Raw genomic sequence first — 55796 nt, 5'->3', positions numbered from 1 at the left:
ACCGCTCCAGGATGCTCTCCCGCTGCAGGTCCGGTCCGCGTCGCTGCCTGGGTCCGGGCTGGACCGGGGCGCGCGAGTGGTACCGGTGCCCGGTCGGAGTGCTCAGTTCGGTCTGATGGGAATCCCAGGTGGACAGTGCCCGGGCCCACCATCCCGGGGCCTCCTTGGTGTAGTTGCACCGTTCGCACAGGCCCTGGAGGTTCTGGGCGGACGTCGCTCCGCCCTCCTGCACCCCCCGGATGTGGTCCCGGTGACGCACCGGGGCCTCGCACCAGGGCGTGCGGCAGGTCTGATCCCGGGCGTCGATGAAGGCAGCCAGGCCCGCCGGTGCACGACGGGAACGGGCGTCCATGGCCACCAGTTGCCCGGTGGTGGGTGCGGTGTAGAGGCGGCGGATCCACACCTGGCGCTCATCCGCCGTGCGCACCTGCTCCCGGGCCCACGCCGCGGGCACCACACCGTAGCCGGGTACGTAGGCGGGTTCACCGTCTCCGGACAGCAACGTCCGATCAGTGATCACCAACTGCACCTGGTGGGCGACGGCCTCGGCCTCGGACTGCCCGGTGACCCGCTCGACCAGGGTGTCGGCCATGATCTGGCCGCGCGAACGAGAGTCGCCCCGGCCGCGCAACGTCTCGGCGCGTGCGGTCAGCGCCGCGTACACCGCCACACCCTGTGCCACCGGGAGCAACCCGGTGAGATAGGCCATCGTGTCCGGTGCCGGCCGGATGGAGACGGTACGTTCACTGGTGGCCTTCGAGGCTCGACGGACCTGGGCCGCAGCATCGATCCGATAGGCGATCTTCTTCGCCTCGGCCACCAGCCGGCGGTCCCCGAGGCCTTCCAGATCGAGACCGGCGAGTTCGGCGTCGAGACGACCGCGATCCGCCACGCTCAGGCAGGCACTCTCCCGCACCAGCAACGTGGCGCGCCACTCACTGATCCACCCGTTCCGCAGCGCGCGCCGGGTGTTCGGCATCTCGGCCAGTGCGGTGGCCAGGCCCAGGTAACGACCACCACGAACCGGAGACTCCCGCCGGGCCAGGGCGATCTGGGTGGCCACACCCTTGCTGCGCTCCTCGGCAGGCACCCCGGCAGCAGCACGTTCGGCCCGGGTCGCCTCCAGCAGGTCCACGCTGACCTGGGCCTGGGCTGCGGCCGCGGCGGCCTTGAGTTCCTCCAGGGCGCGGATCTGGTCGATCCGCTCGGCGTTCGAGATCTGCCGATCCAGGCGTCTCAAGGCCTGGGTCCACCCGGTGATCACACCGGCGGCCACGCCCTGATCAGCACCTGATTCGTACATGTGTTTGAGTATATAGCGGTGTACTGACATCGCCCACCGCAGCCCCGCCCGAGGGGCTCGACCCGGTCCCACCGCAGCCGGAGGACGTCGGCCCCGCGACTTCGCAGTAGGCTGCGGTAAGCGCTTGCACCCACCACGTGAAGGAAGCCCGGACCGGATGAACGCCTCCATACCCGCCCCTGGCGAGGCCCTGCGGATCGCGATCGTGGGATGCGGGGTGATCGGCACCCTGCACGCCGAGGTGGCCGCAGCCAGCCCTGACTTGCACGTAGTGGCGGTGGTCGACCCGATCGCCGAGCGCACGGAGAAACTCGCGCACCTGCTCACCGGTACCGAGACCGGCACTGCGAGCCAGCCCCCACGCCGGTACGCCGACCTGGACGAGGCTCTGGCACACGGAGGCCTCGACGTCGTCACCGTCTGCACACCCAGCGGCACCCACGCCGCCCTGGCCGGCCAGGCCCTGGAGGCCGGGCTGCACGTCGTGGTGGAGAAACCCCTCGATGCCGACCTCGTCGCCGCCCGTGCCCTGCATGCCGCTGCCGCCACCCGCCCGGAGCAGATGGTCAGCGTGATCAGCCAGCACCGGCACGACCCCTCGGCGATGGCGATCCACGAGGCCCTCGAGCAAGGCCGGCTGGGCCGGGTGACCTCGGCGGTGGCGAACGTGGACTGGTACCGCAAACAGGCCTACTACGACTCCGGGGACTGGCGCGGCACCTGGGCCCAGGACGGCGGTGGGGCGCTGGCGAACCAGGGCATCCACACTCTGGACCTGTTGTTGTGGTTCCTCGGTGAGCCGCTGGAGGTCTTCGCCTACACCGCCCGGCTGGGCCACGAACGCATCGACGTCGAGGACGTGGCCGTGGCGGTGATCCGGTTCACCTCCGGCGCGCTGGCCACCGTGCACGCCTCCACCACGGTGTATCCGGACCTGGGCGTGCGTCTGGGCATTCACGGCACCGACGGTTCAGCGGTGATCGAAGGGGATCTGCTCAGTTACTTCCACGCCCGCGACGCCGAGGGGGCCGCCTGGGTCGCCAATCAGGTGGGCGCCCAGGAGGATGAGAACAAGAACGTGCTCGGCGGGTTCGATCCGGCCGGCTCGCACACCAGCCAGTACGGGGACTCCCACGCCCTGCAGTGGGCTGACGTGGTGCGGGCGATCCGCTCCGGCGGACAGCCCTGGGTGGGGCTGGACCACGGCCTGAACGCCCTGGCCACGGTGCGCGCGATCTACCTCTCCGCCACACTCGGGCAGCCGATCCGGGTGGCTGAGGTGCTCGCCGGGGACTACGACGGCGTGCCGGTGCGGACCGGTCAGGTGCCTCAGGCGTCGCAGACCAGCGGGTAACGGCTGATCCGTGCGTTAATTCGTCGCCGCACCGGTCAGCACGACCAGCACGTCGCGGGCCGAGATCAGCCCGATCACGTCATCGGAGTCGGAGATCGGCAGGTGCCGGATCCCGGCCTCCACCATCTGCCGGGCCGCCTCGGTCACGCTCTGATCAGGGGTGGCGGTGACCAGGTCGGAGGACAGCACCTCCTCGGCAGTGAGGTTCTCCAGGTTCGCCCCGTTGGCCACGTGCTCGACCAGATCACGCTCGGTGATGATGCCCACGCAGCGGGTCTCGGTGGTGACCATGACCGCGCCGATGGCGTTGGCCGCGAGCTCCTCGGCCACATGCCGCAACGAGTCGCCCAGGCTGACCATCGCCACCGGAGTGCTCATCAGGTCCCGCACCGGTGATTGCGGTGTGACGTTGCCGTATCCCATGTCTCTACGGTGCCACGCCCGGGAGGTTTACGGGCTGTATTCGCCCGGTGGGTCCCAGCGCAGTGGTGTCGTCAGTCATAGATGCCCTCCACCCACCACTCTTCACCCTCGGCGCACAGCAGCAGCGCCGGCCCCTCGGTGCACACCACCTGCAGATAGGTGCGTCCGCGCCCGCCGGCCCACCAGCGCTCGCGCACCGGCCACGGTCCGGCCCAACCACTGACCGCCCACCGCCCCGACCAGGACGGTGGCGCCGGAATCTCCACCCGGGCCGGGTCCGCACCGAGCAGTCCGCGAGGGCCCACCCGCACCGGACGATCGCCGGCATCGGCCAACTCCACCTGGATCTTCTCGGTGGGCACCGTGGCCGGCAGCGGGGGCGGGATCTGCCCGGGCCAAGGGGCGTCCGGACGACGACGGGGGCTGGTCTCGTCCCCCCAGGCCACCAATCGCACCCGGCCCCTGGGCGTGCGTCCGCCTTCCAGCACCGGGGCGAGTACCTGTTCGGCCCCGAGCATTCCCTGTACCCGCAACGCGGCCCGGCCGGCGTGCTCCTGTCCCCGGCTGTTGCGCCCCCACAGTCCCTCGCTCATCGCCGCAGCCGGATGCACCTCCTCGGCGGCCAGTTCCAGGTGCACCAATGGAGCACTGGGCACCTCACCACTGCGTCCGCTGAGCCACCCCTCCAACTGCCATCGCACCCGGTCGGTCAGTTCGGTGGCGGTCAGCGCCCCGTCGATACGCCAGGTGCGCTCCAGTTCCAGCCCGTCCTCGGTCCGGGCCAGCACCCGCAACCGGGTGCACACCACTCCGCGGCGCAACATCCGGTTGTTCACCTCCTCCGCCAGGCGACGTCCGGCGAAAGCGGCCACATCCACCCGCTGCACCGGCGGGTCCAGTTCGGCGTGCGCGGTGATGTCGGGTTCGGTGCGGTGAGCCGGCACCGGGTACTCATCCAGGCCCTGGGCCAGCCGGTGCACGGCGGTTCCCAGGGCACCGAACCTGGGCCCGACCTGAGCGGGGCGCAGCGCAGCCATGTCCCCCAGCGCCGCGATGCCCAGCCGGCGCAGCAGATCGATCAGGTCGGTCAGTTCCCGGCGCAACTGCTGGGTGGTGGCCACCATCATCAGTTCCCGCACGTCCCGCCCGGCCAGGTAGGCACGGGCACCACCGCGGGGCACGAGCACGCCGTCCCGGGCAGCCAGCACCGCCGCCAGCAACCCGTCGGCCACGCCCACCTGCGCTTCGGCACCGGTGGCGGTGGCGACCTGTTCGATCAGGTCCGCGGCCACACGTTCCTCCGAGCCCAGGTAACGGGCCGGCCCGTCGGCGGTGGTGAGCATCAGGCCCGGACGCATCACCTGCACCTGGGCCACCACATCCTCGGCGGCCTGCACCAGCGGTTCGAAAGCCCGTACGTCCCGGCCCTCGTCTGTGTGGATCAGCACCAGGTCCGGGCACAGTCCCTGGGCGGTACGCCGGCGCATCCCCCGCCGTACCCCAGCCGCACGGGCCGACGCACCGGCAACCACGATCTGGCGCCCGTCGTGCACGGCGACCGGCTCGTGCGCCCCGACCAGCCCCTCGGCGATCGCGGCCGCCACCGGCCAGTCCGGTACCCACAACACCGCCAGCCTGGTGCCCACCGGAGGTGCTGCGGATTCAGTCAACGCGCTCATCAGCCGACCTCGGCCAGGATCGGGTCGTCGCCGGCCCACGGTCGCCCGCGCTCGTCGGTCTGCTCCGGGATGGAGGAGAGCCCATCGGCCCCGGCGAGCACCCGCACCTGTCGCGCCGGCCCGGCCAACTGCCCCCGGCCCAGGGAGTGCACGACCATCTCCCGCCCGGTGAGCAACCCGTGCCCGTGGCCCACCCCGGACCACACCGCCGGCTGCACCTGCAGCGCCACGTGCGCACCGGGCCAGTGCTGGTCGGTCAGCAGCACCGCTCCTCGCCGGCGCAACCGTCCGGTCAGGGACCGCCGTCCCGCGGGGTTCAGACCCGGACACGCTCCGACCAGGAGCACATCGAACCCGTCCACCAGAGCACCCAGCACAGCGGCCGCATCCGGGCCCGGGTCGGGGACCGCGACCACCCGGCTCAGGTCGAGTCCGGCAGCCGCGGCCGCAGCCCACCCCACATCGGGCATGCCCACCAGCACGCACCAGCGCTCGGCCCCCGCGGCCGACTGGGCGATGGCCAGCAGCACAGTGGTGGATCCGTGTACCTGCGCGATCATGCCTGGGCGCAATCCCCCGGGCAGCAACGGGGCCAGGGCCCCGGGCACCGCCAGACCCTGGTATCCGGGCTGCTCCGCAACCGGCTGCCGCTCCTGCAATTGCCGCCCGGGGACGCCGTCACCGCCACCGCCACCGCTGCCGTCCGCGCCGGTGACCCCGCTCGCGCCGGTCTCGGTGCCCCCACCCATGCCCGTCTCGGCGACCACCCCCACCGCGACCTCTGCGGCGGCGAGCGCCCGCCGGGCGGCGACCATCTTCGCCTGCTTCGTCGTCGCCGTCGTCATCACACCTCCTCCACTCACACCTGACACGGTAGGTGCGACCACTGACATTCATCGAACGTCAGTTCTAGTCAAGGCTGTCGGTGCCGGCCTGTCAAGATCCAAGAGGCACGAACAACCCAGTCGTGGTAGAACCACCGGGAAGAGTTATCCGTACCGAGGAGCCCAGGAGCCCATGGACCTGTCCCGACCCCTCGCCCCGAACCCCTATGACCTGCTGCCCGCCACCGGATCCTTCACCCTGACCAGCCCGGACATCACCGACGGCACCCCCCTGGCCGAGTCCTTCACCGAGGCCGGCGGGAACATCTCGCCGGCACTGAGTTGGTCCGGGTTCCCCGAGGAGACCCAGTCCTTCCTCATCAACTGCTTCGATCCGGACGCCCCTAACCCGGCGGGTTACTGGCACTGGAGCGCGGTGGACATCCCCGTGCAGGTGACCTCCCTCGAGCAGGGCGCCGGGGAGAGCGACCTCGGTCTGCCCGGAGCGGCCTTCCACGTGCGGTCCGACGGCGGCACCTTCGGTTACGAGGGTGCGGCGCCCCCGCCCGGGGACCACCCGCACCGGTACATCTTCGCCGTGCACGCCCTGGACACCGAGACCCTCGACCTCAGCAGTGAGCACAGCCCCACCAAGGTGGCCTTCACCGCGCTGTTCCATACCCTCGCCCGAGCTACGTTGGTGCCGACCTATCAGCGGCCATGAATCCCCTGAACCCTGTCGTGAACATCCAGACCACCGAACACATCCACCAAGCCGCCATCTACGACTCCCGGACCGAGTTCCTGCAGATGGTGGTGCCGTTCGTACGGGCGGGCTTCGACGCCGGCGAGCCCACCCTCGTCACCCTCGGCCACCAGCGGGCCGAGTGGCTGCGCACAGCGCTCGGCCCGGCCGCAGCGCACGCGAACTTCCTGGACGGTGACGCGGAGTACCGCCGGCCCTCCAGCACCATCGAAACTCATCTGGAGCACCTGACCGGGCTCACCCGCGGCCACGCGGGCCGGATCCGCGTGGTCGGGCAGGTGCCGACACCGGCGATCGAGAACACCTGGTCCTGGTGGGCACGGTACGAGGCGGCGGTGAATCGTCTGTTCGCCGAGTTCCCGGTATCGCATCTGTGCACCTACGACGCGAACGTGGCAGGCCGGGACGTCCTCGATGAAGTCCGCCGCACCCATCCGTGGCTGGCCGCCACCGGTGCCCGGAGGCTGCCCAGCCCCACCTTCGAACCTCCGGAGGAGTTCTTCGCCCGGCACTCCCCGGCCGCCGACCCCCTCGAGTCCGCGACGCCGCTGGCCGATGTGACCGACCCGAGCAGGAGCGGGGCTCGTGCCCTGGCGCGTGAAGCCGGCTGGCGCAGCGGATGCGAGCGGCGCAAGGTGATGGCACTAGAGATCGCCGTGAACGAGGCGGTGACCAACGCCTTCGAGCACGGCACCCCGCCGGTCCGGCTGCGGGTCTGGTGGGCGCCGGGGCGGGCGGTCGCCACGGTCACCGACACCGGCCCCGGGCCCGATGATCCGCTGGTCGGGCTCGTGCGCACCAGCGACAGCACCACCGGAGGGCTGGGTCTGTGGCTGGCCCATGAGAGTTGTGACTACGTCGCGATCGGGACCGACGAGGGCTTCACGGTCCGCCTGGTCATCAGCGATACCGAGCCGGCCGACTGAGAGACCTCAGGGCCGGGTGCCCAGCGCCACCAGCACCCGGTCCACCGACCCCGCCAGACCCCAACGCTCGCTCAACTCGCGCAGTGTCGCCTCATCGGCCGGCAGTGGGTGGTCCGCGTCCAGACCGGGACGGGCCGAGTCGACCCCGCCCAACGGAAGGTCCCGGGCCACCGCCACCACCTTCGGGGCGACGTCGAGATAGTCCGCCGCCTCGGCGATGCGGGTGCGCTGGGCCGGGGTGAGTGCCGAACCCGGGTCAGCCGCGGCGGCCCGGACCCCGGCCAGGTCGGCGTAGGTGGCCAGCAGGTTGGCCGCGGTCTTGTCCCCCACGCCGCGCACTCCGGGCAGTCCGTCGGAGGGGTCCCCGCGCAGGGTGGCGAAGTCGGCGTACTGGGCCGCGGTGACGCCGTACTTGTCACGCACGACGGCGCCGCTGACCCGTTCGTGCTTGCCCACCCCGCGTGCGGTGTACAGCACGCGGACCTGTGCGTCGTCGTCGACCAGTTGGAACAGGTCGCGATCACCGGTGACCACCTCCACGGCCATGCCGGCGTCGGTGGCCAGGGTGCCGATCACGTCGTCGGCCTCGTACCCGTCCACCCCGACCACCGCGATCCCCAGCGCGGCCAGGACCTGCTGGATCACCGGCACCTGCACCGCCAGGGCATCGGGCACCTCCTCGGCGTCCGGGGCCCCGTCGTGCTCGGCCTCGACCCGGTGCGCCTTGTAGGTGGGGATCAGCTCCACCCGCCAGTCCGGGCGCCAGTCGTTGTCCCATGCGCACACCAGGTGGGTGGGCTGGTAGTCGGTGGCCAGCCGGGCGATGAAGTCCAGCAACCCGCGTACCGCGTTGACCGGGGTGCCGTCCGGGGCGCGCAGGGAGTCGGGCACCCCGAAGAACGCGCGGAAGTAAAGGCTGGCGGTGTCGAGCAGCATCAGGCGGGCCATGGGCGACAAGTCTGGCAGAGGCCCGCCCTCGGCACGAGCATCTGTGCCAGGCTCTTGCCATGGAGGGGTGGTTGAGCACCGGGACGATGTCGCGGCGCAGCGGGCTGAGCATCAAGGCGCTGCGGCTCTATCACGACAACGGTCTGCTCGTGCCCGCTCGGGTGGAGGAGGCCACCGGCTACCGGGGCTACACCAGCGAACAGGTGGAAACCGGGCGCACGATCGGGCTGCTGCGCCGTGCCGGGATGCCGTTGGAGCAGATCGCGCGCGTGCTCGTGGCCGACCCGCTGGCGGCCAGGGAGCAGGTGCTGACGTGGCTGACCGAACGCTCACACCAGGATCAGGAACAGATCGCGAGCCTGCACCGCTATGCCGTCATGGACGCCCCCGGGGCCGGGAGCCCGCACCGGACCCGGCACCGGGAGGTGGGTGAACGGGTGGTGGCGGCAATGCGCGCGGAGGTCAGTGCGCAGGCGCTTCCCGAGACGATCATGTCCACGGTGGCGCGGGTCCGGGCGCACCTGCGCCGGTGCGGGGCCGAGGCCGGTCCGCAGTACTGGGTGTACTACCTGGACCCGATCGCCTCCGGGGCACCCGCCCGGATCGAGACCTGCGTGCCCTACACCGGCGCCGCCGATCCCGCCGGTGCGATCGTGCTCCGCGCCGAACCGGCCGGAACCGAGGTCTACGTGCCGGTCACTGCCGAGCAGTGCCGCTACCCGCAGATCCTGCCCGCCTACGCCCACCTGTACCGACAGGCCGCACAGCACGGCGGCCCGGCGGCCCCGCCCCGGGAGATCTACCCGGTCCCCTGGCCCAGCGACCCCCGGCAGATCGCCGCCGAGGTGGCCGTGCGAGTGGCATCTGCTTGACCCTGCCCCTGGGGCAGGGACCACCGTCGCGGGCATGGACCTGAACAGCTACGCCACCCACAGCCCCTTCTCCGAGCCCGCCGGCCACGCCGGCCTGCTGGCCGATGTGCCCGCCGACACCCCCAGTCTGCATCGAGCGGTGACGTGCACGATAGGGCACTACCGCGCAGGCCCGACCCCCTCAGCCCGGCAGTTGGCCGATATCGACACCCGGTGGGTCGATCGGATCTGCGCCACCGCACTGGAGCGCTCCCCCGGCCCACTCACCACCGAGCGTGCAGACCCGGACAAGGTCGGAGGGTGCTGTCGCGACCACACCCTGCTGGCCGTGGCGATCCTGCGCCAACACGGCATCCCGGCCCGCAGCAGGGTCGGGTTCGCCGCCTACCTGACCCCCGGCTTCCACCATGACCACGTCGTTGCCGAGCGCTGGTCGAGGCAGGAACAGCGTTGGATCAGGTTCGACCCGGAGTTCGGCGCCGAGCAGCAGGACGTGCCGATGCACGACCTGCCCCGGGGCGCCGGCGCCCCGTTCCAGACCGCCGCGCAGGCATGGCTGGCCTACCGCGACGGCCACACCGACCTGAGCACCTACGGCGTCATGCCCGGACATGCGTTCCTACGCGGTCCGGCCTTCGTCCAGCGGTACCTGCTCAGCGACCTGGCACACCTGATGCGCACCGAACTGCTGTTGTGGGACGTCTGGGGGCCGGGACTGGACGAGCCGGCCGGGTCCGGCGGCGGGGCCCCGATGGGCCTGCCCCATCCCGCGCAGGTGCATACCGAGTCGATCGGGGCCACCGACCGTCTGGCCCGCCTGATCGTGGCGGCCGACGACGGCGACCGCGGCGCCGAGGAAGACCTCGCCACCCTCTGGGCTACTTCGCCCCAGGTGCGCCCGGGTGCGCGCGTGCGCACCGTCTCACCTTCGGGCCGCATCGGGGTGACCGACCTGCGAGCCCGGCGTACGGAGTGGGCGCCGGCAGCGGACCCCGGCCTGGCGGTCCTGCCCTAGTGCGGATGGGCGCATGGCCGGAGAGGAGCCGAGCGAACCGTCGTCTACGGTGGCAGGGCCGACCCACCCACGCCCCCAGGAGACCCGCGAGACAAGTGAACGACGACGGACACGCACCCGCCTTCCGGCGCCACCAACTCCACAGCCTGGGCCTCGCAGCGGCCGCCTTCGCCGCCTCCGCGCCGGGGCAATCGTTCCTCATCTCCGTCTTCGTCGACGACTTCCTGGCCGGCACCGACCTGTCCCGCACCACCTTCTCGATCCTGTACGCGGCGGGCACGGTCATCTCGGCCAGCGCGATGATCCTGCTGGGCCGCGTCATGGACCGCCGCGGCCTGCGCCCATCCTGGATCATCGTCGCGGCGGCACTCGCCGCCGCATGCGGCCTCGCCAGCGTGGCAACCGGAGCCCTCACCGCTTTCCTCGCGCTGGCGCTCCTGCGGACTTCCGGTCAGGGATCCTTCCCTCTCATCGGGACCCTTCTGGTGGCCCGCAGCTTCGGACGCCGACGGGGACAGGCGGTGGCGCTGGCCAACCTCGGCCTGACTCTGAGTTCGATGGCGCTGCCGCCCCTGACCGCGCTGCTCATCGTGCACACCGACTGGCGCACCGCCTACCAGGTGCTCGCCGTGGTGCTGCTCGTCGTGGTCCTCCCCCTGGGGCTGCTGGTGCGTGGTGGACCAGCCCGGGCCGGTAGTGCAGCGACGACTCAGAGCGACACCGTCGCCCACCCCGCTCCGGTACGCCCCGGTCGTCGGGGGCTGCCCGCCCTGCCCAGCGGTCTTGCGGCTCGACTGCTGCTCATCCTCGCAGGGCCACCACTCATCAGCACGGCCGCCACCTTTCACGCCGTGTCCATCCTCGCTGAACGCGGGGTCGACTTTCTGGCCGCCGGCGGCACGGTCGGGATCCTCGGCGCCACATCCGCGCTCGGAGTGGTGCTGGCCGGTCTCATCGTGGACCGGCTCACCACTCGCGCCGCCCTGCTCGGCTCGAGCGCCACCGTCCTCGCCGCCACCTGCGTCCTGCTCGTCCCGAGCGCGGTTGCCGCCTATGTCGCCTTCGCGTGCCTCGGGCTCGGCATGGGCGCGACCGGGGTACTGAACGGGACGATCTGGGCTCGCACCTTCGGAACGGTGAACCTCGGCCGCGTCCAGGGCATGGCGCAGTCGGCCACGATCACCGCCGCAGCGATCGCCCCCATGATCCCGGCCGTCTCGGTTGCGTTGACCGGGTCCCACACCGCCGGTCTGCTCGCACTCGCCCTCATCGCCGTCATGGCCAGCGCCGTCGCCTGGTCGCTACGCGACCCCACGATGGTCCACTAGGGCGCGCGGTCAGGACCGCAACCGGGTGGCCCACAGCGCCACGGCGGCGGCCGCGGCCACGTTCAGGGAGTCCACCCCACCGGCCATCGGGATCTGCACGGTGAGGTCACAAGCGGCGATCGTCTCGCGTCGCAATCCATCCCCCTCGGTACCCAGTACCAGGGCGAGTCTGTCCGGCAGGTCCGCCTCCACCTGCACCAGGCTGACCGCGCCGTCGGCCAGCGCCAGAGCAGCGACAGTGAAGCCGCGCGAGCGCAACGCCTCCACCCCTTCCTGGGGACCGTCGCCCGGCCATGGTTCGATCCGGGTCCAGGGCACCTGGAAGACCGTGCCCATCGACACCCGGATGCTGCGCCGGTAGAGCGGATCGGCGCACCGGGGGGTGATCAGCACCGCATCCACCCCCAGCCCGGCACAGGCCCGGAACGCCGCCCCAAGGTTGGTGTGGTCCACCACGTCCTCGAACACGGCAACCCGCCGGGCGCCGGTCAGTACCTCGCTGACCTGCGGTAGCGAGGGCCGGCGCATCGCTGCCAGCGCGCCACGATGCATCCGGAATCCCGTCAGTTCCTGCAGGACGGGCTCCTTCGCCAGGTAGACCGGGACGTCTCCCCCGTCATCGTGACCACCGCAGGCGGCGGCGATGACCGGGCGCATCGACTCCAGCCACTTCGGCGCCATCAGGAAGGAGATGGGCAGGTGCCCGGCCGCGACCGCACGCTCGATCACCAGGGATGATTCGGCGATGTACAGCCCCTTGGCCGGTTCGTGCCGGGAGCGCAGCGCCACATCGGTGAGCCTGGCGTAGGCGGACAGTTCCACCGCGTCCAGGTCGGTGACCTCGACGATCATCGGGTCAGCAACCGCCGCCTCGGGGGGCGGAACCGCTGGGCCCGGTCACGCAGGTTGAAGGTGACCGCGTTGGTGTAATGGCGCAGGATCTCGGCGTTGACCACCTCCCAGGTCCGGTTGGCGGTGGATTCGCGTGCCGCCACCCCCATCACCAGCCGCAATCCGGCGTCCTCGGTCAGGGTGCGCACGTGCCGGGCCAGTTCGGGCAGGCTGTCCGGGGGGTAGAGGAATCCGGTCCTCCCGGGCTCGACCAGGTCCAGCGGGCCCCCTCGGGCCGGGGCCACCACCGGCACCCCGGAGGCCTGGGCCTCCACGATCGTCTGGGCGAAGGTGTCCATCTGGCCGGTGTGGACGAAGACGTCGAAACTGGCCATCATCCGCGGCAGGTCCGGTCCCTGCAGGTGTCCGGTGAAGATGGCGCCCGGCAACGACTGGGCCAGTTTCTCCCGGCGCGGGCCATCGCCCACCACGACCACGCGGATATTCGGCAGATACGCCAGCGCGGCCAGGTCCTCCACCTGCTTCTCCCTGGCCAGGCGCCCGACGTATCCGACGATCACCTCGCCCGGTCCGGCCAGAGTGGCACGCAGCGCCTCGTCCCGGTACACCGGGTCGAAGCGGTCCCGGTCCACCCCGTGCGGCCATACCGCGACCCGGTGCACCCCTCGTTCGATCAGTTGGGCGCATGCGTAACTGGACGGAGCCAGGGACAACGTGGCCCGCTTGTGGATGTGCTCGATCCGGCGCCAGAGCAGGGATTCGATCTGCTTGGCGTGGTACCGCCGGGCGTAGGTGGGCACCTCGGTCTGGTACACCGCGACCGTGGGCAGGTCCAGGGACTGTGCGGCGCCGATCGCCTGCCGGCCCAGCAGGAACGGGGCGGCCAGATGCACCACATCCGGATTGAAGTAGCGCAGGTGCTCGGCGAGCGTGCGCACCCGGGGGTTGGACAGGCGCATCTCGGCATATCCCGGCAGGGACACCGACCGGAACCGGTAGACACTTGCGCCGGCGTACTGGTCCACCGCGTCCTCACCGCGGCTCGGTGCCGGAGCCAGAACGAGCACCTCGTCGCCGTGGGCGTCCAGGTACTCCAGCAGCCGGAGCGCGGTCACGGTCACCCCATTGGCCTGGGGTAGGAAGGACTCGGCCACCACGGCGATACGCACGGTGCCATGGTGCCAGATGCACTCCAGCCCGGCGATGGGGCACGCCGCGTTAACTTGAACTGTTCCGGAAACTGATCTACTCTAGAGCCATGTCCACCAGCCACGCCGACATGCTGCGCACCGCGGAACTACGCGTCACCGCACCGCGGCTGGCGGTCCTGGCCGAGGTGGAGGCCCACCCGCACGCCACTGCGGAGACCATCCGTCACGCCGTGCATGAGCGGCTCGGCACCGTCTCCACACAGGCGGTCTACGACGTGCTGCACGCCCTGACCGACGCTCGGCTCCTGCGGCGGATCGAGCCGGACGGGTCACCTGGCCGGTTCGAACTCTACCGCGGGGACAACCACCACCACGTGGTGTGCCGGGCCTGCGACGCGATCCACGACGTGCCCTGTGCCGTCGGCGAGGCACCGTGCCTGCACGCCAGTGAGGATCACGGCTTCACCATCGATACCGCCGAGGTCATCTACTGGGGCACCTGCGCCGACTGCCGCAGTGCTGCCCAGGCGATCCCGGTACACAACTGAACCACCGTTGCCGGGAACGGCACCGGACCTGCATCAGAGAAACCCAGATTCCCGCTAAGGAGCAAGGAATGACCGTAGACAACACCAAGCCCCTGACGACTGCCGCCGGCGCGCCGGTCGCGGAGAACGACAACGCCATCACCGCCGGCGCCCGGGGCCCGATGCTCCTGCAGGACGTGTGGTTCCTGGAGAAGCTGGCCCACTTCGACCGTGAAGTGATCCCGGAGCGCCGCATGCACGCCAAGGGCTCGGGCGCGTGGGGGACCTTCACCACCACGCACGACATCTCCAAGTACTCAAAGGCCGCGATCTTCTCCGAGGTCGGCAAGCAGACCGAGATGTTCGCCCGCTTCTCCACGGTGGCCGGCGAGCGTGGCGCCGCCGACGCCGAGCGCGACATCCGCGGATTCGCCCTGCGCTTCTTCACCGAGGAGGGCAACTGGGACATGGTCGGGAACAACACCCCGGTGTTCTTCCACCGTGACCCGCACAAGTTCCCCGACCTCAACCGCGCGGTCAAGCGTGACCCGCGCACCAACCTGCGCGATGCGGAGAACAACTGGGACTACTGGACCAGCCTGCCCGAGGCACTGCACCAGGTGACCATCGTGATGTCCGACCGCGGTATCCCGGACGGCTACCGGCACATGCACGGCTTCGGCTCGCACACCTACTCCTTCATCAACGCGCAGAACGAGCGCTTCTGGGTGAAGTTCCACTTCCGCACCCAGCAGGGCATCAAGAACCTCACCGATGCCGAGGCGGCCAAGGTGATCGCCGACGACCGCGAGTCCTCCCAGCGCGACCTCTTCGAGGCCATCGAGCGTGGCGACTTCCCCAAGTGGACGCTCTTCGTCCAGGTGATGCCGGAGGCCGACGCGCAGAACTACCGCTTCCACCCCTTCGACCTCACCAAGGTCTGGTCGAAGAAGGACTACCCGCTGATCGAGGTCGGTGAGTTCGAGCTCAACCGCAACCCGGAGAACTACTTCGCCGACGTCGAGCAGGTCGCCTTCACCCCGGCGAACATCGTGCCCGGCATCGGGTTCTCCCCCGACCGGATGCTGCAGGGCCGGCTGTTCTCCTACGGCGACGCCGCCCGCTACCGCCTGGGCGTCAACCACCACCAGATCCCGGTCAACTACCCCCGCGGCGCCACAGTGGTCAACACCTACCACCGCGACGGTCTGGGCCGGGTGGACGGCAACCAGGGCGGCACCCCCGGGTACACCCCGAACAGCTACGGTCGCTTCGAGGCGACCCCGGCCTACGCCGACCCCAGCCAGGCGATCGGTGACACCGCCGCCCGGTTCGACTTCCGCGAGGACGACTCGAACTACTACGAGCAGCCCGGTGACCTGTTCCGCCTGATGACCCCCGAGGAGCAGCAGCGTCTGTTCGCCAACACCGCACGGGCGATCGACGGCGCCTCGGAGTCCACCATCGAGCGGCACATCCACAACTGCACCCTGGCCGACCCGGCCTACGGCGAAGGTGTGCGCCGAGCGATCGAGGCCCTGGCGGCCGGGACCCTGGACTCCCTGGACGCGAACCCGGACAACGAGCCGGTGCACGTCTGAGCCGCGACTCGCTGACCTGAGGGCCCGGGTAACCATCTACGGTCGCCCGGGCCTTTCAGCACGTCGCGCCGATCTCCCTGGCGCGCAGTGGGTCACTCCAGCAGATGTGCGCGCCCGAACAGCTCAGCGGTCTGCCGAGCGCTCGGGGTGCCGGCATCGAGGTCCGCGCCAGCGGCCCGCAGCATCGCCACGACCTCGTCCTCGCCCTTGAACAGGGCGCCGGCGATCGGGGACTGGTCCCGGGCGTTGCGTAGGTTCACATCCGCTCCCCGCTCGATCAGGGCGGCCACGGTCCGGGCGTGCCCGTGGTAGGCCGCCAGCATCAGCAGGGTGTTGCCCTCACGGTCCGCGACGTCGATAGGTAGACCCCGATCGACGAACTCCCCCAGTTCCTCGGCCTGCCCCGCGCGGGCCAGGTCCATGGCCAGCGCGATCACCTTGGCGGTCTGTTCCTCCGACAGCGAGCCCATGGCGACCGAGCCTACTCCGACTCGCCCACCTGCGCCCCTGCGGCGAACTGGGACTCGTACAGCCGGGCGTAGGCTCCGCCGGCGCCGAGCAACTCGTCGTGGTTGCCCTGTTCGACGATGCTGCCGGACTCCATCACCAGGATCACATCGGCGTCGCGGATGGTGGACAGCCGGTGAGCGATGACGAAGCTTGTGCGGCCCTGTCGCAGTGCGCCCATCGCCTCCTGCACCAACGCCTCGGTTCGGGTGTCCACCGAACTGGTGGCCTCATCCAGGATCAGAATCGGTGGATCGGCGAGGAATGCCCGGGCGATGGTGAGCAATTGCTTCTCGCCCGCACTGACCGCGGTGCCGCGCACGCCCTCGTCGTCGATCTGGGTCTGGTAGCCGTGCGCCAGCGTCCGCACGAACGGATCCACGTGGGTGGCCCGGGCCGCGGCGACCAGTTCCTCGTGCCCCACCTCGGTGTCGACGCCGTAGGTGATGTTCTCCTCGATCGTGCCCGAGTACAGCCAGGTGTCCTGCAGCACCATCCCGATGTTGGAGCGCACCTGTGCCCGCGGCACCGTGGCGATGTCCACCCCGTCCAGGGTGATCTGACCGCCATCGACCTCATAGAAGCGCATCAGCAGGTTCACCAGGGTGGTCTTGCCCGCGCCGGTGGGCCCCACGATCGCGACGGTCTGCCCGGGCTCGGCCACCAGTGACAACGACTCGATCAGCGGGGTGTCCTCGCGGTAGCGGAAGGAGATGTCGCGGAACTCCACGTGCCCGCGCACCTGCTCCGGGATCGACTCCTCCGCGCTGACCTGCGGGTCGGGCGATTCCTCCGGAGCGCTCAGTACCTCGAAGATCCGCTCGGCCGACGCCGCTCCGGACTGCAGCAGGTTCAGCATCCCGGCGATCTGGGTGATCGGCTGGCCGAACTGGCGCGAGTACTGGACGAACGCCTGCACCTCTCCGATGCTCAGGTGCCCGGAGATCACGCGCAGACCACCGATCACCGCCACCAGGACGTACCCGATGTTGGACATCATCCCCATCACCGGCTGGATGATGCCGGTGATGAACTGGGCGCGGTAGGACGCTTGGTAGAGCGCCTGGTTCTCGCGGGCGAAGGTCTCCTGGGCGGTGCCCTCGTGCCCGAACACCGTGACCAGGGCGTGCCCGGTGTACATCTCCTCCACGTGCCCGTTCAAGGTCCCGGTGCGGCGCCACTGCTCGATGAACTCCGGCTGGGAGCGTCGGGCGATCTGGGCCACGATGAAGCCGGACAGCGGCACCGTGACCACCGCCACGAGAGCCAGCAGCGGGGAGATGATGATCATCATCGTCAGCACCGACAGGATCGTCAGGACCGCGGTGATCAATTGCGACAGGGTCTGCTGCAGTGTCTGGGCCAGGTTGTCCACATCATTGGTCATCCGGGACAGCAGTTCCCCGCGCTGGCGGGCGTCGACGTAGGACAGCGGTACCCGGGAGAGTTTGCGTTGCAGGTTCAGGCGCATCATGTTCAGGGTGCGCTGCACCGCGACCGTGGTGAGCACCCCCTGCGCCCACATCGAGGTCGCCCCGACCGCGTACACCCCGCTGACCAGCACCAGGACCCGGGCGAGTGCGGCGAAGTCCACACCAGCACCACCCAGCATCCCGTCCACCACGATGTCGGTGGCCCTGCCCAACAGCATCGGCCCGGCCGCGTTCAGGATCACGCCCATACCCCCGAGCACGAACCCGGCGATGATCCGTGCCCGCTGGTCACGCAGTTCGCCGATCACCCGGCGCACGGTCGGGCCGAACTGTGCCGGACGCTCCCCCGGCATCCGGCCCGCGCCGCCGTGGCCGGCCGGCCCGCGCTGGGGCGCTCGGTGCCCGCTCATCGGCCCGCCTCGGCGGCGCTGAGCTGGGAGTTGACGATCTCGGCGTAGGTGACGTTGCCCTCGAGCAGTTCGGTGTGGGTTCCCGCCCCTACCAGGCGGCCATGGTCGAGCACCAGGATCTGGTCGGCGTCCCGGATGGTCGCCACTCGTTGGGCCACCACGATCACGGTCGACTGCGATGTTGCCGGCCGCATCGCGCTGCGCAGGGCGGCGTCGGTGGTGTAGTCGAGGGCGGAGAAGGAGTCGTCGAACAGGTAGATCGGCGCCTGCCGGATCAACGCCCTGGCGATGGAGATCCGCTGTCGCTGACCACCGGAGACATTCGTGCCGCCCTGGGCGATCTCGGCGTGCAACCCGCCGTCCATGTCAGCGACGAAGTCGGCGGCCTGGGCGATCCGCAAGGCCTCCCACATCTCCTCCTCGGTGGCCTCGGCGCGCCCGAAGGACAGATTGGAGGCGACCGTGCCGGAGAACAGGTACGGACGCTGGGGGACCAGGCCGATCATGGTGGCCAACAGGTCGGGATCGAAATCGCGCACGTCCACGCCGTCCAGCAGCACCCGGCCGCCGGTGGCGTCGAACAGGCGGGGCACCAGGTTAACGACGGTGGACTTACCGGAGCCGGTGGAGCCGATGATCGCGGTGGTGCGGCCCGGCTCGGCGGTGAAACTCACCTCGTGCAGCACATCGGCGTCGGCGCCGGGGTAACCGAAACTGACCGACTCGAACTGCACCAGCCCGCGCACCGCGCCCGGGCGCTCGGGCCTGGCCGGGGGCGTCACCGTGGGTATGGAGTCCAGCACCTCTTGGATCCGGCCTCCCGACACCAGGGCCCGCGGGGCGAACATCACCAACATGGTCGCGAGCATCACCGACATCAGGATGAACATCAGGTAGGCCAGGAACGCCACCAGCGCCCCCACCTGGGTCTGCCCGGACTCCACCCGGTGCCCGCCGAACCAGATCACCAGCACCGAACCACCGTTGATGATGAACATCACCAGCGGGAAGGCCAGCGCCATGAGTTTGCCGACCTTGATCGCCACGTCCTCCAGGGCGACGCTGGCTACAGTGAAGCGGGCTTCTTCCCGCCGCTCCTTCGCGAACGCCCGGATCACCCGGATCCCACCGAGTTGTTCGCGCATCACCCGGTTGATCCCGTCGATCCGCTCCTGCATCGCCTTGAAGTGCGGGATCGCGCGCCACACCACCAGGCCCATCGCGGTCGCCAGTGCCGGCACCACTGCCACCACCAGCAGCGACAGGCCCGCGTCGGTGCGCACCGCCATGATCACCCCGCCCAGCAGCATGATGGGTGCCATCACGATCATGATCAGGGTGAACAGCACCAGCATCTGCACCTGCTGAACATCATTGGTGGTGCGGGTGATCAGCGACGGAGCACCGAAGACGGAGATCTCCTGGGTGGAGAAGCGCTGCACCCGGGTGAACAGGGCCTGCCGCACGTCGCGGCCCACGCTCATCGCCGCGCGCGCTCCCACGTAGACCGCACCCACGGCGGCGAGCACCTGGATCATCGAGACGCCGAGCATCACCAGACCGAGGCGCAGGATCAGCCCGGTGTCCCCGGGCACGATCCCCTCATCGATGATCCGGGCGTTCAGGCTCGGCAGCAACAGCGCCGCCATGGTCTGGGCGAACTGCAAGACGACGACCAGCCCGATCGCACCCCGGTAAGGCCGCAGGTAGCGGCCCATCAAATCACGCACGCCGTGAGGCTACACCGCCCCGCCCACATCGAGTGTGGACGGGGCGGCTGCGTTCGCGGTGAGCGCAGCGGTGGCGCCGGCTACTGACGCGGCTGCGGGGGCGGGGGCGGCGCGGCGTCCTCGCCGCCCTCGGGCACCTGGCCGGCCTCGGCCGCACCGGAGAACGGACGCCCGGAGGTCTCCCCGGCCGTGGTCGCCTCGGCGGTGGCCTCATCGACCTGTCCGCGAGCCTCCCGCAGCGCCTCGGATGGGTCCTGCAGCGAGGTCTCCGGGAGTTCCACGTCCAGGCCCTCGATGTGCTCCACGGTGGAGGCGCGCTCCTTCTTCCGCTTCTTCCTCGGCCCGCCGTTCCCGTCGCCGTCGCCGTTCCCGTCGCCACCGTCGTCGTCGTCATCGCCGAAGCCCTCGAACCCGGGCGGGGTGGCGCCGCCGCCGAAGGCGGAGGAGATCGAGCCCAGCGCAGCGGTGAACTCGGTGGGGATGACCCAGAGCTTGGAGGAGGAACCGTTGGCGATCTGCGGCAGCATCTGCAGGTACTGGTAGGCCAGCAGCTTCGGATCGGCGTCACCGCGGTGGATGGCGTCGAACACCTGCAGGATGGCGCGGGACTCACCCTGGGCCTTGAGGATCGCGGACTGCGCCTGACCCTCGGCCCGCAGGATCGCGGCCTGCTTCTCACCCTCGGCGGTCAGGATCTGGGACTGCTTGACACCCTCGGCGGTCAGGATCGCCGCACGGCGATCCCGCTCGGCGCGCATCTGCTGCTCCATCGAGCCCTGCACGCTGGCCGGCGGGTCGATCGCCTTGAGTTCGACGCGGTTCACGCGGATCCCCCAGCGCCCGGTGGCTTCGTCCAGTACCCCGCGCAACTGCCCGTTGATCTGGTCCCGGCTGGTCAGGGTCTGCTCCAGGTCCATCGACCCGATCACGTTACGCAACGTGGTCACGGTGAGCTGTTCGATACCGGTGATGTAGTTCGCGATCTCATAGGTCGCGTCCTTGGGTTCGGTCACCTGGAAGTAGATGACCGTGTCGATGGAGACCACCAGGTTGTCGGAGGTGATCACCGGCTGCGGGGCGAACGACACGACCTGCTCACGCAGGTCCACCCCGGCCCGGACGCGGTCGATGAAGGGGATCAGGAAGTGCAACCCCGCGTACATGGTGGACTGGTAGCGGCCCAGCCGTTCGATGATCAGTGCCACGGCCTGTGGCACGATCCGGATCGACTGGCGAATCGCCACGATGACGAAGATGGCGAAGATGACCGCCACCACGATGAAACCGATTTGTGCTCCGGTCACGCTAATTCCCTTGATTGATGACTGGTGGTCGGATCAGTACTGCTGACAGCCTAGGGGCTGGGGGTCAGTATCCGGGCCCCGGCGGGCCGTAGGGCTGGCTCGGGTTGGTCTCCACCGGCAGCGGTTCCACGATCGCGGTGGCGCCCTCGATGCGCACCACGCTCACCCGGGCCCCTACCGGCAGCACCGCCCCGGGCGCCTCGGTGCGTGCGGTCCACACCTCGCCGGTCAGTTTCACGCGGCCGGCCCGGTCAGAGACGTCGGAGACCACGGTGGCGATCCGACCGCGGTGCGCGTCCACGTTGGTGCGCGCCTGCGGGGTGTTCGCCTTGAGTTTGGCCAGGGCCCAGGGGCGCACCAGCACCAGCAGCCCTACCGAGACCACCGCCGCGATGATCAACTGCAGCCAGAACGGGGCTCCCAGCGCCCCGGAGATCGCTGCCGCGGTGGCGCCGCCGGCCAGCATCAGGAACAGCAGGTCCACGGTGAGCATCTCGACGACGCCCAGGACCAATGCCACCCCCAGCCACCACAGCCAGCCCATTCCCATACCTCCCGCGTGTCGTCCCCGTTAGTCTAAACGACTCGTAAACTCTTCGCTGGCCCCTTTCGCCCGGTCTCAGGCGTGCGCACCGCCGCTCCGGGAGCGGTGGGGCCGTCCGCGGGCGCTCCAGCGCTGCCCGTGCCGCTCCACCACCAGATCCACCCCGAAGGTGCGCGAGAGGTTCTGCTCGGTCATCACCGAGTACAGTTCCCCGGCGGCCTCCACCTTCCCCTCGCGCATCAGCATCGCGTCGGTGAAGCCCTCGGGCACCTCCTCCACGTGGTGGGTGATGAGCACCAGTACCGGCGAGGCCAGATCGCGGGCGAGCTCGGTCAGCGCGCCCATCAGTTCCTCGCGGCCACCCAGGTCCAGCCCCGCGCCGGGTTCGTCCAGGATGAGCAGTTCGGGATCGGCCATCAGGGCACGGGCGATCTGGGTTCGCTTGCGCTCGCCCTCGGACAGGGTGCCGAAACGGCGCTGGGCGAGATCGGCCACCCCGAAGGCGGCCAGCAGATCCATCGCGCGGGAGTCATCCAGTTCCTCATACGACTCCCGCCACCGTCCGGTCATCCCGTAGGAGGCCGTGCGGACCACGTCCAGCACCACCTCACCACCGGGGATCCGGTCCGCCAGCGCCGCACTGGCCAGCCCGATCAGCGGCCGCAACTCGAACACGTCCACCGCGCCCAGGCGCTCTCCGAAGACCTCCACCGTTCCCGAGGTGGGGTGCATCCGGGCCGCGGCGAGTTGCATCAGCGTGGTCTTGCCGGCCCCGTTCGGGCCGAGCACCACCCACCGGTCCCCCTCATCGACCGACCAGTCCACGCCGTCGAGAATGTTCTTGGCGCCGCGGCGCACGGTCACATCGGTCAGGTTGAGCACATCACCCATATCGCCAGAGCCTAGTTCACCTACGGTGGTCACCATGCGCCTCGACATACCCCGTTCCGTGCTGGTCGCCCTGTGGGCGAACCGGCTCGGCACCGCCCCGAGCCCGGAGGAGTTGGCGCAGGCGGCCCGGGCGGTGCGGGCGGTGGCCGACGACGACGGGATGCCGACCGCGGATCTGCTCACCCAGGTCGCCGGTACCGCGGTCCTGGCGGTGACGCCGGTACCGGGCGAGCCGGTCCCGCTGCCGGCCCCGGCGCGCGCGGCGGCGCTGGAGGCCGGGCAGGCGCTGATCAGCGGCCCACCCCGCGGCGCCCCGGGGCTGTTGCGGATCGCGGTCCCGGATGAGCGGGCCTTCGGCTCCGAACTCGAACCCGGTGAGCTGCTGGGCTGGCAGGTCTGGACCGAGCCGGTGGACGGGTCGGGGTGGGTGCCGCCGGTGATCACGATGGCCGAGGCCCGCACCGGGCTCGCCGAGGCGCTCGACCTGGCGATCGAGACCCTGCTCAGTATGGATGTGGCCCGGTGGCGGGAGGAGGCCGCCGAGGAGATCGCGATGCTCGGCAGCGACGAGTTGCCCCCGCCGGCCGCCGACCGGATCCCGCCCGGTCTGGATCCCAGGCGCTCGCACGTGCTCTCCCGCGCGGTGCGCCTGCAAGCCATCGTGGACCTGGCCACCCAGGACGACGGCGCCGCGGTGAACTCCTGGCAGGCCGATCAGCGCACCGCCGCTCTGCGGCACGTGGCCGCGGCCGCCCGCGGCGCCCTGTGCGCCGTCAGCGTTTCCGGGTTCTGACCGGCACTAGCCCAGCACGCTGCGGTAGACCTCCAGCGTGCGCTCCCCGATCGCGTCCCAGGAGAAGTGTTCGGCCGCCCGGACCCGGCCGGCCTCCCCCATCGCGGCGGCGCGCTCGGGGTCGGCGAGCATGTCGTTCAACGCCCGGGCCACGTCGGCCACGAAGGCCTCCGGGTCACTCGGGGTGCCGGTGCCGTCGTCGGCCTGGTCCAGCGGCACCAGGGTTCCGGTGACACCGTCGGCGACCACCTCGGGAATGCCACCGGTGGCCGAGGCGACCACCGGCACGCCCAGCGCCATCGCCTCCAGGTTCACGATCCCCAGCGGCTCATAGATCGAGGGGCAGGCGAACACGGTGGAACTGGCCAGCAGTCCGACCACGTCGGCGTGCGGGAGCATCCGGTCGATCCAGATCACGTTCGGGTGGGTACGCCGCAACCGGCCGATCGCCGCACTGATCTCGGCGGCGATCTCGGGGGTGTCCGGGGCGCCGGCGCAGAGCACCAGTTGCACCTCCGGCGGCAGTTGGTGCGCGGCCCGCACCAGGTAGGCCAGGCCCTTCTGCCGCGTGATCCGGCCCACGAAGATCACCGCCGGCACCTCCGGGTCCACCCCGTGGCGCCGCGCGACCTGTTCGCTGACCTGGCGTTGCGGGCGGGCCCAGTTCTGTAGGTCCACCCCGTTGTGCACCACCGAGACCTTCTCCGGATCCACGTCGGGGTAGGCGGCCAGGATGTCGGCACGCATCGCGTGACTGACCGCGATGATCCCGGCCGCGGAGGAGTAGGCGGTGTGCTCGGCCCAGCCGGACAGCGCGTACCCACCGCCGAGCTGCTCGGCCTTCCAGGGGCGCAGCGGCTCCAGTGAGTGCGCGCTGAGCACGTGCGGGATGCCGTGCAGCAGGCCGGCCAGATGCCCGCCGAGGTTGGCGTACCAGGTGTGGGAGTGCACCAGGTCGGCTCCGGCGGCGTCGGCGGCCATCGCCAGATCGACGCCGAAGGTGCGCAGCGCCGGGTTGGCCTGCGCCAACCCCTCGGGTTCGTCGTAACCGTGTACTCCCGCGTCGGTGCGGGCGCCGTCGAAGCAGCGCACCTGCACGTCCACGTGCGCTCGGAGCACCCGGGCGAGTTCGGTCACGTGCACGCCGGCTCCGCCGTACACGTGCGGCGGGTACTCCCTGGTGAGCAGGTCGACGCGCATGGTGAGGCATCCTTCCCCCCACCGGACACCACGGCGGGAACTTGCGGTGCGGAATCGGTGGCTGAACCCGCGTGCTCAGCCTAGGGTTCATGGCATGGCCACACCACGGGTTCTCGCGATTGTCCTGGCTGGAGGCGAGGGGAAGCGGCTGATGCCGCTCACGGCGGATCGGGCAAAACCTGCGGTTCCCTTCGGTGGGATCTACCGCCTGATCGACTTCGCGTTGTCCAATGTCGTCAACGCCGGGTACCTGCGCGTGGTGGTGCTGACCCAGTACAAGTCGCACTCCCTGGACCGCCACATCGCCAAGACCTGGCGGATGTCCTCCCTGCTCGGCAACTACGTGGCCCCGGTGCCGGCCCAGCAGCGGGTGGGCAAGAACTGGTTCCTGGGCAGCGCCGATGCGATCTACCAATCCCTGAACATCATCGACGAGGAGAAGCCGGACATCGTGGTGGTGGTCGGTGCCGATCACGTCTACCGGATGGACTTCTCCCAGATGGTGCACACCCATATCGATTCCGGCGCGGAGATGACCGTGGCCGGGATCCGCCAGCCGATCGAACTGGCGAACCAGTTCGGCGTGGTCGACGCCGACACCGCCGATCCGAGCCGGATCGCGGCGTTCCTGGAGAAGCCGGAGAATCCGCAGGGCCTGGCCGACTCCCCCCGGGAGGTGCTGGCGTCCATGGGCAACTACGTCTTCAATGCCGACGCCCTGGTCGCCTCGGTCCGCGAGGACGCCAGGTCCACCACCTCCAGGCACGATATGGGCGGGGACATCGTGCCCTACTTCGTGGACAAGGGGCAGGCCGGGCTGTACGACTTCATCCACAACGACGTACCAGGCTCCACCGACCGGGACCGGAACTACTGGCGTGATGTGGGAACCCTGGACTCCTACTACGACGCGAACATCGACCTGATCAACGTCGAGCCGGTGTTCAACCTGTACAACGACGACTGGCCGGTGCACACCGGCTACGTGGGCCTGCCGCCGGCGAAGTTCGTGCACTCCGTGGCGGGACGGACCGGGCACGCGGTGGACTCGATCATCTCCCCCGGAGTGGTCATCTCCGGTGGTGACGTGCGCGGCTCCATCCTCTCCCCCGGCACCCGGGTGAACTCCTGGTCCACTGTGGCGGACTCGGTACTGCTCGACGGCGTCGTGGTGCACCGGCACGCGCACGTGCACAAGGCGATCCTGGACAAGAACGTGGTGGTCAGCGAGGGTGCCTCGGTGGGTGTGGATACCGAGTTGGATGCCTCCCGTGGGTTCACCGTCACCGATGCCGGCATCACCGTGGTGCCCAAGGGAACCCGGATCACGCACGGATGAGCCGGCGCCGCCTGGTGGTGCTGGATGTGGACTCCACGTTCATCGCCGAGGAACAGATCGACCTGCTCGCCGCCCACGCGGGGGTGGGCCCGCAGGTGGCGGCGATCACCGAACGCGCGATGGCCGGGGAACTCGATTTCGCTGCGGCGCTGCGCGAGCGGGTGGCCGCGCTGGCCGGCCTGGCGACCTCGGCGATCGACGCGGTGCGGGCCCGGATCAGCCTCAGCCCCGGCGCCGGCGAGCTCATCGCGGGGCTGCATCAGCGGGGCTGGCCGGTGGGCCTGGTCTCCGGGGGTTTCCATGAGATCGTCGACCCCCTGGCCACCGCGCACGGCATCACCCGGGTGCAGGCCAACCGCCTGGAGACCGACGACGACGGCGCCCGCCTGAGCGGGCGGCTGCGCGGGGAGATCGTGGACCGGGCGACCAAGGCGGACTTCCTGCGCGCGTTCGCCGCCGCCGAGGGCATCGACCTGGCCGACACGGTGGCCGTCGGCGACGGCGCGAACGACCTGGACATGGTCACCGCTGCCGGCCTCGGGGTGGGTTACCGGCCCAAGCAGGCCCTGGCCGAGGCAGCCGACGTGGTCCTGACCGACCGGCTGGACGCGCTGCTGGCCGTCCTGGACCGCTGAGCGCCCTCAGGTGCCCGGCTGTGGTTCGGCCAGGTCGGTGAGGGTGGCTGCGCCGCGGCCGAGCTCGGCCCAGGGTCGGTCCACCCCCAGCACGGCGAGCATGGCCGTACTCATTCCGGTGCGGACCCGGGCCATCGCGGCCTCCTGGGAGTCCGGCCCGGCCAGGATCCGGGCGACGTGGGAGATCACCGGTTCGTGCCCCACCACCAGCACCGAGACGGTCTGCGCCGGCGACGCGCGAACCAGGTCGAGCAACTCACCCGCACCGGCCCCGTAGATCTCCGGCGCCCGGCGCACCTCGATGCCGGTGGTGTCCACGTCCTGCTCGCCCAGGCCGGTCTCGATCAGTTTCCACGTCTCGACGGCACGATTGGCGCTGGAGCACAGCACCAGGCCGGGCACCGCGCCGTGTGCGGTGAGCAGCGCCGCCAGCCCCTTGGCCTGGGTGCGTCCGTGCAGGCTGAGCGCCCGGTCCACATCGGCACCGGTGGGGGCGTGGGGTTCGGCTTGGGCGTGCCGCAGCAGGCTCAGCCGGGCCATCACTGACCCATCGCGTGCACGCCGCCGTCGACGTGCACGATCTCGCCGGTCGTTGCCGGGAACCAGTCCGAGCACAACGCGGCCACCGCCCGGGCGGTGGGCTCCGGGTCGTCCACGTCCCAGCCCAGCGGCGCCCGGTCGGGCCAGGCGCCCTCCATCTGGGCGAACCCGGGAATGGACTTGGCGGCAGTGGAGCGGATCGGGCCCGCCGAGACCAGGTTCACCCGGATCCCGTCCGGGCCCAGGTCCCGGGCGAGGTAGCGGGCGGTGGACTCGAAGGCCGCCTTGGCCACTCCCATCCAGTCGTAGACCGGCCAGGCGTAGCGGGCGTCGAAGGTGAGCCCCACCACCGCTGAGCCGGGCCGCAGCATCGGCCGGGTCGCCACCGCGAGAGACTTCAGCGAGTACGCCGAGACCTCCAACGCGGTGGCCACGTCCGGCCACTGCCCGTCCAGGAAGTTCCCGCCCATCACCGACTGCGGGGCGAACCCGATGGAGTGCACCACGCCGTCGAGGTGGTCGGTGTGCTCACCCACGCGCCCGGCCAGGGCCTCCAGGTCCTCGGCGGATGTCACGTCCAGTTCCACCACCGGTGCCTCCTTCGGCAGCCGGCGCGCGATGGCGCGGGTCAGGCGCAGCTGCCGCCCGAAGGAGGACAGCACCACGTCGGCGCCCTCGTTCTGGGCGAGGCGCGCCACATGGAAAGCGATCGAACTCTCCATCAGCACCCCGGTGATGAAGAGCTTCTTTCCGTCCAGAAGTCCCATGCTGTTCTCGCTACCTCTCGTGTTCGTCTCAGTGACCCATGCCCAGGCCGCCGTCCACCGGCAGCACCGCCCCGGAGATGTAACCGGACTGCGGTGCGGCGAGGAACTCCACCGCGGTGGCCACGTCCTCCACCGCACCGAACCGGGCCGCGGGGATGGCCTCCAGGTATTTCGCCTGGGTCTGTTCGGGTAGTTCGGCCGTCATCGCGGTGTCGATGAAACCGGGGGCGACGACGTTGGCGGTAATGCCTCGGGCGCCCAGTTCCCGGGTGATCGAGCGGGCCATGCCCACCAGGCCGGCCTTGGCCGAGGAGTAATTGATCTGCCCGGGTGAGCCGTACAGGCCCACCACCGAGGAGATCAGCACGATCCGCCCACCACGCTGGCGGACCATCCCCTTGCTGACCCGCTTGACGCACCGGAACGTGCCGGTGAGGTTGACATCCACGACGTCGGCGAAGTCCTCCTCGCTCATCCGCAGCAGCAGCATGTCCCGGTTCATCCCGGCGTTGGCCACCAGCACCTGCACCGGGCCCAGTTCGGCCTCGATGGTGGTGAAGGCGGAGTCCACCGAATCGGTGTCGGTGATGTCGGCCCGTACGCCCAGGACCCCCGGCGGCACCTCGCCGCTGCGGTGGATCCCGGCCACCTTCTCCCCGGCCGCGGCGAACCGCTGCGCGATCGCATACCCGATCCCGCGGTTGGCTCCGGTCACCACCACGGTGCGGGGCTGATCACTGCTGTGCTGCTCGCTCACGCTGATCCCTTCGACTAGCAACTGCGCATAGACGGTAGTGCACCGGCGGTCCCCACGGGGAACGGACCGGAGCACGGCCCGGCGAGTCATCATGGCCGCGCGCGGCGTAGGCTGGCAGGTATGCCCGAGGTCCACTCCGTCACCAGCGCCGCGGAACCACTCAGCGTGCGCAACAGCAGGCGGATGCGGCGGTACCTGATCACGATGGGGATCAGGTGCGCCGGGCTGGTCGGGGCCGTCTACACCGAGGGTTGGCTGCGCTGGGTGAGCATCGTCCTGGCGGTGGTGCTGCCCTATGTGGCGGTGGCCCTGGGCAGCGAGAGCGTGGACAAACCCACCGGAGCCACCCCCTATACCGAGCCCGATCCGCAGATCACCGCCTCCGGTCGGGTGGAGTTGGAGCAGCGCCATGACTGACCTGATCTGCAGCGCCAAGGGCTGCCGCGCCGGTGCGCAGTGGGCGCTGCGGTGGAACAATCCGAAACTGCACACCCCCGGACGGCGCAAGATCTGGATGGCCTGTCCGGACCACCGCACCCACCTGGAGAACTTCCTGGGCGCCCGCGGGTTCCACCGGGAGACGGTGGCCCTGGCCGACCTGCCGCCGGAGGAACGACCCGCCGGCCCATGACATCGCGCTACTCCTTCCTGACCAGCCGCCGCTGGCTCGGCCTGATCGCCGCGGCGGTGGCCATCTCGGTGGTCTGCGCCCTCCTGGGGTACTGGCAGTGGTCCCGGTACCAGGGTCGCGCCGACCAGGTCGCCCTCGTCGAGGCGAACTTCGACCAGGACCCCGTTCCACTGACCGACCTGGTCAGCCGGCCGGGTGCCGAGTTGGATCCTGCTCACCAGTGGCGCCCGGTGCAGGTTCAGGGCCGCTATCTCGGGGAGGTGGTGGTGCTGCCCCAGCGCGGGGTTGCGGGCAACCCGGCCGATCACGTGGTGGGAGTGCTGGCCGTGGACGTCGGCGACGGGCCGGACTGGGCTGTGCTGGTGGACCGGGGCTGGTACACCACCGACACCTTCGCCGACCACGCCGCAGCCCAGGAACTACCCAGCGGGCAGGTCACGACCACCATGCGGCTGCGCCCCGCAGAAGGGCCTTCGCCGCGGGAGCTCGACGCGGGGCAGATACACCGGCTGAACCCCACCCAGGCGCTGACGGCAGCCACCGGCACCGAGGAGGATGACAGCGCCGGGTACGTGCTCGCCACGGGGATCTACGGCCAGTTGGCCGCCGAGACCGAGGGAGGTTCCGACGTCGTCCCGGCGGAACTGAACCTGCTCCCCCGTCCGGTCGCGGACCTCGGGTCGCACCTGTCCTACGCGTTGCAGTGGTGGGTCTTCGCCCTCGGCCTCTACGTGGCCCTGGTGATCCTGGCCCGCAGGGAGGCCCGGGACCCGCGCGCACCGGCCCCGGTGCGCCGCCGGGCCGATGCCGACGAGGACGAGGCGATCGAGACCCAGATTCAGGCCAGCGCGACCAGTTCGGCGTAGTCCTCGCTCCACAGGTCCTCGTCGCCATCGGGCAACAGCAGCACCCGCTCGGGATCCAGCGCCGCCACGGCTCCCTCGTCGTGGCTGACCAGCACCACCGCACCGGTGAAGTTGCGCAACGCCTCCAGGATCTCCGCACGGGATGCCGGGTCGAGGTTGTTCGTGGGCTCATCCAGCAGCAGCACGTTCGCGGCCGAGACCACCAGCACCGCCAGCGCCAGTCGCGTCTTCTCACCACCGGAGAGCACCCGCGCGGGCTTGAAGGCGTCGTCGCCGGAGAACAGGAACGAGCCCAGCACGCTGCGTACCTGGGTATCGGTCAGGTGCGGAGCGCTGCGGCGCAGGTTCTCCACCACGGTGGCACCGGTGTCCAGGTTCTCGTGTTCCTGGGCGTAGTAGCCGATCTTGAGCCCGTGGCCGGGGTTGATCTGGCCGGAGTCGGGCTGTTCCACCTGGGCGAGCAGACGTAGCAGGGTGGTCTTGCCGGCACCGTTGAGTCCGAGCACCACCACCTTGGAGCCCCGATCGATGTCCAGGTCCACATCGATGAACACCTCCTGGGAGCCGTAGCTCTTGGACAGCCCCCGCGCCGACAACGGTACCCGCCCGCACGGAGCGGGGTCCGGGAACCGGAGGTTGGCGACCTTGTCCGCCGTCCGGGTCGACTCCAGGCCGGACAGCATCCGCTCCGCCCGGCGGAACATGTTCTGCGCGGCGACGGCCTTGGTGGCCTTGGCGCGCATCTTCTCGGCCTGGGCGACCAGGGTGGCCGCCTTCTTCTCCGCGTTCGCCCGTTCCCGCCGGCGGCGGCGCTCATCGGTCTCGCGCTGAGCCAGATAGTCGTCCCAGCCCAGGTTGTACACCTCCAGTTCCGCGCGGTTGGCGTCCAGGTGGAACACCTTGTTCACGGTGGCACGCAGCAGGTCGGTGTCGTGGCTGATCACGATGAAACCACCGGGATAGGTGGCCAGGAAGTCACGCAACCAGGTGATCGAGTCGGCGTCGAGGTGGTTCGTGGGCTCATCCAACAGCATCGTCTCGGCACCGGAGAACAGGATCCGGGCCAGTTCCACCCGGCGCCGCTGGCCACCGGACAGGGTGCTCAACTGCTGGGCCAGGACCCGGGTCGGTAGCCCGAGGTTGGAGGTGATCCGGGCGGCCTCCGACTCGGCCGCCCATCCCCCCTGGGCGGTGAACTCGGCGTCCAGGCGGGAGTACCGGGCCATCGCTCGCTCGCGCGTGTCCTCGTCGTCGCTGGCCATGTCGGTCTCGGCCTTGCGGACGCGGCGCAGCAGTTCGTCCAGCCCTCTGGCGGACAGCACCCGGTCCATCGCGACCACCTGCAGGTCCCCGGTGCGTGGGTCCTGGGGCAGGTAGCCCACCTCACCGGTGCTGGTGATCGTCCCGGCGCTGGCCTGATGCTGGCCGGCCAGGGTCTTGGTCAGGGTCGTCTTGCCGGCCCCGTTGCGGCCCACGAGACCGATCCGGTCGCCGGTGTCGACCCGGAAGGTGGCGCCGTCCAGCAGCTGGCGGGCACCGATTCGCAGTTCGACGTCAGTAGCGGTGATCACCGGGCCGAGTGTAGGTGGCCTGATCGGTGTTCCGACAATTGGAATTCCCCGCCCAGGTCGGGCCACGGCGGGCGTCGTGGGCACGGTGGCGGATAAGGTGCAGAGCATGAGTACGGCCGATCCGACCCCGGTACGCGGGGTGCCCAGCCCCGGCACCGCCGTCGATGAGGGCGAGCCGTCACCTGCCACAGCCGGCGCTGGTGGGACCGATCCCGAGCGGTCCGGTGCCACCGAGTCGGCCCGCACCCGCTCCGGTGCATGGCGCCGGGCCGAGGAGGCCCTCGCCCAGGGGTGGCAGCGCAGCACGCCCAAGGCGCGGTGGGTCACCGAGAAGGCGGCTCCGCTCAGCCGGTGGGCCGCACAGGTGAATCTGGTCCAGGTGGCCGCCGGGGTCGCGGTGACCGCCCTGGCCGCACTGCTGATCGCGGTCGCGGCACAGGTGGAGTGGGAGGTCGGGGTGTTGTCCGCGCCGCTGTGGCTGTTCGTGGGCGCGGCGCTGCTGGCCGGGGCCGTGCTGGGACCGTGGCGCGGGCTGCTGGCTGCGGTGCTCTACCTGGTGATGGGCCTGGTGGGTGCCGCCTGGGCCGGCGACGGCACCGCCGCGCATACCGACGGCCCGTGGGCCGGGGTGCTGCTCACCCTGCCGCTGGCGGTGCTGATCACGGGGTGGATCAGCGCCCGCCACGCGACGTTGCGCTCACCGGTGACCTCCGGTTGGTACTTCTTCGGCTGGTTCTTCTTCGCCGCCCTGGCCGGTCTGGTGCTGATCTACGCCGGCGGCTTGTGGACCCTGTTCGACCGGACCGACGTCGGCGGCTGGGCGGTGTTCGCCACCATGTCGGCCCGGTTCCCCTTCGACGTCGCCCAGTGCATCCTGGTGGCGGTGATCGCCGTGGGCGTGCACCGCTTCGTCCCCGGTCTGCTCAGACGTTGAAGCCCAGCGCCCGGAGCTGCTCGCGGCCGTCGTCGGTGATCTTCTCCGGACCCCACGGCGGCATCCAGACCCAGTTAATCCGGGAGCCTTCGGTGATGCCCTCCAGGACCTGGGCGGCCTGATCCTCGATCACGTCGGTCAGCGGGCACGCCGCCGAGGTCAGTGTCATGTCGATGATCGCCTGGTTGTTCTGGTCCAGGCTGACCCCGTACACCAGGCCCAGGTCGACGATGTTGATGCCGAGTTCGGGGTCGATCACATCGCGCAACGCTTCTTCCACGTCCGCGGCGGTCGGTGCTCCCGCAGGCGGCTGGTACTCGTTCTCGATCTCGATGTCAGTCATGGTTTCCTCTGCCTCGCTTCCTCACGTAGTGTCCTCGGGCCCGGACGAATCTGCAACCAGCGCCTGCGCGGTGGCATCCCGGAGTGCCATCCAACCCAGCAGCGCGCACTTGATCCGTGCCGGATAGCGGGCCACCCCGACGAAGGCGGTGGCATCGCCGAGTATTTCCGCCCGGGGTTCGGCGAGCGGCCGGCCACGCCCGTCCATCAACGCCCGGAACGCCTCGGTGATCTCATCGGCCCGTCCCACCGGGACGTCCCTGATCAGTTCGGTCAGCACCGAGGTGGAGGCCTGTGAGATGGAGCAGCCCATCCCCTCCCAGGTGACCTCGCCGATCCGGGGCGCGCCGGTGGAGGTGTCGAGGTGAACCTGCAGGCGCACCTCGTCACCACAGGTCGGGTTGACCTGGAATGACTCACCGTCGGCGCGCTCGCGCAACCCGTGCCCGGTGCGCTGCTTGGCGTGGTCGAGGATCACCTGCTGGTACAGCTGGTCCAGGTTGCTCATGCTGCTCCTTCGAAGAAGGTGCGCACCCGGGCCAGGTGGGCGCAGAACTGATCGATGTCCTCATGGCTGGTGTAGACCCCGGCCGAGGCGCGCGCGGAGGACGGCACGCCCAGGTGCCGGTGCAACGGCTGTGCGCAGTGGTGGCCCACTCGGACCGCCACGCCGGCGTCGTCGAGCACCTGGCCCACGTCGTGGGGGTGGATGCCCTCGACCGCGAAGGAGACCACCGCGAGCCGGTCCGCAGGTTCGGTCGGTCCGAGCACGCGCACCCCCTCGATGCGACTCAGACCGGTGAGCAGGTGCTCGGTGAGCGCGGCCTCGTGGGCGGCCAGTGCCGCCATGCCCAGTTCCTGCAGGTACCCGACCGCGGTGTGCAGGCCCACGGCCTGGGCCACCATCTGGGTGCCCGCCTCGAACCGTTGCGGTGGCGGGGCGTAGGTGGTCCCGGTCATCGTGACCACCTCCACCATCGATCCCCCGGTCGCCACCGGGGGCATCGCCTCCAGCAGCTCACGACGGCCGTAGAGCACGCCGATACCGGTGGGGCCGAGCATCTTGTGCCCGGAGAACACCGCGAAGTCCACCCCCAGGGCGTGCAGGTCCAGGGGCAGGTGCGCGGCGGACTGGCAGGCATCCAGCACGGTGAGGGCACCGACCGCCTCGGCGGCGGCCACGACCGGCGCCACCGGGGTGATCGCTCCGGTCACGTTCGAGGCGTGGGTGAAGGCGACCACCTTCGTGGCCGGGCCGATCACGTCCAGGCCTGCCAGGTCGAGTCGTCCCTGGGCATCCAGACCGATCCAGCGCAGGGTGGCGCCGGTGCGGGCACACAACTCCTGCCAGGGCACCAGGTTGGCGTGGTGCTCGGCCTGGGTCACCACGATCTCATCGCCCGGGCCCACCGCCAGCGTCCGGGCCGCGGCGCCGCCGCGGCCGGCGGCGGCATTCGACATCGCGTACGCCACCAGGTTGATGCCCTCGGTGGCGTTCTTGGTCCAGACGATCTCGTCGTCGTCGGCCCCCACGAAGGCGGCTACCCCGGCACGGGCCTGCTCGAAGAGTTCGGTGGCCTCCTCGGCCAGGGCGTGCGCGCCGCGGTGCACGGCGGCGTTGCGGGCGTGATAGAAGTCCTGCTCGGCGTCGATGACGCACTCGGGCTTCTGCGAGGTGGCCGCCGTGTCCAAGTAGATCAGCGGACGGCCACCCCGGACCGTGCGGCGCAGCAGCGGGAAGTCCGCGCGCACCGCCGCCAGTTCGGACTCGCTGAGTCCGCTCCGGTGCTCGATGCGGTGCGCGCTGGTCATCACACCGCCTGCAGGAACCGGTCGTAGCCCTCGGCCTCAAGGCGGTCGGCCAGCTCGGGGCCACCCTCCTCGGCGATGCGCCCGTTGACGAACACGTGCACGAAGTCGGGCTTGATGTGCTGCAGAACCCGGGTGTAGTGGGTGATCAGCACGATGCCGGCACCGGTCTCGGCCTGGGCGGCGTTGACGCCCTCGCCCACGATCCGCAGGGCGTCGACGTCCAGGCCGGAGTCGGTCTCGTCCAGGATCGCGAACCGCGGCCGGAGCAACTGCATCTGCAGGATCTCGTGGCGCTTCTTCTCACCGCCGGAGAAGCCGGTGTTGACGTCCCGCTGGGCGAAGTCGGTGCCCATCCGCAGGCCCTCCATCGCGGTGTTCATGTCCTTGACCCAGGTCCGCAGCGGCGGGGCCTGGCCGTCGATGGCGGTCTTGGCGGTGCGCAGGAAGTTCGACACCGACACCCCGGAGACCTCCACCGGGTACTGCATGGCCAGGAACACTCCGGCGCGGGCGCGCTCGTCCACCTCCATCTCCAGGACGTTCTCGCCGTCCAGGAGAATCTCACCGTCGGTGACCTCGTAGTTGGGGTGTCCGGCGATGGCGTAGGCCAGGGTGGACTTGCCCGAGCCGTTCGGGCCCATGATGGCGTGGATCTCGCCGCTGTTGATGGTCAGGTCCACGCCCTTCAGGATCGGCTTGGGGCCGTCCTGGGTGCCGACGTTGACGTGCAGGTTCTTGATCTCGAGCTTGCTCATGTGCTGGTTTCTTCTCTTCCTTGGTCTGGAGGTTTCTCAGGCGCTGGCGCCGACGGTCACATCAATATCGACGAGGACGTTGTCGCCCTCCACGGAGACGGAGTAGACGGGGACGGGCTGGGTGGCCGGCAGGCTCAGCGGCTTGCCGCTGGCCAGGTCGAAGGTCGACCCGTGCAACCAGCACTCGATCGTGGCCTCCTCCACCTCCCCCTCGGACAGGCTGACCTGGCCGTGGGAGCAGATGTCGGAGATCGCGTGGTAGTTCCCGTCCTCGTCCCGCACGATGGCGATCGGAACGGGCCGTCCGTCGACGTCCTCGAGGTCGGCGCGCATCGCCTCCCCGGGTTCGAGGTCACCGGTGTCGCATACGTACTGGGTGCTCATGCCGAGACAGCCTCGTACTGCCGGATCTCCTCTTCGATCGCTGCGGTGAGACGGTCGGTCACCTCGGGCACCGCGATCTGGTTGATGAGTTCGGCGAAGAAGCCGATCACCACCAGGCGGCGCGCCTCGGTCTCGGGGATCCCACGAGCGCGCAGGTAGAACAATTGCTCGTCGTCGAACCGGCCGGTGGCGCTGGCGTGGCCGGCACCCTCGATCTCGCCGGTCTCGATCTCCAGGTTCGGCACCGAGTCGGCGCGGGCACCCTCGGTGAGCACCAGATTCCGGTTCAGTTCGTAGGTGTCGGTGCCCTCGGCCTCGGACCGGATGACGACGTCGCCGATCCAGACCGCGTGGGCGTCCTTCCCCTGCAGCGCACCCTTGTAGGTCACCCGGGAGATGCAGTTCGGGGCCACGTGATCCACCAGCAGGCGGTGTTCCTGGTGCTGGCCGGAGTCGGTGAAGTACAACCCGACCTTCTCCACCTCACCGCCGGGCTCGGCCAGCTCCACGTCGGGGGTCAGCCGCACCACGTCACCCCCGAGGGTGACGACGATGTGGCGCAGGTTGGCATTGCGGCCCACCCTGGCCCGGTGCGCGCTGATGTGCACGCTGTCGCGCTCCCACTCCTGCAGGCTCACCAGGGTGAGCCGGGCACCCTCGCGCACGTCCACCTCCACGGTCTGGGCCAACTGGGCCGAGCCGAAGTGGTTCAGGATGATCGTGGCCTCGGAGTGCTCCTGCGCCACGACCAGCACGTGCTGGGCGCCTGGTTCGGTGCCGCCGGCACCGGTGATCGCCACCGAGGTGGGCTGATCCGGGGTCGCGTTGGCCGCCACGGTGATCACCGTGGCCTCGGTGGTGTTGTTCCAGGCCTGGGCCGAGACCCGGTCGGTCGGCGCTCCGATGCGGCCGAGCCGCTCGTCGTCGCGCCCCACCTGCTCGCTGTGCACGCCGGGGGCGGCGTCCACGACGACGGTCGGTGCCGGGCCGCTGAACTCATCGCCGAAGAAGGACTGGAACCGGTCCACCGGTGAGAAGCGCCACTCCTCCTCCCTGCCGGTGGGTACCGGGAAGTCCGAGAGCGCGAAGGAGGTGAACCGCTGTCCCGCAGGTTCGGGACCGGCGTGGCTGTGGGCACCGTCGGCGACGGCGAGGGTGTGGTCGGTCTTCATGGATTCCTTGTCTGGTGCGGTGCTGGACTGGACGTCGTTGGTCATCAACCGACGGATCCCTCCATCTGCAGTTCGATGAGCCGGTTCAACTCCAGGGCGTACTCCATCGGCAGTTCCCGGGCGATGGGCTCGATGAAGCCGCGCACGATCGTGGCCATCGCCTCGAACTCCGTCAGCCCACGGGACATCAGGTAGAACAACTGGTCCTCGCTGACCTTGGACACCGTGGCCTCGTGGCCCATCTCCACATCGTCCACGCGCACGTCGACGTAGGGGTAGGTGTCGGTCCGCGAGATCGTGTCCACCAGCAGCGCGTCGCACAGCACGGTCGACTTGGCGTGCGTGGCGCCCTCGAGCACCTGCACCAGCCCGCGGTAGGAGGAGCGCCCGCCACCACGGGACACGGACTTGGACACCACCGAGGAGGAGGTGTGCGGGGCCATGTGCACCATCTTGGCGCCGGTGTCCTGATGCTGACCGGAGCCGGAGAAGGCGGCCGAGAGGGTCTCCCCCCGGGCGTGCTCACCCATCAGGTAGATCGCCGGGTACTTCATCGTGGCCTTGGACCCGATGTTGCCGTCGACCCACTCCATGCTGCCGCCGGTGGCGACGGTGGCCCGCTTGGTCACCAGGTTGTACACGTTCTGCGACCAGTTCTGGATCGTGGTGTACCGGACGTTGGCGTCCTTCTTCACGATGATCTCCACCACGGCCGAGTGCAACGAGTCGGTCTTGTAGATCGGCGCGGTGCACCCCTCGACGTAGTGCACCGACGAGCCCTCGTCGGCGATGATCAGGGTCCGCTCGAACTGGCCCATGTTCTCGGTGTTGATCCGGAAGTAGGCCTGCAGCGGGATCTCCACGTGCACGCCCGGCGGAACGTACACGAACGATCCACCGGACCAGACCGCGGTGTTCAATGACGCGAACTTGTTGTCGCCGGTGGGGATCACGGTGCCGAAGTGCTCCTCGAAGAACTCCGGGTGCTCCTTCAGCGCGGTGTCGGTGTCCATGAAGATGACACCCTGGCGCTCGAGTTCCTCGTTGATCTGGTGGTAGACCACCTCGGACTCGTACTGGGCGGCCACACCGGCCACCAGCCGCTGCTTCTCCGCCTCGGGGATGCCGAGCTTGTCGTAGGTGTTCTTGATGTCCGCGGGCAGGTCCTCCCAGGTGGTGGCCTGCTTCTCGGTGGAGCGGACGAAGTACTTGATGTTGTCGAAGTCGATGCCGCTGAGGTCTGCGCCCCACTCCGGCATCGGCTTCTTGTCGAACAGTTTCAGGCCGCGCAGCCGCCGCTTGAGCATCCACTCCGGCTCGTCCTTCAGCCGGGAGATGTCCTGCACAACCTCCTCGCTCAGCCCGCGACGGGCCGAGGCACCGGCGTCGTCTGAATCGCTCCAGCCGAACTGGTAGGCGCCGAAACTCGCGATCGCCTCGTCCTGGCTGAGCTGCTCACGGGCCTTGTCGGCCTCCTGCGGTGTGGTGGTCGTCATGAATTTCCTTCCATGTCGTCATGGTGTGACGGTGTGCTGACCTGCGGAACGCCGGGTGGCACGTGCGTTGTGCACACGTGCTCGCCACCGGCCAGGGTGGCCAGTCGCTGCACATGCACTCCGAGTAGTTCCGAGAACGCACGGGTCTCGGACTCACACATCTGCGGGTACTGGGCCGCGATCGCATGGACCGGACAGTGACCCTGGCACAACTGTATGGCCAGATTCGCACCGACCGGGCGTGTGGACGCGGCGTAGCCATCCGCGCTGAGCAGATCGGCCAGCATCCGGGCGCGATCGGCCGGGTCCTGCCCGGCCGCCTCCACCGCCTGCCGGTAACGGCCCACCATCTCATCGGCCCGCCGGTCCGCGAACTGCTCCACCGCCTCATCACCCAGCCGGTCCCGCAGTTGCTCGATCGCCATCAGCGCAACCCTGGAGTAGCCATCGTCGAGCCTGGGCCGGGCCTCGGCGGTCGCGATGTAGCGCTTGGCGGGCCGGCCCCGACCGCGGGGGTGCAGCGGGCTCTCCGGGCGCACCCTGATCTGCCCCTCGCTCTCCAGGGCGATCAGATGCCGGCGAATCGCGGCGGAGGTCAGGGCCAACTCGGACGCGAGATCCGCGGCCCGCACCGGCCCGCGCTGAACCACCAGGTTCAGCACCCGCTCCCGGGTACTCTCCTCGATCTCACTGGCCTGCTCGCTCACACACATCACCTCCGCCCACCGCTAGGGCAATTACCTCACATTGTCCTTTCCAAATTGGCCCCTGGCAAGCAAGGCTGCCCTAAGTGAGTGTCGTCACAGGCGCGGGCCGCGCGCGCGGCCGGGCTAGGCTGGCGAGCGTGTCCACACCCTGCGTGCACCTGGAGCAGGTGAGCCTGAGTTTCGGCCCCGTGCCGGTGCTGCGGAACCTGTCCTGGCAGGCCGAGGCCGGCCAGGTGACCGCGGTCCTGGGCCCCAACGGCGCCGGCAAGACCACCACGATGCTCACCTGTGAGGGTCTGCTGCGTCCGGACTCCGGACGGGTGCGGGTGCTGGGGCTGGATCCGCACACCGACGCGGCCGCGTTGCGCCCCCGGGTGGGCGTGATGATCCAGGACGGGGGTCTGCCGGTGATGGCCCACGCCCGAGCCCTGCTGGACCATGTGGCCCGGTTGTACGCCCACCCCCACGACACCGGCGAACTGGCCGACCTGCTCGGAATCGGGGAATTCGCCCGGACCGCGGTGCGGCGCCTGTCCGGGGGCCAGCGCCAGCGACTGGCGCTGGCGCTGGCGATCGTGGGCAGACCCGAACTGGTGTTCCTGGACGAGCCGACCGCCGGCTTGGACGCCCACGGCCGCGAGGTGGTCTGGGACCTGGTCCGGGGCCTGCGCGCAGCCGGCACCTCGGTGATCCTGAGCACCCACGTGATGGAGGAGGCCGAGTCCCTGGCCGATCAGGTGGTGATCATGGACCGCGGTGTCGTGGTCGCCGCCGGCAGTCCCGGCGAGCTGACCGGCGCGGGCGAGGACGTCAACCGCGTGCACATCACCGGCCCGATCGACGCCGAGGCGCTCGGGGCGCTGCGCAGTGTGGCCACCGAGCACGGACTCGATGTGTCCGTGCCATCCGAGCGGGCCCTGCGCGAGGTGTTCCTGGACCTGACCGGGCCGGAGGAACGATGACCCACACGCTCGGTCTCGCCCCGCATCCCGGTGCCGCGTCGCGACCCCGGCGGGTGCTGGCCCAGGCTTCCTTCGAGGTGCGCACCACGCTGCGGCACGGTGAGCAGCTGCTCATCACCGCGATCCTGCCCGCCCTGTTCATGGTCGTCCTGGCGCGCACCGAGGTCTTCACCCTGCCGGTATCCGGCGGGCAGGAACGGATCGACCTGGTCACACCCGGCGTGCTCGCGCTGGCGGTGCTCTCCAGTGCCTTCACCGGCCCGGCGATCGCCACCGGGTTCGACCGGCGGGCCGGCGCCCTGCGGCTGCTCGCCACCACTCCGCTGGGCCGCGGCGGGCTGCTGGCCGGGCGGATTCTCGGGGTGGGATTCATCCAGGTGCTCCAGGTGGCGCTACTTGCCTCGCTCGCCGTGACACTGGGTTGGCGCCCACCACTGGCCGGTGCCGCGCTCGGGGCACTGCCCTTCGCCGCCGGGACGGCGGCCTTCACCGCGTTGGCGATGCTGGTGGCCGGCACGCTTCGGACCGAGGCGGTGCTGGCAGGGTCGAACCTGCTGTGGGTGCTGATGGCGATCGGCGGCGGCGTGCTGTTACCCACCGGATCGCGCTGGCTGCCCTCGGCCGCGCTGGGCGACGGCCTCCGCGCGGCGATGAACCTGGAGGTGGCCACGGTCGCTGTGTGCACCGCCATCCTGATCGGGTGGGCGGGTGTCCTCACCGCCGGGGCGCTGCGCTGGTTCCGCTGGCATTGAGGCGCCCGCACACCACGTATCCTGGGCGGGTGGACGTCGAACGTGTGCGCCGTTGGATCCCCGTAGTCGCCTGGGCCAATCTCGTGGTCCAGATCGGCATCATCATCACCGGGGGCGCGGTCCGCCTGACCGGTTCGGGGCTGGGCTGTTCCACCTGGCCCAACTGTGAGCCCGGGCAGTTCACCCCGCAACTGCGCGACGCCACCGACTTCCACGGAGCGATCGAGTTCGGCAACCGCGCCCTGGCCGCGGTGGTGTTCGTCGTCGCCCTGTCCCTGGTGGTGCTGCTGGTGGTGGCCGGGCGCAAGCAACCGCACCGGCGCCGCCGCGGGCTCGAGGCGCTCGCTGCCGGCATCGCCGCAGGTGTGCTCATCCAGGCGGTCGTGGGCGGGATGACGGTGTGGTTCGAGTTGCATCCGGCCCTGGTCGGTTCGCACTTCCTGCTCTCCGGTGTGCTGGTGGCCGCCTCGACCTACCTGCTGGCGCGCCTGCGCGAGGGTGATGGCCCGCCCAGGCCGCTCGCGGCCGAGGGTCTGGGTCCGGTACGCACCCTGGTGGTGGTCCTGATGCTGGTGACCGTGGTGCTGGTGGTCCTGGGGGTGATCGTCACCGGCGCCGGCCCGCACTCCGGTGATCAGGACGTCGGCTACCGGTTCGCCGTGGACCCGGTCTCGGTGGCGCGGGTGCACGCCGGTGCGGCCTGGGCATTCACCGCCACGGTGATCACCCTGCTGGTGCTGCTGCACCGGGCCCGGGCGAACGTGGGGGCCGGTGCTGAACTCACCCGAGCGCGCCGCCGCACCTGGGTGCTGCTTGCGGTGACGCTGGCCCAGGGGGTGGTCGGCTACGTGCAGTACTTCACCGGGCTCCCGGAACTGCTGGTGGGGATCCACCTGTTCGCCGCCGCGGTGCTGATCGCCGCGGTCACCTTCACCGTCACCGGACTGCGGGTCCGCGAGCCGGTCCCGGCGACCGAGACGCTACAGGCCGCCTGAGCGCGGCACCCACGCGGCGTCGGCGGGGCGTAGACCGTCCCAGTCGCGGCCGGCCAGGGCGTGGGCGGCCAGTGCGCCCGCGACGGTGCTGGGGTTGTGGATCCGGCCGGCCAGCACCGCATCGGCCGCCTCCTCCAGGGCCACCCACCGGCTGATCATGCCGGCCTCCTCGGCCACCCGCTGGTGCCGGTCGCGCGTGGGCACCTGGTGCAGGTCCCGGGCCAGGAACACCCTGACCGCCTCGTCCGAGCCACCGGGGCTGGTGTAGAAGTCCACCAGGGTGTCCCAGCGAGCGGCGCGCAGATCCGCTTCCTCGGCCAGTTCCCGCGCCGCTGCGGCCACCAGATCCTCTCCCTGTTGATCCAGGAGGCCGGCGGGGACCTCCCACAGGTAGGAGCGCACGGGGTGGCGGTACTGGCGCAGCAGCAGCATCCGTCCGGCCTCATCCAGGGCCACGATCGCTACCGCCCCGGGATGGCGCAGGTACTCGCGCACCACCTGCCCGCCGGGGCCCAGGTCCACGTCCTGGCTGACCAGATCCATCACGGCGCCACGATGGATCTCCACCAGGTCGCCGGTCCGGAGCCGCGCCGGTTCGTCGGCGAATCCGGCCGCCGCGCTCACTCCCCGGCCGCCAGCGGCGCCGGCTCGACCTCGATCAGACGGGTCTGGCGCTGACGGTCCAGTGCTGCCCCGATCAGTCCCCGGAACAACGGGTGGGCCCGGGTGGGCCGGGACTTGAATTCCGGGTGGGCCTGGGTGGCCACGTAGTAGGGGTGCTGCTCGGTGTCGAGCTCCACGAACTCGACCAGTTCGGAGTCCGGGGACCGACCCGAGATCACCAGGCCGGCCTCGGCCAGGTCCCCGCGGTAGGCGTTGTTCACCTCGTACCGGTGCCGGTGGCGCTCGCTCACGTGCTCGGCGTCGTAGGTACGGGCCACCAGGGAGCCCGGCGTCAGTACCGCCGGGAAGGACCCCAGTCGCATCGTTCCGCCGAGTTGGCCCTCCCCGCCGACGTTCTGACGTTGCTCGGCCATCGTGGCCACCACCGGATGGTCCGTCTGGGGATCGAACTCGCTGGAGGAGGCATCGTCGAGCCCGAGTACGTTGCGCGCGTACTCGATCACCATCGCCTGCATTCCCAGGCAGATGCCCAGGGTGGGCACCTGCTGCTCCCGTGACCAGCGCAGCGCCCCGAGTTTGCCCTCGATGCCACGCACGCCGAAACCGCCGGGCACCAGCACGCCGTCGACCCCGGCCAGCGCCTGACGGGCAGCCTCGGGGGTGGCACAGGCATCGGAGGGGACCCACCGGATGTTCACCCGGGCGTTCTCGGCGAATCCTCCGGCGCGCAGCGCCTCGGTCACCGACAGGTAGGCATCGGGCAGGTCGATGTACTTGCCCACGAGCGCGATCTCGACCGCGTGGGCCGGGTGGTGAACCCGTTCCAGCAACGTGTGCCAGGTGTCCCACTGCACGTCCCGGAACGGGATCCCCAGACGCCGGATCACGTAGGCGTCCAGCCCCTCGGAGTGCAGCACCTTGGGGATGTCGTAGATGCTGGCAGCGTCGATACAGGTGATGACCGCCTCGCGATCGACGTCACACATCGCGGCCAGTTTGGCCTTGACCGACTCCGGGATGTCCCGGTCGGCCCGCGCCACGATCGCATCGGGCTGGATACCGATGCTGCGCAGCGCGGCCACCGAGTGCTGGGTGGGTTTGGTCTTCAGTTCCCCGCTGGGACCCAGATAGGGGATCAGCGAGACGTGCACGAAGAAACAGTTGTCCCGACCGATGTCCTGACGGACCTGCCGGGCCGCCTCCAGGAACGGCTGGGACTCGATATCGCCGACGGTCCCCCCGACCTCGGTGATGATCACATCGGGTGCCTCCCGGTCATCACCCGGAGTGGCCTGGGCACGCATCCGGCGCTTGATCTCATCGGTGATGTGGGGGATCACCTGCACGGTGTCGCCCAGGTACTCCCCGCGGCGCTCCTTGGCGATCACCTCCGAGTACACCTGGCCCGTCGTCACGTTCGCCTCGGCGCTCAGGTTCGCGTCCAGGAAACGCTCATAGTGCCCGATGTCCAGGTCGGTCTCGGCGCCGTCCTCGGTGACGAACACCTCACCGTGCTGGAAGGGGTTCATCGTGCCCGGATCCACGTTCAGGTACGGGTCCAGTTTCTGCATCGTCACCCGCATGCCGCGGGCGGTGAGCAACTGGCCCAGGCTGGCGGCCGTCAGGCCCTTGCCGAGGGATGACGCCACACCGCCGGTCACGAAGATGTGCCGGGGAACGGGGGGCAGGTTGCCGGGAAGCCGGTCCGAAGAGATCACCACGGACTCCCACTCTAACCGATCAGACCAGGGTTCGGTAGCAGCGTTGTATCTGGGCGAGCGTATCGGCGCGGCTAGGGAGCTCGCCCCGACGGCGACGCGCAGCCGCACCCAGTTCGGTAGCCAGAGCGGCATCGGTCAGGACCGCGCTGACGCGCTCGGCCATCGCGCCGGCGTCCCCGTAGGGCACCAGGAGCGCGGCATCCCCGGTCACCTCCCCGGTGCCACCCACATCGGTGGCCACGATCGGGCGGCCCGCGCGCAAGGCCTCCTGCAGGTTCAGCGGCTGCCCCTCCCAGGAACTGGTCGAGACCACCACGTCGGCAAGGGCGAGCAGTTCCGGGGCGTCGCTGCGGTGACCCAGGACGTGCACCGGCAATCCCGCCTCCCCCGCGCGCCGGCGCAGGTCCTCCAGCATCGGCCCGCCGCCGGCGACCAGCCAGTGCACCTGCGGCACCCGCTCGACCAGCAGCACCGCGGCCTCCATGAGCAGATCCAGACCCTTCTGCGGTGCGAGCCGCGCCAGGGTCAGCACCACCGGCGCGTCCTCGGGCAGGCCCAACTCCCGGCGCAGGGCCATCAGGGCCTCGGTGCCCGGTCCGGCATCGTCGTCCCCGGTGGGTCGCCCCGGGGGGAACGGGGCCGGCACCAGGGCCCGCTCGGCGTAGGCGGCACCCAGGTCCCGGGCGCGGTCCACCAGGTCCCCGCTGACGCCCAGGATCACCTGGGCGCGGCGTGTCACCAGCCGTTCCAGCACGGCGCCCACCGCGCGTACCCGCGCTGACCCGACGGGCTTGTTGTGCAACGTGACCACGAGCCCGGGGCCTCGCCGGCCGGTCAGCGCCAACGCGGCCAGGGCGCCGGCACGCAATCCGTGGGCGTGCAGCACGTCGGCACCACGGGAGAGTGCCCGGATCCGGCCGATCGCCCGGAGATCGGCGGGTCTGGGCCGCTCGGCGATGTCGACCACCCGCGTGGGCGCCTCGGTCGTGGCCACCACATCGGCCGGGCCGGCCAGCACCACCCGGTGGCCGGACTCACGGAGCCCGGCTGTGAGGTCCTGGGCGTGCCGGCCGGCACCCCCGGTGGTGGTGCCGGTCAGTTGCAGAACGTGTAGGTCAGCCACGAACCCTCCGGAAGACGTTGACGGTGCCGCGGTCGCCTGCGGCCACGGCCAGGCCGACCAGCCCCATCGAGACCACCGCCCCGAGCAGACCGGCCATGATCGCCGAGATCAGTGAGTGCCCCGCCAGGTCCAGGACGGCCGCGGTGGCGAACCGCCCGATCAGCGCCCCCACCAGGGTCCCGGCGCCGGCCACCGCCACCGAGCGGCCGATCGCACCGAGTACGCGCCGGTGCACCACGTTCGCGAATGCCCCCAGCAGCGCGACCGCCGCGACCGTCATCCCCACGCTGTGGCCCAGCCCGAGCGCGGCCAGGGTGCCCGGCCCGTCTCCTCCCTCCGGTGCCCAGGCGAACACGCCGACGAGGCAGGCCAGCGAGACCACCGCCCACCCCAGTGAGGTGGCGGCCAGCGCGGCGCGGCTGCGGTCCATCGCGTACAACACCCGGGTGACGTGGAATGTCAGCGACAGGCCCACCACCCCCGGCGCCATCCAGGTCAGCGCCTGGCTCATCCCGGTGGTGTCGTTCCAGGTGGCGAAGACCTGCGCGATCGCCGGGGCTACCGCGATCAGGCCGGCCACCCCGGCGAAGGAGACCGCGAGCACGGCCCGGGTGGAGGTCTCGGCGACCCGGGCGAAGGGGGCCAGGTCGGAGTGGGCGGCTAGTTCGGCCAATCGCGGATAGACGGCGGTGGCCAGCGGCACCGCGAGCACAGCGTAGGGCAACCAGTACACCGCCTGGGACCACTGGAACAGGTTGATGGTGCCGTCCACGCCGCCGTTCAGCGCCAGCAGCATCACCACCACCACCGAGACCTGTTGGGCCAGCAGCGCACCGACGCCGGCCAGGGCGAGTGCGCGGGCCCGTGCGGCCACCCCGGGCGGGAACCGCAACCGCGGACGCAGCCGTACGCCGCAGCGCCAGACCGGGATCAGCAACGGCAGCGCCATCACGGCCACTCCTGCGGTCGTCCCCCAGGCCAGCACCGCCAGGGCGGTGTCGGACAGACGCCCGGGCTCATCCTGCAGCCCGTTCGCCAGGTAGCCGAAGGCGACGTAGGTCGCCATCACCATCAGCGTGGACAGGATCGGCGCCAGCGCGGGGGCCAGGAATCGCTTGTGCGCCTGGAGCACCCCGGTGAGTACCACCCCGATTCCGTAGAGCACCACCTGTGGGGAGAACACGATGAGGAAGTAGGTGACCAACTCCACCTGCGCGGCGCCATCGGCTCCCTGCGGGGTCGGCAGCAGGGTGGCGATCTGGCGGGCGAACAGTCCGAGCAGGAGCGCCACCGGGGTCAGCACCATCACTGCCCAGGTGAGCAGGGCGGAGGCGATCTGGTTCACCTCACCGCGCAGCCGGCGGGCGATGGGCCCGGCCAGCACCGGGATGACCGCTCCGGCCAGAGCCCCTCCGGCGACCACCTCGTAGAGCACGTTCGGCACCAGGTTCGCCGCCCCGTAGGCGGTGCCGGTGGCACTGGCCTGCACGGTGGCCGACTGCACCAGCCAACGGCCGAACCCCAGCACCCGAGAGACCACGGTCAGGGCAGCGATCAGCGTCGCCGCCCCCGCGATCCCACCGATCAGGTAGCGCAGCCTCACCCGGACCGACCCCAGGTGTCCAGTGCGCGCAGCGCCGGCACAGACTCGATCACCCGGGAGAAACTGACCTTCTCACTCAGCAGGGTCAGGCCCACCACCCCGGCCAGCACGCCGGTGCGCAGCCCGGCGCTGGGGTGCAGGGCCAGGGCCGTGCCGACCAGGGCTCCCAGGGCGTTCGCCCCGGCATCCCCCAGCATCGTCTCCTCGGTCAGGTCGGTGTGCCACGAGGCGGCCGTCACCGCCAGCGCACCGGTGGCCAGCGGGGCGCCCGGGCTACGGCCCAGCGCCGGTCCGAGGCTGAGCGCACCGGCAACCTTGAGCGCCCGGCCCGGCCGCAGATCGAACAGGTTGAGCAGATTCGCGGTGCCGGCGATCAGCGCTGCAGAGGTCAGCACGTCCCCGCCCCGGGCCAACCGCCCGGGGGCTGGCCCGGAGCCACGCCGCCCGGCTGCGGTGCCGATCATGGCACCGATCAGCGCGGCGCCGGAGATCCCCAGGAGTTTGGCCCCCCCGGTGGTCAACCGGCCCTGCGCAAGCGCTCGTACGTGGCCGCGCAGTCCCTTGTCCACGCTGTCGGTGTCCCGGTCATCGAGCGCGCCGAGCACACCGGCGGTGCCGGCGGTCACGACCGCGGCCGCGCCCGCGCGACCGCCGGCCCCGGCAGCGCTCGCGACCGCCCCGGCCGCCGTGGACAGCCCACCGGTGAGGCTGACCTGGTTTCCGCGGAAGTTCGATCGGGTCCAGCGCGGCGTACCCGCAGGCAGGGTCGAGCGCAGGATCTCGCTGAGGCTGGCCGTCAGGCCGGCACCGAGTGCGGACGCGGCCAGCCTGCTCATCCCTCGTTCACCCCGTCGGCGCCGGTGTCCTCCTGCCCGGCACCATCGTCCTGCTCGTCGGTGTCATCGGTGCCCGCTGCGCCGTCACCGGCCTCGCCGTCCTCCGCATCCTCGCCGGCCCCGGTGTCCGCATCGGTCTCCGGGGCATCGGGTGAGCCCGGTGCGAAGTCCTCGGGGTCGGGCGGGGGGAGCATGGTGGTGCTCGGGAATCCCTCCTCGGCGCTGTCGGTGGTGCCGTAGGCCCCGCCGGACCCGGCGATGTCAGCGGCCAGGGCCAGCGGGACGGTCACCTGACCGGTGATCAGATCCACTCCGTCCACGGTGCTCATCGCCTCGCTGAGCGCCTCCTGCTCGCGCACCGCGAGCACCAGGTTGCCCTCCTCGCGTGCGGCACCGGCGAGTACGTTGCCCTCCCCGGTTCGGGCCAGCCCGGTGAGGGTGGAGATCAGCACCACGTTGGTCTGGCCGGCCAGTTCGACGTCCTCGACCTCCTCGGTGCCGTCGATCACCACGGTGGCGTAGGCCGGGGCGCTGGGGGCTTCGATCTCCTCGATCAGGTCGGAGGAGATCAACAGGTCATACATCGCCTCGGCCTGCTCGGAGGCCTGGCCGGTATTCTCCGGGTCCCGCAGCGTCAGGGCCTGCCCCAGGGCGGTCCCGAGGATCTGATCGGCGCCGGTGTCGTCGTCCGGCTGGGGGTTGAGGTAGGCGGCGATGTTGCCCGCGATCCCGGACCGGAAGGCGCGCTGACCGGGGTCGGTCCAGCCCTCGGCCAGCACGGTGCGCGAGGTCACCTCGGCACCGGCCTGGTCCAGACGGGCCAGCACGGCATCGACCGCGTCACCCCCGGCGCCGGGCAGTTCCACGACGGCGACGGTGCGGCCCTCGAGCGCCCCGCTGAGCAGCACCGGGCTGGCGGCCGCGACGAACTGCGCGGTTTCGGCGCCGTCGGCCTCGGCCTCGTCCAGAGCCTGGCGCAGGTCCTCCCGCTCCACCCGGAGCTGGTCCACCTGCCCGGACAGTTCCTCGGCCAGGTAGTCCCGCAACGGACCCGCGCCGATCACGATGCCCACGGCCAGTGCCATGAACACCGCGATCAGGGAGACGATGTGGTAGCGGAAATCGATCACGTGCAGTCCTTCTCTCGCATGGCCGGCTTCAGAACATCGCCGCGAACAGGCCGCGGAACCACGAGAGGATGTCATCGAGGCGGGTGAGCAGGATCCCGAAAATGGTCTGGCCGGCGGGGGTGACGGCCAGCGCGGTGATCAGCGCGGCCAGGCCGGCCAGGATGAGGCCGGTGAGTTGCCAGTTGGAGATGCGGTGCTGGTACAGGCGCGAGACGCCCTTGGCGTCGATGAGCTTGCCGCCCACGCGCAGGCGGGTCAGGAAGGTGGAGGCCATTCCGGCCCGGCCCTTGTCGAGGAACTCCACCAGGGTGCCGTGGGTGCCCACGGCCACGATGAGTTCGGCCCCCTTGTCATCGGCGAGGAGCATCGCCACGTCCTCGCTGGTGCCGGTGGCGGGGAACACCACCGGTTCCAAGCCGAGTTTCTCCACGCGCTCCCGGCCCGGGGCCCGGCCGTCCCGGTAGGCGTGCACCACGATCTCGGCGCCGCTGAGCAGGGTCCTGTCGGACACCGAGTCCATGTCCCCGACGATCATGTCGGGTTTGAGGCCGGATTCCAGGATCGCGTCGGCTCCGCCGTCCACCCCGATCAGCACCGGCCGGTACTCGCGGATATAGGACCTCAGCATGCTCAGGTCCTCGCGGTAGTGGTAGCCGCGTACCACGATCAGGACGTGCCGGCCCTCCAGATCGGTGCGGACCTCGGGAACTCCGACCCCGTCCAGGAGCAGTTCGCGCTCGGCCCGCATGTAGTCCATGGTGTTGGCCGCGAAGGCCTCCAACTGGACCGAGAGTCCGGCCCGGGCCTCCTCCATCGCCTCCTCGACCATCGCGGGGGTCTGCTCGGTGCCCTCGGCCACCACTGAGCCGTCGGCGTCGAGGACGGTGTCGGCCTCCAGGCGTACCTTGCTGCCCTCCGAGAGGGTCATCACGTCCGAGCCCAAGTCGTCCAGCAGCGGGATGCCGGCCTCGATCAGGATCTGTGGGCCCAGGTTGGGGTAACGCCCGGAGATGGAGACCGCGGCGTTGAGTACCGCGGCCGGCCGGCAGGCGACGAGCGCCTCGGCCGAGACCCGGTCGATGTCGATGTGGTCGATGACGGCGACCTCACCGGGTTTGAGGCGCTTGGTCAGGGACTTGGTCCGGCTGTCCACGCGCACGCTGAGCAGATCACCCGTCGTGGGCGTGTCGTCGGTGCCGGCGCGTTTGGACAGGGTTCTCATCCGATCTATGGTCGCACGTGCGTGCGGGCCAGCAGGTCAGCGGCATGCTGACGGGCGGCCTGCGAATCTTCCTCGCCGGAGAGCATACGGGCCAGTTCGGCTTCGCGACGCTCACCGTACACGTGCTCGATATCACTGTTGGTCACGCTCTGGGCGTCCGTGCGCTTGGTGACCACCACGTGTTTCTCCGCGAACGCGGCTACCTGCGCCAGGTGCGTGATCACGATCACCTGGGTATGCCGCGCGAGCTCGGCCAGCCGGCGGCCCACCTCCATCGCGGCGCGGCCGCCCACCCCGGCATCGACTTCGTCGAAGACGAACGTGGGCAGCGGCTCGGCATCGGTGGCCCTCGATCGGGCCAGGGCCACCTCGATGGCCAGCATCACCCGGGACAGTTCCCCGCCGGAGGCTCCCTTGCCCAGGGGCCGGGCCGGTGCCCCGGGATGCGGGGTGAGCAGGAACCGGACATCCTCGGCGCCGTGCTCGCCCGGCTCGGTCCGCGGCTGCAGTTCCACCTGCAGTGAGGCCCCGGTCATGGCCAGGCTCGTCAGTTCGGACCGCACTGCCGCGCACATGGTCTCGGCGGCCCGCTGGCGGCCCCGGGTGATGGTGGTGGCCAGCGTCTCGGCGGCCTCGGTCCGCTCGGCCAGATGGGCGACCAGCCCTTCACGCCCCGCCCCCGGTGCGGTGAGATCGGCGATGCGTTCTTCGGCCCGCTCGAGGAAGGCGAGCAGCCGGTCGGCGGCGTCGGTGTCGGCGTCGGCCTCCTGTGCCGGTGCGTAGGTGCGGGCGGCCTGGGCGATCGAGGCGCGGCGCTGGTGCACCAGGTCCAACCGGGCCGGGTCGGCCTCGAGCCGGGCCAGGTACCCGGCGGCTTCGCCCGCCAGGTCCGAGAGCACGTACGTGGCCTGGTCCAGCTGGGTGGCCCAGTCGGCGATATCGGAATCGAAACCCGTGGCCGCCTCCACCTGCCGGTGGGCCTGTTCCAGCAGGGCCAGCACGTGCACGCCCTCAGCGTCCGGGCCACCGGACAGTGCCGCCGAGAGGCTCGTCGCGGCCAGGCGCAGGTCCTCCACGTTGCCCAGCCGTTCCGACTCTGCCCGCAGCCGGGCGTCCTCACCGGGTTGGAGTTCCAGCTCCTGCACCTGCGCCACAGCGCTGCGCAGATGGTCCAACTCGGCTTCCCGCTGCCCCTCGTCGGCGTCCCAGTCCGCCAGTGCCTGCTCGGCCGCCAACCGCTCCCGGTGGGCGCGGGCGAAGGACCTGAGGGTGTCGGCGTGGCCGGCGAAGTCGTCCAGCGCGGCCCGTTGGTGAGCCGTGGAGCGCAGCCGGTGCTGGTCGCTCTGGCCGTGCACGGTGACCAGGGACTCCCCCACCTCGGTGAGCAGTCCGGCCGGCACCGAGCGACCACCCAGGTGGGCCCTGGAGCGGCCGGTGGCCGAGACGCTGCGCGATACCAGGAGGGCGCCGGCGTCCAGGAGTGCGCCGGCGTCGGTGGCCACCCGTAGCGCCGGGTGCCCCGGAGGTGGGACCAGCCGGCCCTCGGCCGTGGCCTGCTCCGCTCCGGGGCGGACCGCGGCGGAGTCGGCCTTGCGGCCCAGGATGAGTGCGAGCCCGCTGAGCACCATCGTCTTGCCTGCTCCGGTCTCTCCGGTGATCACCGTCAGGCCCGGTGCAGGTTCGATCCGTGCGGCAGAGATCACACCCAGGTCGGTGATGGACAGTTCCTCGATCAATTCTGCTGCCCCGTCCCGCGCCAGCCCTGGACGGGCAGGTTGAACTTGTGCACCAGCCGTGCGGTGAAGGGTGCGGTGTTGAACCGGGCCAGGCGGACCGGCCGCTGGCCGCGCAGCACGTCGATGTGGGCCCCTGGCGGCGCGCTCAGTCGCCGCCGGCCATCGCACCACAGCACCGCCTGGGTCAGGCTGCGGGAGAGGACCTCCACCGACATCCTGGAGTTCGGCCCCACCACCAGCGGCCGGGCGAACAGCGCGTGCGCGCTCACCGGCACCATCAGCATGGCCTCCACATCGGGCCAGACGACCGGACCACCGGCGGAGAAGGCGTAGGCGGTGGAGCCGGTGGGGGTGGCCAGCACCACCCCGTCGCAGCCGAAGGTGGACAGCGCCCGCCCGTCGATGCCCAGCGCCACCTCGATCATCCGCTCGCGCTGATCCTTCTCCACCGAGACCTCGTTGACCGCCCATCCCGAGCGGGTGGAGCCGTCCGGATACTGCACGGTGACGTCCAGGGTCATGCGCTCCTCGACGGTGTAGTCCTGCTCGGCGGCACGGCGGACCAGGTCGGTGAGCTGTTCCGCCTCGTACTCGGCCAGGAAACCCACGTGACCCAGGTTGATACCCACCAGCGGGGTGGGCCGGGACCGGGTGAGTTCGACGGTGCGCAGGATGGTGCCGTCCCCGCCGAGCACGATCGCGAGTTCCAGGTCGCCGTCGTCGGCCTGCCAGACCGCCTGGATGCCGTAGCGGCCCAGCTCCTCGGCAACCAGCGCCGCGGCACGCTTGGCCGCGGCACGGTGCGGGTGGGCCTGCACCAGAAAACGTCGTGTCATGGGACCGCCCCAGCCGGCCCGGTCCGGATCGCGGTGTCGATCGCTTCGGCGAGTTCCTCCCCCGCCAGCGCCTCGGCACCCCTCGCGGCGCCGTGACGCAGGTGCAGGAAGTACTCCACATTGCCACTGGGCCCGGGTAACGGGCTGGGCACCACGGCCAGCGCACCCGCACCGAGCCCGGTCGCGCACCGGGCCACCTCGGCCACGGCCCAGGCGCGCAGACTCTCCTCCCGCACCACCCCGCCCGAACCCAGGCGCTCCCGGCCCACCTCGAACTGGGGTTTGACCATGAGCAGCAGGTCCGCCCGGTCGGCACTGAGCGCGAGCAGCGCGGGCAGCACCAGCGTCAGGGAGATGAAGGACAGGTCGGCGGTGATGAGCTCCGGAGGCGGCTGCACCTGATCCGGCATGAGGGTGCGCACATTGGTCCGGTCCAGCACCGTGACCCGTTCATCGGTGCGCAGTTTCCAGTCCAGCTGGCCATAACCCACGTCGACGGCGACCACGTGCGCGGCGCCGCGCCGGAGCAGTACGTCGGTGAATCCGCCCGTGGAGGCTCCGGCGTCCAGCACTCGGCGGTCCCGCACCCGCGGTGCCCGCTCGCCGAGCGCATCCAGGGCGCCGGCCAGTTTGTGTCCGCCTCGGGAGACGTACTCCGGGGCGGCGTCCTGGTCGGCCGGAAGCAGGCGGACAGGCTGGGCGGGCAGCAGTTGTGTGGCGGCTTTGGTGGCGCGTTGCCCGTCCAGCAGCACCCGACCGGCGCCGATCAACTCGGCCGCGTGCTGGCGCGACCGGGCCAGACCCCGGCGCACCAGTTCGGCATCCAGGCGCACGCGTCGCGACACGTCAGTTCTCTGCTTCGGCCAACCGGTCCTGCAGGGCCCGGTACAGCGCCTCGAAGGCGGGAACGTGCGCAGGCAGGTCCGTTTCGGGAAGGTCTGCCACGGCACGCAGCGCTGCCGCGATCTCCGGGTGTTCGGTTGCACTGCTCACCTCCTGCCTCCTTTCGGTGCCCACGCTACCGTGATCGGTGCTCAGCCCTGGTCGACCATGCGCACGTGTGGGAGATCGACGGGCAGGACCGAGTCCACTGCCGCCGCGTCGCTGGCCTCCCAGGCGGCCGCTGCTGCGGCCCGGACCTCATCCACGCCCATCTCGTTCGTCTGCTCCCCGAGCCTCACGTCGCCACCGTCCCGGCGGAGCACCACCGCCTCGCCCTCGATCCGCGCCGCCGCGCCGGCGCAGGTCCACCACCCTTCTGCGCGGGTGGGCTCGGGGTGCACCTGGGCGAGCGCGCGCAGATCCAGGCCGAGGAAGGCGGGACGATGAGCGACGACGGCGCGGATCACCTGGGTGGGTCCGTCCACCCCGGTACACACGTGCAGTCCCGGGATCTGCGCGGCGCGGGCTCCGGCCAGGTCGGTATCGAGCCGGTCCCCCACCACCAGTGGTCGCTGCGCACCGCCCGCCCGGGCGGCTTGGTGGAAGATCTCGGGTCCGGGTTTGCCGGTGCTTCGCGGCTGTTTGCCGGTGGCGGCCACCACCGCCGCCACCAGGGCTCCGTTCCCGGGCGCGAATCCGCGTTCAGTGGGGAGTGAGGCATCCAGGTTGGATGCCACGTGCTGGGCTCCTGCCGCAATGGCATAGGCGGCCTCGGCGAGGTCGTGCCATGCGATCTCGGGGGTGAACCCCTGGACGACGACCGTCGGTGACTGCGTGGCGGATTCCACCAGGTGCAGCCCCTCGTCAGTGATGGCCTGGCGCAGACCCGTGCCACCGATGACAAGAACGCGGGTGTGCTCATCCGCCTCGGCACTGACGAGCGCGGCAGCCGCCATCGCGGCCGTGGTCACTTCCTCGGGGCCGGTCGGCACACCGAGGTCGGTGAGATGGTCGGCCACAGTCTGCGGGGTGCGCGCGGCGTTGTTCGTGACGAACACCGTGCGCATGCCCCCGGCGCGCGCCACCTGAATCGCCGCCGGAGCATGCTCCACCGCGTCGGCGCCGACATAGACCACGCCGTCCAGGTCCAGCAGCGCACAGTCGAAGGTGTCCTGCAACGGCGCGGTGCTCCCGCTCAGGCCGGTCACCGCGGGTGATCCCGGCCGCCGTGCTCCTCCCCGGGTAGTTCCAGGAAGACCACGTCATCATCCTCGGGTTCAGGCAGTTCCGCCTGCAGAGCCGCCGCCTCGGCCTCACGCCCGAGAGCCCGGAGGACGTTGACACGCTGCTCGCTCACCCGAATCTGCTCCGCCGGCCCGCCCACACCTGCGACGCCGTCCAGCGTCAGCAGCGCGGCCTCGGGCTCGCCCAGATCCATCCGTGCACCGGAGGCCACGATCGCCAGCTCCACTCGGTCCACCGCGCTCATGCCCGGCGGTGCCTCGGCGGCCAGGGTCAGCGCCCGCTCGGGCCGGCCCAGACCCCGCTCACAGTCGGCCTCGATGGCCCGGTGGGCGTCCACCCCGCTGAGCCTGCGGACAGTACGCAGTTCACGCAGCGCCTCCGCATAGTTCCCCAACGCATAGGCGGTCAGAGCCACGGCCTCCCGCACCACGTCCACCCGGCCGGCCCGGCGCAGGGCAGCCTGTGCGTGGGCGTAGGCCTGCTGCGGATCGGTATCGAGCAGAGCACCCGCCATCACCAGGTGCTTGGCCACACCCTCGGCATTGTCCTTGGACAGGGTGCGCAACCTGGACCGGGCAGCCCGGTCCAGATCCGTGGCCTCCACGTCGGGATCGATCGGGGGATCGGGAACCCGCTCGGCGCGTTCGGCTTCGCGGGGCCGGCGCGACCGTTCGGATCCGCCCGGGCGTCCTGGACGGGCTGACCCGCCACGAGACGCCCTCGACCCGCCGTCCCCGCGGAAGCCCCCGGGCCGGCTGCGCGAGCCGCCGCCTGTTTGACTTGATCGCACTGTCGCCTCACTGAACCTTCGACTGAACCGGCTACACCCTATCGAGTTGAAACGTCCCCGGAAGCGGATGAAACACCCCTGGAAACGACTGAGGGCCACCCAGAAAAATCTGGGTGGCCCTCAGCGAAAAGTTGTCCGGCGGCGACCTACTCTCCCACGCAGTCTCCCACGCAGTACCATCGGCGCAGAGGGGCTTAGCTTCCGGGTTCGGAATGGATCCGGGCGTTTCCCCCTCGCTATGACCGCCGCA

General features: G+C 70.5%; 57 protein-coding genes and 1 rRNA gene (1 of these 58 running past the window's edge). 18 read left to right on the top strand and 40 right to left on the bottom strand.

Annotated features, from left to right (window positions below; genetic code table 11):
- On the bottom strand, positions 1-1303 hold the 5' portion of the coding sequence (locus ACPL7H_RS14965; RefSeq protein WP_424797636.1) for an HNH endonuclease. Its footprint begins 32 nt before the window's first position; 1303 of the gene's 1335 nt are visible here — the first part of the coding sequence; it begins with the start codon at positions 1301-1303; the stop codon falls past the left edge of the window.
- Positions 1304-1460: 157 nt separating this feature from the next.
- Here ACPL7H_RS14965 and ACPL7H_RS14960 point away from each other — a divergent pair, with 157 nt between their 5' ends.
- Positions 1461-2657, top strand: coding sequence for a Gfo/Idh/MocA family protein (locus ACPL7H_RS14960; protein WP_424797635.1), 1197 nt, complete (start codon positions 1461-1463; stop codon positions 2655-2657).
- Positions 2658-2672: 15 nt separating this feature from the next.
- On the opposite strand, the gene ACPL7H_RS14955 is transcribed toward ACPL7H_RS14960, so the two are convergent.
- From ACPL7H_RS14955 to ACPL7H_RS14945, 3 genes are all read right to left on the bottom strand, one after another.
- Positions 2673-3080 carry a cyclic nucleotide-binding/CBS domain-containing protein gene (locus tag ACPL7H_RS14955; protein WP_424787820.1) on the bottom strand — a complete coding sequence of 136 codons (408 nt, stop codon included), beginning with the start codon at positions 3078-3080 and terminating at the stop codon, positions 2673-2675.
- A 71-nt stretch (positions 3081-3151) separates the two neighbouring features.
- Positions 3152-4759: a DNA polymerase Y family protein gene (locus ACPL7H_RS14950; protein ID WP_424787821.1), complete on the bottom strand. Its 1608-nt coding sequence runs from the start codon at positions 4757-4759 to the stop codon at positions 3152-3154.
- A complete protein-coding gene (locus ACPL7H_RS14945) occupies positions 4759-5604 on the bottom strand; it encodes a hypothetical protein (protein WP_424787822.1) in 846 nt (281 codons plus the stop codon). Before ACPL7H_RS14945 ends, ACPL7H_RS14950 begins: the two co-directional genes overlap by 1 nt.
- A gap of 172 nt (positions 5605-5776) precedes the next feature.
- Here ACPL7H_RS14945 and ACPL7H_RS14940 point away from each other — a divergent pair, with 172 nt between their 5' ends.
- Both ACPL7H_RS14940 and ACPL7H_RS14935 read left to right on the top strand, forming a co-directional pair.
- A complete protein-coding gene (locus tag ACPL7H_RS14940) occupies positions 5777-6307 on the top strand; it encodes a YbhB/YbcL family Raf kinase inhibitor-like protein (protein ID WP_424787823.1) in 531 nt (176 codons plus the stop codon).
- A 17-nt stretch (positions 6308-6324) separates the two neighbouring features.
- The gene (locus tag ACPL7H_RS14935; RefSeq protein ID WP_424797634.1) at positions 6325-7275 is read left to right on the top strand and encodes an anti-sigma factor RsbA family regulatory protein; all 951 of its coding nucleotides are present in this window, start codon (positions 6325-6327) and stop codon (positions 7273-7275) included.
- A 6-nt stretch (positions 7276-7281) separates the two neighbouring features.
- Here the strand turns inward: ACPL7H_RS14935 and ACPL7H_RS14930 are convergent, their stop codons facing one another.
- Positions 7282-8223, bottom strand: a complete 942-nt coding sequence (locus tag ACPL7H_RS14930; RefSeq protein ID WP_424797633.1) for a 5'-3' exonuclease — start codon at positions 8221-8223, stop codon at positions 7282-7284.
- 71 nt (positions 8224-8294) lie between these two features.
- Here ACPL7H_RS14930 and ACPL7H_RS14925 point away from each other — a divergent pair, with 71 nt between their 5' ends.
- The 3 genes from ACPL7H_RS14925 to ACPL7H_RS14915 all read left to right on the top strand — a co-directional run bounded on the left by ACPL7H_RS14925 (position 8295) and on the right by ACPL7H_RS14915 (position 11438).
- Positions 8295-9095: a MerR family transcriptional regulator gene (locus ACPL7H_RS14925; protein WP_424797632.1), complete on the top strand. Its 801-nt coding sequence runs from the start codon at positions 8295-8297 to the stop codon at positions 9093-9095.
- 34 nt (positions 9096-9129) lie between these two features.
- Entirely contained in the window at positions 9130-10110 is a 981-nt protein-coding gene (locus ACPL7H_RS14920; RefSeq protein ID WP_424797631.1) for a transglutaminase-like domain-containing protein, read from the top strand.
- 95 nt (positions 10111-10205) lie between these two features.
- Entirely contained in the window at positions 10206-11438 is a 1233-nt protein-coding gene (locus ACPL7H_RS14915; protein ID WP_424797630.1) for an MFS transporter, read from the top strand.
- Between the two features lie 9 nt (positions 11439-11447).
- Here ACPL7H_RS14915 and ACPL7H_RS14910 read toward each other — a convergent pair whose 3' ends face one another.
- Positions 11448-12290: a TrmH family RNA methyltransferase gene (locus ACPL7H_RS14910; protein ID WP_424797629.1), complete on the bottom strand. Its 843-nt coding sequence runs from the start codon at positions 12288-12290 to the stop codon at positions 11448-11450.
- Complete coding sequence (locus ACPL7H_RS14905) at positions 12287-13459, bottom strand: glycosyltransferase family 4 protein (protein WP_424797628.1); 1173 nt, start codon at positions 13457-13459, stop codon at positions 12287-12289. Before ACPL7H_RS14905 ends, ACPL7H_RS14910 begins: the two co-directional genes overlap by 4 nt.
- Before the next feature lie 89 nt (positions 13460-13548).
- Here ACPL7H_RS14905 and ACPL7H_RS14900 point away from each other — a divergent pair, with 89 nt between their 5' ends.
- Together ACPL7H_RS14900 and ACPL7H_RS14895 are read left to right on the top strand one after the other, a co-directional pair.
- Positions 13549-13989, top strand: a complete 441-nt coding sequence (locus ACPL7H_RS14900) for a Fur family transcriptional regulator (RefSeq protein ID WP_424797627.1) — start codon at positions 13549-13551, stop codon at positions 13987-13989.
- Between the two features lie 68 nt (positions 13990-14057).
- Positions 14058-15569, top strand: a complete 1512-nt coding sequence (locus ACPL7H_RS14895; protein WP_424797626.1) for a catalase — start codon at positions 14058-14060, stop codon at positions 15567-15569.
- A gap of 92 nt (positions 15570-15661) precedes the next feature.
- On the opposite strand, the gene ACPL7H_RS14890 is transcribed toward ACPL7H_RS14895, so the two are convergent.
- The 6 genes from ACPL7H_RS14890 to ACPL7H_RS14865 form a co-directional block, all read right to left on the bottom strand.
- The gene (locus ACPL7H_RS14890; protein WP_424787833.1) at positions 15662-16039 is read right to left on the bottom strand and encodes an ankyrin repeat domain-containing protein; all 378 of its coding nucleotides are present in this window, start codon (positions 16037-16039) and stop codon (positions 15662-15664) included.
- 11 nt (positions 16040-16050) lie between these two features.
- Positions 16051-17919, bottom strand: coding sequence for an ABC transporter ATP-binding protein (locus ACPL7H_RS14885; protein WP_424797625.1), 1869 nt, complete (start codon positions 17917-17919; stop codon positions 16051-16053).
- On the bottom strand, positions 17916-19637 hold the full coding sequence (locus ACPL7H_RS14880; protein WP_424797675.1) for an ABC transporter ATP-binding protein: 1722 nt from the start codon (positions 19635-19637) through the stop codon (positions 17916-17918). Before ACPL7H_RS14880 ends, ACPL7H_RS14885 begins: the two co-directional genes overlap by 4 nt.
- A 92-nt stretch (positions 19638-19729) precedes the next feature.
- Positions 19730-20959 (bottom strand): SPFH domain-containing protein, encoded by a 1230-nt coding sequence (locus ACPL7H_RS14875; RefSeq protein ID WP_424797674.1) that lies wholly within the window; start codon positions 20957-20959, stop codon positions 19730-19732.
- Positions 20960-21017: 58 nt separating this feature from the next.
- On the bottom strand, positions 21018-21497 hold the full coding sequence (locus ACPL7H_RS14870; protein WP_424791465.1) for an NfeD family protein: 480 nt from the start codon (positions 21495-21497) through the stop codon (positions 21018-21020).
- Positions 21498-21572: 75 nt separating this feature from the next.
- Positions 21573-22388 carry an ABC transporter ATP-binding protein gene (locus ACPL7H_RS14865; RefSeq protein WP_424797624.1) on the bottom strand — a complete coding sequence of 272 codons (816 nt, stop codon included), beginning with the start codon at positions 22386-22388 and terminating at the stop codon, positions 21573-21575.
- 34 nt (positions 22389-22422) lie between these two features.
- Between ACPL7H_RS14865 and ACPL7H_RS14860 the strand changes: the two genes are divergently transcribed.
- The gene (locus ACPL7H_RS14860) at positions 22423-23181 is read left to right on the top strand and encodes a hypothetical protein (protein WP_424797623.1); all 759 of its coding nucleotides are present in this window, start codon (positions 22423-22425) and stop codon (positions 23179-23181) included.
- Positions 23182-23187: 6 nt separating this feature from the next.
- Here ACPL7H_RS14860 and glgA read toward each other — a convergent pair whose 3' ends face one another.
- Positions 23188-24381 (bottom strand): glycogen synthase, encoded by a 1194-nt coding sequence (gene glgA / locus ACPL7H_RS14855; protein WP_424797622.1) that lies wholly within the window; start codon positions 24379-24381, stop codon positions 23188-23190.
- Between the two features lie 94 nt (positions 24382-24475).
- Here glgA and glgC point away from each other — a divergent pair, with 94 nt between their 5' ends.
- Together glgC and serB are read left to right on the top strand one after the other, a co-directional pair.
- Positions 24476-25720: a glucose-1-phosphate adenylyltransferase gene (glgC, locus tag ACPL7H_RS14850; RefSeq protein WP_424797621.1), complete on the top strand. Its 1245-nt coding sequence runs from the start codon at positions 24476-24478 to the stop codon at positions 25718-25720.
- A complete protein-coding gene (gene serB / locus ACPL7H_RS14845; RefSeq protein ID WP_424797620.1) occupies positions 25717-26355 on the top strand; it encodes a phosphoserine phosphatase SerB in 639 nt (212 codons plus the stop codon). The genes glgC and serB overlap by 4 nt, the downstream gene beginning before the upstream one ends.
- 6 nt (positions 26356-26361) lie before the next feature.
- Here serB and ACPL7H_RS14840 read toward each other — a convergent pair whose 3' ends face one another.
- From ACPL7H_RS14840 to fabG, 3 genes are read right to left on the bottom strand one after another with little or no spacing between them, the layout of a single operon-like run.
- Positions 26362-26895 (bottom strand): SixA phosphatase family protein, encoded by a 534-nt coding sequence (locus ACPL7H_RS14840; RefSeq protein ID WP_424797619.1) that lies wholly within the window; start codon positions 26893-26895, stop codon positions 26362-26364.
- Complete coding sequence (gene fabI, locus ACPL7H_RS14835; RefSeq protein ID WP_424797618.1) at positions 26895-27662, bottom strand: enoyl-ACP reductase FabI; 768 nt, start codon at positions 27660-27662, stop codon at positions 26895-26897. The genes ACPL7H_RS14840 and fabI overlap by 1 nt, the downstream gene beginning before the upstream one ends.
- Before the next feature lie 28 nt (positions 27663-27690).
- Positions 27691-28419, bottom strand: a complete 729-nt coding sequence (fabG, locus tag ACPL7H_RS14830) for a 3-oxoacyl-ACP reductase FabG (protein ID WP_424797617.1) — start codon at positions 28417-28419, stop codon at positions 27691-27693.
- A gap of 120 nt (positions 28420-28539) precedes the next feature.
- Here fabG and ACPL7H_RS14825 point away from each other — a divergent pair, with 120 nt between their 5' ends.
- From ACPL7H_RS14825 to ACPL7H_RS14815, 3 genes are read left to right on the top strand one after another with little or no spacing between them, the layout of a single operon-like run.
- Positions 28540-28836 (top strand): DUF3099 domain-containing protein, encoded by a 297-nt coding sequence (locus tag ACPL7H_RS14825; protein WP_424787844.1) that lies wholly within the window; start codon positions 28540-28542, stop codon positions 28834-28836.
- On the top strand, positions 28829-29050 hold the full coding sequence (locus tag ACPL7H_RS14820; protein ID WP_424787845.1) for a hypothetical protein: 222 nt from the start codon (positions 28829-28831) through the stop codon (positions 29048-29050). Before ACPL7H_RS14825 ends, ACPL7H_RS14820 begins: the two co-directional genes overlap by 8 nt.
- Complete coding sequence (locus ACPL7H_RS14815; protein WP_424797616.1) at positions 29047-29916, top strand: SURF1 family protein; 870 nt, start codon at positions 29047-29049, stop codon at positions 29914-29916. Before ACPL7H_RS14820 ends, ACPL7H_RS14815 begins: the two co-directional genes overlap by 4 nt.
- On the opposite strand, the gene ACPL7H_RS14810 is transcribed toward ACPL7H_RS14815, so the two are convergent.
- Positions 29889-31487 carry an ABC-F family ATP-binding cassette domain-containing protein gene (locus tag ACPL7H_RS14810; protein ID WP_424787847.1) on the bottom strand — a complete coding sequence of 533 codons (1599 nt, stop codon included), beginning with the start codon at positions 31485-31487 and terminating at the stop codon, positions 29889-29891. The genes ACPL7H_RS14815 and ACPL7H_RS14810 overlap by 28 nt on opposite strands.
- Before the next feature lie 106 nt (positions 31488-31593).
- On the opposite strand from ACPL7H_RS14810, the gene ACPL7H_RS14805 reads away from it, so the two are divergent.
- Positions 31594-32421, top strand: coding sequence for a biotin transporter BioY (locus ACPL7H_RS14805; protein ID WP_424797615.1), 828 nt, complete (start codon positions 31594-31596; stop codon positions 32419-32421).
- Here the strand turns inward: ACPL7H_RS14805 and ACPL7H_RS14800 are convergent.
- The 8 genes from ACPL7H_RS14800 to ACPL7H_RS14765 are packed head-to-tail and all read right to left on the bottom strand — an operon-like array spanning position 32411 to position 39095.
- A complete protein-coding gene (locus ACPL7H_RS14800) occupies positions 32411-32764 on the bottom strand; it encodes a metal-sulfur cluster assembly factor (RefSeq protein WP_424787849.1) in 354 nt (117 codons plus the stop codon). The genes ACPL7H_RS14805 and ACPL7H_RS14800 overlap by 11 nt on opposite strands.
- A gap of 21 nt (positions 32765-32785) precedes the next feature.
- On the bottom strand, positions 32786-33271 hold the full coding sequence (gene sufU / locus ACPL7H_RS14795) for a Fe-S cluster assembly sulfur transfer protein SufU (protein WP_424797614.1): 486 nt from the start codon (positions 33269-33271) through the stop codon (positions 32786-32788).
- Positions 33268-34575 carry a SufS family cysteine desulfurase gene (locus ACPL7H_RS14790; protein ID WP_424797613.1) on the bottom strand — a complete coding sequence of 436 codons (1308 nt, stop codon included), beginning with the start codon at positions 34573-34575 and terminating at the stop codon, positions 33268-33270. Before ACPL7H_RS14790 ends, sufU begins: the two co-directional genes overlap by 4 nt.
- Complete coding sequence (sufC, locus tag ACPL7H_RS14785) at positions 34575-35330, bottom strand: Fe-S cluster assembly ATPase SufC (protein WP_424797612.1); 756 nt, start codon at positions 35328-35330, stop codon at positions 34575-34577. Before sufC ends, ACPL7H_RS14790 begins: the two co-directional genes overlap by 1 nt.
- A 36-nt stretch (positions 35331-35366) precedes the next feature.
- On the bottom strand, positions 35367-35714 hold the full coding sequence (locus tag ACPL7H_RS14780; protein ID WP_424797611.1) for a non-heme iron oxygenase ferredoxin subunit: 348 nt from the start codon (positions 35712-35714) through the stop codon (positions 35367-35369).
- Positions 35711-36931 carry a Fe-S cluster assembly protein SufD gene (gene sufD, locus ACPL7H_RS14775; RefSeq protein ID WP_424797610.1) on the bottom strand — a complete coding sequence of 407 codons (1221 nt, stop codon included), beginning with the start codon at positions 36929-36931 and terminating at the stop codon, positions 35711-35713. Before sufD ends, ACPL7H_RS14780 begins: the two co-directional genes overlap by 4 nt.
- The gene (gene sufB, locus ACPL7H_RS14770) at positions 36931-38382 is read right to left on the bottom strand and encodes a Fe-S cluster assembly protein SufB (protein ID WP_424797609.1); all 1452 of its coding nucleotides are present in this window, start codon (positions 38380-38382) and stop codon (positions 36931-36933) included. Before sufB ends, sufD begins: the two co-directional genes overlap by 1 nt.
- Complete coding sequence (locus ACPL7H_RS14765; RefSeq protein ID WP_424788015.1) at positions 38379-39095, bottom strand: helix-turn-helix transcriptional regulator; 717 nt, start codon at positions 39093-39095, stop codon at positions 38379-38381. The genes sufB and ACPL7H_RS14765 overlap by 4 nt, the downstream gene beginning before the upstream one ends.
- Before the next feature lie 131 nt (positions 39096-39226).
- Between ACPL7H_RS14765 and ACPL7H_RS14760 the strand changes: the two genes are divergently transcribed.
- The 3 genes from ACPL7H_RS14760 to ACPL7H_RS14750 are packed head-to-tail and all read left to right on the top strand — an operon-like array spanning position 39227 to position 41798.
- The gene (locus ACPL7H_RS14760) at positions 39227-40051 is read left to right on the top strand and encodes an ABC transporter ATP-binding protein (RefSeq protein ID WP_424787856.1); all 825 of its coding nucleotides are present in this window, start codon (positions 39227-39229) and stop codon (positions 40049-40051) included.
- Entirely contained in the window at positions 40048-40803 is a 756-nt protein-coding gene (locus ACPL7H_RS14755) for an ABC transporter permease (RefSeq protein WP_424797608.1), read from the top strand. Before ACPL7H_RS14760 ends, ACPL7H_RS14755 begins: the two co-directional genes overlap by 4 nt.
- A gap of 29 nt (positions 40804-40832) precedes the next feature.
- Complete coding sequence (locus ACPL7H_RS14750; RefSeq protein WP_424787858.1) at positions 40833-41798, top strand: COX15/CtaA family protein; 966 nt, start codon at positions 40833-40835, stop codon at positions 41796-41798.
- Here ACPL7H_RS14750 and ACPL7H_RS14745 read toward each other — a convergent pair.
- From ACPL7H_RS14745 to rrf, 14 genes are all read right to left on the bottom strand, one after another.
- Positions 41784-42422 (bottom strand): NUDIX domain-containing protein, encoded by a 639-nt coding sequence (locus tag ACPL7H_RS14745; RefSeq protein ID WP_424797607.1) that lies wholly within the window; start codon positions 42420-42422, stop codon positions 41784-41786. The two genes, ACPL7H_RS14750 and ACPL7H_RS14745, sit on opposite strands and share 15 nt — an antisense overlap.
- Positions 42419-44143, bottom strand: coding sequence for a CTP synthase (locus ACPL7H_RS14740; RefSeq protein ID WP_424797606.1), 1725 nt, complete (start codon positions 44141-44143; stop codon positions 42419-42421). The genes ACPL7H_RS14745 and ACPL7H_RS14740 overlap by 4 nt, the downstream gene beginning before the upstream one ends.
- A 19-nt stretch (positions 44144-44162) precedes the next feature.
- The gene (locus ACPL7H_RS14735) at positions 44163-45266 is read right to left on the bottom strand and encodes a glycosyltransferase family 4 protein (protein ID WP_424797605.1); all 1104 of its coding nucleotides are present in this window, start codon (positions 45264-45266) and stop codon (positions 44163-44165) included.
- Positions 45259-46869, bottom strand: coding sequence for a murein biosynthesis integral membrane protein MurJ (murJ, locus tag ACPL7H_RS14730; RefSeq protein WP_424797604.1), 1611 nt, complete (start codon positions 46867-46869; stop codon positions 45259-45261). Before murJ ends, ACPL7H_RS14735 begins: the two co-directional genes overlap by 8 nt.
- On the bottom strand, positions 46866-47705 hold the full coding sequence (locus ACPL7H_RS14725; RefSeq protein WP_424787863.1) for a hypothetical protein: 840 nt from the start codon (positions 47703-47705) through the stop codon (positions 46866-46868). The genes murJ and ACPL7H_RS14725 overlap by 4 nt, the downstream gene beginning before the upstream one ends.
- Complete coding sequence (locus ACPL7H_RS14720; protein ID WP_424797603.1) at positions 47702-48835, bottom strand: copper transporter; 1134 nt, start codon at positions 48833-48835, stop codon at positions 47702-47704. Before ACPL7H_RS14720 ends, ACPL7H_RS14725 begins: the two co-directional genes overlap by 4 nt.
- A gap of 28 nt (positions 48836-48863) precedes the next feature.
- Positions 48864-50057 (bottom strand): putative cytokinetic ring protein SteA, encoded by a 1194-nt coding sequence (gene steA, locus ACPL7H_RS14715; RefSeq protein ID WP_424797602.1) that lies wholly within the window; start codon positions 50055-50057, stop codon positions 48864-48866.
- A 5-nt stretch (positions 50058-50062) separates the two neighbouring features.
- Positions 50063-51793: a DNA repair protein RecN gene (gene recN / locus ACPL7H_RS14710; RefSeq protein WP_424797601.1), complete on the bottom strand. Its 1731-nt coding sequence runs from the start codon at positions 51791-51793 to the stop codon at positions 50063-50065.
- Positions 51790-52629: an NAD kinase gene (locus tag ACPL7H_RS14705; protein WP_424787867.1), complete on the bottom strand. Its 840-nt coding sequence runs from the start codon at positions 52627-52629 to the stop codon at positions 51790-51792. Before ACPL7H_RS14705 ends, recN begins: the two co-directional genes overlap by 4 nt.
- A complete protein-coding gene (locus ACPL7H_RS14700) occupies positions 52626-53474 on the bottom strand; it encodes a TlyA family RNA methyltransferase (RefSeq protein ID WP_424797600.1) in 849 nt (282 codons plus the stop codon). Before ACPL7H_RS14700 ends, ACPL7H_RS14705 begins: the two co-directional genes overlap by 4 nt.
- A gap of 1 nt (position 53475) precedes the next feature.
- The gene (locus ACPL7H_RS14695; RefSeq protein ID WP_424797599.1) at positions 53476-53622 is read right to left on the bottom strand and encodes a hypothetical protein; all 147 of its coding nucleotides are present in this window, start codon (positions 53620-53622) and stop codon (positions 53476-53478) included.
- 41 nt (positions 53623-53663) lie between these two features.
- Positions 53664-54719 carry an HAD-IIA family hydrolase gene (locus ACPL7H_RS14690; RefSeq protein WP_424797598.1) on the bottom strand — a complete coding sequence of 352 codons (1056 nt, stop codon included), beginning with the start codon at positions 54717-54719 and terminating at the stop codon, positions 53664-53666.
- The gene (locus ACPL7H_RS14685; RefSeq protein ID WP_424797597.1) at positions 54716-55360 is read right to left on the bottom strand and encodes a hypothetical protein; all 645 of its coding nucleotides are present in this window, start codon (positions 55358-55360) and stop codon (positions 54716-54718) included. The genes ACPL7H_RS14690 and ACPL7H_RS14685 overlap by 4 nt, the downstream gene beginning before the upstream one ends.
- Before the next feature lie 319 nt (positions 55361-55679).
- Positions 55680-55796, bottom strand: a 5S ribosomal RNA gene (gene rrf, locus ACPL7H_RS14680).

This window comes from Pseudactinotalea sp. Z1732 (assembly GCF_049724975.1).
Lineage (GTDB): Bacteria > Actinomycetota > Actinomycetes > Actinomycetales > Beutenbergiaceae > CALKWS01.
The sequence above is the reverse complement of the archived record's forward strand: the minus strand, read 5'-3'. Positions and strand labels throughout refer to the sequence as shown.

Coding starts and splice junctions, on each gene's coding strand:
- ACPL7H_RS14960 (WP_424797635.1), top strand. CDS start 1,461: ATGAACGCCTCCATACCCGCCCCTGGCGAGGCCCTGCGGATCGCGATC.
- ACPL7H_RS14955 (WP_424787820.1), bottom strand. CDS start 3,080: ATGGGATACGGCAACGTCACACCGCAATCACCGGTGCGGGACCTGATG.
- ACPL7H_RS14950 (WP_424787821.1), bottom strand. CDS start 4,759: ATGAGCGCGTTGACTGAATCCGCAGCACCTCCGGTGGGCACCAGGCTG.
- ACPL7H_RS14945 (WP_424787822.1), bottom strand. CDS start 5,604: ATGACGACGGCGACGACGAAGCAGGCGAAGATGGTCGCCGCCCGGCGG.
- ACPL7H_RS14940 (WP_424787823.1), top strand. CDS start 5,777: ATGGACCTGTCCCGACCCCTCGCCCCGAACCCCTATGACCTGCTGCCC.
- ACPL7H_RS14930 (WP_424797633.1), bottom strand. CDS start 8,223: ATGGCCCGCCTGATGCTGCTCGACACCGCCAGCCTTTACTTCCGCGCG.
- ACPL7H_RS14920 (WP_424797631.1), top strand. CDS start 9,130: ATGGACCTGAACAGCTACGCCACCCACAGCCCCTTCTCCGAGCCCGCC.
- ACPL7H_RS14910 (WP_424797629.1), bottom strand. CDS start 12,290: ATGATCGTCGAGGTCACCGACCTGGACGCGGTGGAACTGTCCGCCTAC.
- ACPL7H_RS14900 (WP_424797627.1), top strand. CDS start 13,549: ATGTCCACCAGCCACGCCGACATGCTGCGCACCGCGGAACTACGCGTC.
- ACPL7H_RS14895 (WP_424797626.1), top strand. CDS start 14,058: ATGACCGTAGACAACACCAAGCCCCTGACGACTGCCGCCGGCGCGCCG.
- ACPL7H_RS14890 (WP_424787833.1), bottom strand. CDS start 16,039: ATGGGCTCGCTGTCGGAGGAACAGACCGCCAAGGTGATCGCGCTGGCC.
- ACPL7H_RS14885 (WP_424797625.1), bottom strand. CDS start 17,919: ATGAGCGGGCACCGAGCGCCCCAGCGCGGGCCGGCCGGCCACGGCGGC.
- ACPL7H_RS14880 (WP_424797675.1), bottom strand. CDS start 19,637: ATGGGCCGCTACCTGCGGCCTTACCGGGGTGCGATCGGGCTGGTCGTC.
- ACPL7H_RS14870 (WP_424791465.1), bottom strand. CDS start 21,497: ATGGGCTGGCTGTGGTGGCTGGGGGTGGCATTGGTCCTGGGCGTCGTC.
- ACPL7H_RS14865 (WP_424797624.1), bottom strand. CDS start 22,388: ATGGGTGATGTGCTCAACCTGACCGATGTGACCGTGCGCCGCGGCGCC.
- ACPL7H_RS14860 (WP_424797623.1), top strand. CDS start 22,423: ATGCGCCTCGACATACCCCGTTCCGTGCTGGTCGCCCTGTGGGCGAAC.
- glgA (WP_424797622.1), bottom strand. CDS start 24,381: ATGCGCGTCGACCTGCTCACCAGGGAGTACCCGCCGCACGTGTACGGC.
- glgC (WP_424797621.1), top strand. CDS start 24,476: ATGGCCACACCACGGGTTCTCGCGATTGTCCTGGCTGGAGGCGAGGGG.
- serB (WP_424797620.1), top strand. CDS start 25,717: ATGAGCCGGCGCCGCCTGGTGGTGCTGGATGTGGACTCCACGTTCATC.
- ACPL7H_RS14840 (WP_424797619.1), bottom strand. CDS start 26,895: ATGGCCCGGCTGAGCCTGCTGCGGCACGCCCAAGCCGAACCCCACGCC.
- fabI (WP_424797618.1), bottom strand. CDS start 27,662: ATGGGACTTCTGGACGGAAAGAAGCTCTTCATCACCGGGGTGCTGATG.
- ACPL7H_RS14825 (WP_424787844.1), top strand. CDS start 28,540: ATGCCCGAGGTCCACTCCGTCACCAGCGCCGCGGAACCACTCAGCGTG.
- ACPL7H_RS14820 (WP_424787845.1), top strand. CDS start 28,829: ATGACTGACCTGATCTGCAGCGCCAAGGGCTGCCGCGCCGGTGCGCAG.
- ACPL7H_RS14815 (WP_424797616.1), top strand. CDS start 29,047: ATGACATCGCGCTACTCCTTCCTGACCAGCCGCCGCTGGCTCGGCCTG.
- ACPL7H_RS14805 (WP_424797615.1), top strand. CDS start 31,594: ATGAGTACGGCCGATCCGACCCCGGTACGCGGGGTGCCCAGCCCCGGC.
- ACPL7H_RS14800 (WP_424787849.1), bottom strand. CDS start 32,764: ATGACTGACATCGAGATCGAGAACGAGTACCAGCCGCCTGCGGGAGCA.
- sufU (WP_424797614.1), bottom strand. CDS start 33,271: ATGAGCAACCTGGACCAGCTGTACCAGCAGGTGATCCTCGACCACGCC.
- ACPL7H_RS14790 (WP_424797613.1), bottom strand. CDS start 34,575: ATGACCAGCGCGCACCGCATCGAGCACCGGAGCGGACTCAGCGAGTCC.
- sufC (WP_424797612.1), bottom strand. CDS start 35,330: ATGAGCAAGCTCGAGATCAAGAACCTGCACGTCAACGTCGGCACCCAG.
- ACPL7H_RS14780 (WP_424797611.1), bottom strand. CDS start 35,714: ATGAGCACCCAGTACGTATGCGACACCGGTGACCTCGAACCCGGGGAG.
- sufD (WP_424797610.1), bottom strand. CDS start 36,931: ATGACCAACGACGTCCAGTCCAGCACCGCACCAGACAAGGAATCCATG.
- sufB (WP_424797609.1), bottom strand. CDS start 38,382: ATGACGACCACCACACCGCAGGAGGCCGACAAGGCCCGTGAGCAGCTC.
- ACPL7H_RS14765 (WP_424788015.1), bottom strand. CDS start 39,095: ATGTGTGTGAGCGAGCAGGCCAGTGAGATCGAGGAGAGTACCCGGGAG.
- ACPL7H_RS14755 (WP_424797608.1), top strand. CDS start 40,048: ATGACCCACACGCTCGGTCTCGCCCCGCATCCCGGTGCCGCGTCGCGA.
- ACPL7H_RS14725 (WP_424787863.1), bottom strand. CDS start 47,705: ATGAGCAGGCTGGCCGCGTCCGCACTCGGTGCCGGCCTGACGGCCAGC.
- steA (WP_424797602.1), bottom strand. CDS start 50,057: ATGAGAACCCTGTCCAAACGCGCCGGCACCGACGACACGCCCACGACG.
- ACPL7H_RS14705 (WP_424787867.1), bottom strand. CDS start 52,629: ATGACACGACGTTTTCTGGTGCAGGCCCACCCGCACCGTGCCGCGGCC.